The 54,543-nt window shown below is 61.9% G+C and carries 59 protein-coding genes, 1 tRNA gene and 1 other RNA gene (2 of these 61 only partly in view); 28 read left to right on the forward strand and 33 right to left on the reverse strand.

Annotation, left to right across the window (positions count from 1 at the left end):
• The 3 genes in view from RBB18_RS13615 to hemF are tightly spaced (at most 45 nt apart) and all read left to right on the forward strand, a layout consistent with a single transcriptional unit that may run on beyond the window.
• Positions 1–698: the 3' portion of a class I SAM-dependent methyltransferase gene (locus RBB18_RS13615; RefSeq protein WP_306111541.1), read on the forward strand. It extends 304 nt beyond the left edge of the window; only the last 698 of its 1,002 coding nucleotides appear in the window; its start codon lies off the left edge, out of view; it ends in the stop codon at positions 696–698.
• Between the two features lie 45 nt (positions 699–743).
• On the forward strand, positions 744–1,544 hold the full coding sequence (locus RBB18_RS13620) for an SDR family NAD(P)-dependent oxidoreductase (RefSeq protein ID WP_103763111.1): 801 nt from the start codon (positions 744–746) through the stop codon (positions 1,542–1,544).
• 44 nt (positions 1,545–1,588) lie between these two features.
• On the forward strand, positions 1,589–2,476 hold the full coding sequence (gene hemF, locus RBB18_RS13625) for an oxygen-dependent coproporphyrinogen oxidase (protein WP_103763430.1): 888 nt from the start codon (positions 1,589–1,591) through the stop codon (positions 2,474–2,476).
• Between the two features lie 145 nt (positions 2,477–2,621).
• Here the strand turns inward: hemF and RBB18_RS13630 are convergent, their stop codons facing one another.
• The 8 genes from RBB18_RS13630 to RBB18_RS13665 all read right to left on the reverse strand — a co-directional run bounded on the left by RBB18_RS13630 (position 2,622) and on the right by RBB18_RS13665 (position 7,836).
• The gene (locus tag RBB18_RS13630) at positions 2,622–3,554 is read right to left on the reverse strand and encodes a lysophospholipid acyltransferase family protein (RefSeq protein WP_103763112.1); all 933 of its coding nucleotides are present in this window, start codon (positions 3,552–3,554) and stop codon (positions 2,622–2,624) included.
• Between the two features lie 31 nt (positions 3,555–3,585).
• Positions 3,586–4,236: a nitrile hydratase subunit alpha gene (gene nthA / locus RBB18_RS13635; RefSeq protein ID WP_103763113.1), complete on the reverse strand. Its 651-nt coding sequence runs from the start codon at positions 4,234–4,236 to the stop codon at positions 3,586–3,588.
• Between the two features lies 1 nt (position 4,237).
• A complete protein-coding gene (locus RBB18_RS13640) occupies positions 4,238–4,510 on the reverse strand; it encodes an SH3-like domain-containing protein (protein WP_103763114.1) in 273 nt (90 codons plus the stop codon).
• Positions 4,507–4,842 (reverse strand): SH3-like domain-containing protein, encoded by a 336-nt coding sequence (locus RBB18_RS13645; RefSeq protein WP_306111540.1) that lies wholly within the window; start codon positions 4,840–4,842, stop codon positions 4,507–4,509. The genes RBB18_RS13640 and RBB18_RS13645 overlap by 4 nt, the downstream gene beginning before the upstream one ends.
• A 70-nt stretch (positions 4,843–4,912) precedes the next feature.
• Entirely contained in the window at positions 4,913–5,137 is a 225-nt protein-coding gene (locus tag RBB18_RS13650) for a hypothetical protein (RefSeq protein ID WP_306111539.1), read from the reverse strand.
• Between the two features lie 71 nt (positions 5,138–5,208).
• The gene (locus RBB18_RS13655; protein ID WP_146050015.1) at positions 5,209–5,619 is read right to left on the reverse strand and encodes a hypothetical protein; all 411 of its coding nucleotides are present in this window, start codon (positions 5,617–5,619) and stop codon (positions 5,209–5,211) included.
• Positions 5,595–7,367 (reverse strand): DNA polymerase III subunit gamma/tau, encoded by a 1,773-nt coding sequence (locus tag RBB18_RS13660; protein WP_371931655.1) that lies wholly within the window; start codon positions 7,365–7,367, stop codon positions 5,595–5,597. The genes RBB18_RS13655 and RBB18_RS13660 overlap by 25 nt, the downstream gene beginning before the upstream one ends.
• A 76-nt stretch (positions 7,368–7,443) precedes the next feature.
• Positions 7,444–7,836, reverse strand: a complete 393-nt coding sequence (locus RBB18_RS13665) for a YidH family protein (RefSeq protein WP_103763118.1) — start codon at positions 7,834–7,836, stop codon at positions 7,444–7,446.
• A gap of 98 nt (positions 7,837–7,934) precedes the next feature.
• Between RBB18_RS13665 and RBB18_RS13670 the strand changes: the two genes are divergently transcribed.
• Positions 7,935–8,765, forward strand: a complete 831-nt coding sequence (locus RBB18_RS13670; protein WP_306111538.1) for a neutral zinc metallopeptidase — start codon at positions 7,935–7,937, stop codon at positions 8,763–8,765.
• Between the two features lie 12 nt (positions 8,766–8,777).
• Positions 8,778–9,260: a protein-tyrosine phosphatase family protein gene (locus RBB18_RS13675; RefSeq protein ID WP_103763120.1), complete on the forward strand. Its 483-nt coding sequence runs from the start codon at positions 8,778–8,780 to the stop codon at positions 9,258–9,260.
• 161 nt (positions 9,261–9,421) lie between these two features.
• Here the strand turns inward: RBB18_RS13675 and ffs are convergent.
• Together ffs and RBB18_RS13685 are read right to left on the reverse strand one after the other, a co-directional pair.
• An RNA gene (gene ffs / locus RBB18_RS13680) (signal recognition particle sRNA small type) lies at positions 9,422–9,520 on the reverse strand.
• 9 nt (positions 9,521–9,529) lie between these two features.
• Positions 9,530–11,518 (reverse strand): bifunctional 2',3'-cyclic-nucleotide 2'-phosphodiesterase/3'-nucleotidase, encoded by a 1,989-nt coding sequence (locus tag RBB18_RS13685; RefSeq protein WP_306111537.1) that lies wholly within the window; start codon positions 11,516–11,518, stop codon positions 9,530–9,532.
• 211 nt (positions 11,519–11,729) lie between these two features.
• On the opposite strand from RBB18_RS13685, the gene nudC reads away from it, so the two are divergent.
• Both nudC and RBB18_RS13695 read left to right on the forward strand, forming a co-directional pair.
• Positions 11,730–12,686: an NAD(+) diphosphatase gene (nudC, locus tag RBB18_RS13690; RefSeq protein WP_306111536.1), complete on the forward strand. Its 957-nt coding sequence runs from the start codon at positions 11,730–11,732 to the stop codon at positions 12,684–12,686.
• A gap of 76 nt (positions 12,687–12,762) precedes the next feature.
• On the forward strand, positions 12,763–13,230 hold the full coding sequence (locus tag RBB18_RS13695) for an SRPBCC family protein (RefSeq protein WP_306111535.1): 468 nt from the start codon (positions 12,763–12,765) through the stop codon (positions 13,228–13,230).
• 72 nt (positions 13,231–13,302) lie between these two features.
• Here RBB18_RS13695 and RBB18_RS13700 read toward each other — a convergent pair whose 3' ends face one another.
• Positions 13,303–13,893, reverse strand: a complete 591-nt coding sequence (locus RBB18_RS13700; RefSeq protein WP_103763138.1) for a hypothetical protein — start codon at positions 13,891–13,893, stop codon at positions 13,303–13,305.
• Positions 13,894–14,387: 494 nt separating this feature from the next.
• On the reverse strand, positions 14,388–15,221 hold the full coding sequence (locus tag RBB18_RS13705) for a prephenate dehydratase (RefSeq protein ID WP_103763139.1): 834 nt from the start codon (positions 15,219–15,221) through the stop codon (positions 14,388–14,390).
• A gap of 140 nt (positions 15,222–15,361) precedes the next feature.
• Between RBB18_RS13705 and RBB18_RS13710 the strand changes: the two genes are divergently transcribed.
• From RBB18_RS13710 to RBB18_RS13770, 13 genes are all read left to right on the forward strand, one after another.
• Positions 15,362–16,552 carry a cytochrome c family protein gene (locus RBB18_RS13710; protein ID WP_274593158.1) on the forward strand — a complete coding sequence of 397 codons (1,191 nt, stop codon included), beginning with the start codon at positions 15,362–15,364 and terminating at the stop codon, positions 16,550–16,552.
• Between the two features lie 212 nt (positions 16,553–16,764).
• Entirely contained in the window at positions 16,765–18,711 is a 1,947-nt protein-coding gene (locus RBB18_RS13715) for an extracellular solute-binding protein (protein ID WP_274593157.1), read from the forward strand.
• Between the two features lie 63 nt (positions 18,712–18,774).
• Entirely contained in the window at positions 18,775–19,860 is a 1,086-nt protein-coding gene (locus RBB18_RS13720; RefSeq protein ID WP_306111534.1) for a microcin C ABC transporter permease YejB, read from the forward strand.
• Between the two features lie 4 nt (positions 19,861–19,864).
• On the forward strand, positions 19,865–20,971 hold the full coding sequence (locus tag RBB18_RS13725) for an ABC transporter permease (RefSeq protein ID WP_103763436.1): 1,107 nt from the start codon (positions 19,865–19,867) through the stop codon (positions 20,969–20,971).
• Positions 20,968–22,557, forward strand: a complete 1,590-nt coding sequence (locus RBB18_RS13730; RefSeq protein WP_274593155.1) for an ABC transporter ATP-binding protein — start codon at positions 20,968–20,970, stop codon at positions 22,555–22,557. Before RBB18_RS13725 ends, RBB18_RS13730 begins: the two co-directional genes overlap by 4 nt.
• 259 nt (positions 22,558–22,816) lie before the next feature.
• Positions 22,817–23,806: a BMP family protein gene (locus tag RBB18_RS13735; RefSeq protein ID WP_306111533.1), complete on the forward strand. Its 990-nt coding sequence runs from the start codon at positions 22,817–22,819 to the stop codon at positions 23,804–23,806.
• A gap of 50 nt (positions 23,807–23,856) precedes the next feature.
• Positions 23,857–24,207: a molecular chaperone GroEL gene (locus RBB18_RS13740; protein ID WP_306111532.1), complete on the forward strand. Its 351-nt coding sequence runs from the start codon at positions 23,857–23,859 to the stop codon at positions 24,205–24,207.
• A complete protein-coding gene (locus RBB18_RS13745; protein ID WP_306111531.1) occupies positions 24,204–25,838 on the forward strand; it encodes an ABC transporter ATP-binding protein in 1,635 nt (544 codons plus the stop codon). Before RBB18_RS13740 ends, RBB18_RS13745 begins: the two co-directional genes overlap by 4 nt.
• Positions 25,831–26,928, forward strand: a complete 1,098-nt coding sequence (locus tag RBB18_RS13750) for an ABC transporter permease (protein ID WP_103763147.1) — start codon at positions 25,831–25,833, stop codon at positions 26,926–26,928. The genes RBB18_RS13745 and RBB18_RS13750 overlap by 8 nt, the downstream gene beginning before the upstream one ends.
• 97 nt (positions 26,929–27,025) lie before the next feature.
• Complete coding sequence (locus RBB18_RS13755; protein WP_103763148.1) at positions 27,026–27,661, forward strand: LysE family translocator; 636 nt, start codon at positions 27,026–27,028, stop codon at positions 27,659–27,661.
• A gap of 4 nt (positions 27,662–27,665) precedes the next feature.
• Positions 27,666–28,613, forward strand: coding sequence for an ABC transporter permease (locus tag RBB18_RS13760; RefSeq protein ID WP_103763149.1), 948 nt, complete (start codon positions 27,666–27,668; stop codon positions 28,611–28,613).
• A 153-nt stretch (positions 28,614–28,766) separates the two neighbouring features.
• Positions 28,767–29,681 (forward strand): sulfite exporter TauE/SafE family protein, encoded by a 915-nt coding sequence (locus RBB18_RS13765; RefSeq protein ID WP_103763150.1) that lies wholly within the window; start codon positions 28,767–28,769, stop codon positions 29,679–29,681.
• Positions 29,681–30,433: a TIGR02186 family protein gene (locus RBB18_RS13770; protein WP_103763151.1), complete on the forward strand. Its 753-nt coding sequence runs from the start codon at positions 29,681–29,683 to the stop codon at positions 30,431–30,433. The genes RBB18_RS13765 and RBB18_RS13770 overlap by 1 nt, the downstream gene beginning before the upstream one ends.
• Positions 30,434–30,623: 190 nt before the next feature.
• Here RBB18_RS13770 and RBB18_RS13775 read toward each other — a convergent pair whose 3' ends face one another.
• The 5 genes from RBB18_RS13775 to RBB18_RS13795 all read right to left on the reverse strand — a co-directional run bounded on the left by RBB18_RS13775 (position 30,624) and on the right by RBB18_RS13795 (position 35,725).
• Positions 30,624–31,265 (reverse strand): NAD(P)-dependent oxidoreductase, encoded by a 642-nt coding sequence (locus RBB18_RS13775; RefSeq protein ID WP_306111530.1) that lies wholly within the window; start codon positions 31,263–31,265, stop codon positions 30,624–30,626.
• A 67-nt stretch (positions 31,266–31,332) separates the two neighbouring features.
• The gene (locus tag RBB18_RS13780; RefSeq protein WP_103763153.1) at positions 31,333–32,145 is read right to left on the reverse strand and encodes a PHB depolymerase family esterase; all 813 of its coding nucleotides are present in this window, start codon (positions 32,143–32,145) and stop codon (positions 31,333–31,335) included.
• Between the two features lie 130 nt (positions 32,146–32,275).
• Positions 32,276–32,446, reverse strand: coding sequence for a hypothetical protein (locus tag RBB18_RS13785; protein ID WP_170067187.1), 171 nt, complete (start codon positions 32,444–32,446; stop codon positions 32,276–32,278).
• 15 nt (positions 32,447–32,461) lie between these two features.
• Entirely contained in the window at positions 32,462–33,847 is a 1,386-nt protein-coding gene (locus RBB18_RS13790; protein ID WP_103763154.1) for an ammonium transporter, read from the reverse strand.
• Between the two features lie 444 nt (positions 33,848–34,291).
• Positions 34,292–35,725 (reverse strand): FAD-binding oxidoreductase, encoded by a 1,434-nt coding sequence (locus RBB18_RS13795; RefSeq protein WP_306111529.1) that lies wholly within the window; start codon positions 35,723–35,725, stop codon positions 34,292–34,294.
• 101 nt (positions 35,726–35,826) lie between these two features.
• Between RBB18_RS13795 and RBB18_RS13800 the strand changes: the two genes are divergently transcribed.
• Positions 35,827–35,903: transfer RNA gene (locus RBB18_RS13800), tRNA-Met, on the forward strand.
• 277 nt (positions 35,904–36,180) lie between these two features.
• Here the strand turns inward: RBB18_RS13800 and RBB18_RS13805 are convergent.
• The 6 genes from RBB18_RS13805 to RBB18_RS13830 all read right to left on the reverse strand — a co-directional run bounded on the left by RBB18_RS13805 (position 36,181) and on the right by RBB18_RS13830 (position 38,585).
• The gene (locus RBB18_RS13805) at positions 36,181–36,825 is read right to left on the reverse strand and encodes an NYN domain-containing protein (RefSeq protein WP_306111528.1); all 645 of its coding nucleotides are present in this window, start codon (positions 36,823–36,825) and stop codon (positions 36,181–36,183) included.
• Positions 36,826–37,072: 247 nt separating this feature from the next.
• A complete protein-coding gene (locus tag RBB18_RS13810; protein ID WP_306111527.1) occupies positions 37,073–37,207 on the reverse strand; it encodes a hypothetical protein in 135 nt (44 codons plus the stop codon).
• Positions 37,208–37,380: 173 nt separating this feature from the next.
• Entirely contained in the window at positions 37,381–37,872 is a 492-nt protein-coding gene (locus RBB18_RS13815; protein ID WP_306111526.1) for a hypothetical protein, read from the reverse strand.
• Between the two features lie 75 nt (positions 37,873–37,947).
• Complete coding sequence (locus tag RBB18_RS13820; RefSeq protein WP_306111525.1) at positions 37,948–38,145, reverse strand: hypothetical protein; 198 nt, start codon at positions 38,143–38,145, stop codon at positions 37,948–37,950.
• Positions 38,145–38,378 (reverse strand): hypothetical protein, encoded by a 234-nt coding sequence (locus tag RBB18_RS13825; RefSeq protein ID WP_306111524.1) that lies wholly within the window; start codon positions 38,376–38,378, stop codon positions 38,145–38,147. The genes RBB18_RS13820 and RBB18_RS13825 overlap by 1 nt, the downstream gene beginning before the upstream one ends.
• A 15-nt stretch (positions 38,379–38,393) precedes the next feature.
• On the reverse strand, positions 38,394–38,585 hold the full coding sequence (locus tag RBB18_RS13830; protein ID WP_306111523.1) for a hypothetical protein: 192 nt from the start codon (positions 38,583–38,585) through the stop codon (positions 38,394–38,396).
• 41 nt (positions 38,586–38,626) lie between these two features.
• Between RBB18_RS13830 and RBB18_RS13835 the strand changes: the two genes are divergently transcribed.
• The 3 genes from RBB18_RS13835 (at position 38,627) to RBB18_RS13845 (ending at position 40,647) form a co-directional block, all read left to right on the forward strand.
• Positions 38,627–38,896, forward strand: a complete 270-nt coding sequence (locus RBB18_RS13835) for a helix-turn-helix domain-containing protein (RefSeq protein WP_306111522.1) — start codon at positions 38,627–38,629, stop codon at positions 38,894–38,896.
• Positions 38,893–39,288 carry a Rap1a/Tai family immunity protein gene (locus tag RBB18_RS13840; protein ID WP_306111521.1) on the forward strand — a complete coding sequence of 132 codons (396 nt, stop codon included), beginning with the start codon at positions 38,893–38,895 and terminating at the stop codon, positions 39,286–39,288. Before RBB18_RS13835 ends, RBB18_RS13840 begins: the two co-directional genes overlap by 4 nt.
• Before the next feature lie 78 nt (positions 39,289–39,366).
• Positions 39,367–40,647 (forward strand): hypothetical protein, encoded by a 1,281-nt coding sequence (locus RBB18_RS13845; RefSeq protein ID WP_306111520.1) that lies wholly within the window; start codon positions 39,367–39,369, stop codon positions 40,645–40,647.
• 692 nt (positions 40,648–41,339) lie between these two features.
• Here RBB18_RS13845 and RBB18_RS13850 read toward each other — a convergent pair.
• On the reverse strand, positions 41,340–41,696 hold the full coding sequence (locus RBB18_RS13850) for a response regulator (RefSeq protein WP_306111519.1): 357 nt from the start codon (positions 41,694–41,696) through the stop codon (positions 41,340–41,342).
• A 14-nt stretch (positions 41,697–41,710) separates the two neighbouring features.
• On the reverse strand, positions 41,711–42,847 hold the full coding sequence (locus tag RBB18_RS13855; protein WP_306111518.1) for a sensor histidine kinase: 1,137 nt from the start codon (positions 42,845–42,847) through the stop codon (positions 41,711–41,713).
• A gap of 308 nt (positions 42,848–43,155) precedes the next feature.
• On the opposite strand from RBB18_RS13855, the gene RBB18_RS13860 reads away from it, so the two are divergent.
• The gene (locus RBB18_RS13860; protein WP_306111517.1) at positions 43,156–43,314 is read left to right on the forward strand and encodes a hypothetical protein; all 159 of its coding nucleotides are present in this window, start codon (positions 43,156–43,158) and stop codon (positions 43,312–43,314) included.
• 232 nt (positions 43,315–43,546) lie between these two features.
• Positions 43,547–44,824, forward strand: coding sequence for a GAF domain-containing sensor histidine kinase (locus RBB18_RS13865; RefSeq protein WP_306111516.1), 1,278 nt, complete (start codon positions 43,547–43,549; stop codon positions 44,822–44,824).
• Between the two features lie 133 nt (positions 44,825–44,957).
• Here RBB18_RS13865 and RBB18_RS13870 read toward each other — a convergent pair whose 3' ends face one another.
• From RBB18_RS13870 to RBB18_RS13905, 8 genes are all read right to left on the reverse strand, one after another.
• Positions 44,958–45,236: a hypothetical protein gene (locus tag RBB18_RS13870; RefSeq protein WP_306111515.1), complete on the reverse strand. Its 279-nt coding sequence runs from the start codon at positions 45,234–45,236 to the stop codon at positions 44,958–44,960.
• A complete protein-coding gene (locus tag RBB18_RS13875; protein ID WP_306111514.1) occupies positions 45,233–45,517 on the reverse strand; it encodes a hypothetical protein in 285 nt (94 codons plus the stop codon). The genes RBB18_RS13870 and RBB18_RS13875 overlap by 4 nt, the downstream gene beginning before the upstream one ends.
• 8 nt (positions 45,518–45,525) lie before the next feature.
• Entirely contained in the window at positions 45,526–48,102 is a 2,577-nt protein-coding gene (locus tag RBB18_RS13880; protein WP_306111513.1) for a hypothetical protein, read from the reverse strand.
• Entirely contained in the window at positions 48,099–49,871 is a 1,773-nt protein-coding gene (locus RBB18_RS13885) for a hypothetical protein (RefSeq protein ID WP_306111512.1), read from the reverse strand. Before RBB18_RS13885 ends, RBB18_RS13880 begins: the two co-directional genes overlap by 4 nt.
• Positions 49,871–50,125 (reverse strand): hypothetical protein, encoded by a 255-nt coding sequence (locus RBB18_RS13890; protein WP_306111511.1) that lies wholly within the window; start codon positions 50,123–50,125, stop codon positions 49,871–49,873. The genes RBB18_RS13885 and RBB18_RS13890 overlap by 1 nt, the downstream gene beginning before the upstream one ends.
• The gene (locus tag RBB18_RS13895; protein WP_306111510.1) at positions 50,122–50,358 is read right to left on the reverse strand and encodes a hypothetical protein; all 237 of its coding nucleotides are present in this window, start codon (positions 50,356–50,358) and stop codon (positions 50,122–50,124) included. Before RBB18_RS13895 ends, RBB18_RS13890 begins: the two co-directional genes overlap by 4 nt.
• A complete protein-coding gene (locus tag RBB18_RS13900) occupies positions 50,355–50,801 on the reverse strand; it encodes a DUF5681 domain-containing protein (RefSeq protein WP_306111509.1) in 447 nt (148 codons plus the stop codon). Before RBB18_RS13900 ends, RBB18_RS13895 begins: the two co-directional genes overlap by 4 nt.
• Before the next feature lie 147 nt (positions 50,802–50,948).
• Complete coding sequence (locus RBB18_RS13905) at positions 50,949–52,493, reverse strand: phage/plasmid primase, P4 family (RefSeq protein WP_306111508.1); 1,545 nt, start codon at positions 52,491–52,493, stop codon at positions 50,949–50,951.
• 80 nt (positions 52,494–52,573) lie between these two features.
• Between RBB18_RS13905 and RBB18_RS13910 the strand changes: the two genes are divergently transcribed.
• Both RBB18_RS13910 and RBB18_RS13915 read left to right on the forward strand, forming a co-directional pair.
• Positions 52,574–53,452, forward strand: a complete 879-nt coding sequence (locus RBB18_RS13910; protein ID WP_306111507.1) for a calcium-binding protein — start codon at positions 52,574–52,576, stop codon at positions 53,450–53,452.
• 23 nt (positions 53,453–53,475) lie between these two features.
• A protein-coding gene (locus RBB18_RS13915; protein WP_103763183.1) for an HlyD family type I secretion periplasmic adaptor subunit crosses the window boundary here: on the forward strand, positions 53,476–54,543 show its 5' portion. The gene runs 258 nt beyond the window's last position; only the first 1,068 of its 1,326 coding nucleotides appear in the window; its start codon is at positions 53,476–53,478; its stop codon lies beyond the right edge, outside the window.

The following is a 54,543-nucleotide window of genomic DNA, read 5'->3' on the forward strand; positions in this document are numbered from 1 at the left end:
TGGACGGGGCCAAGACGGACGGGATCGAATCGATCCTGAAAGCCTGCCGCGGCCGGGCCGAGGTGTCGGCGCCGCTGTCGAAGGCGCATGGCAAGCTGTTCACCATCGACGCCGGGTCTGACTTTTCCGACTGGGCGCTGGCCGAGCACATGACGGTGGAGGAGGATGGCAAAACCTTCGTCACCGCGCCGGGGGTTTTCTCGGCGGACGGGGTAGACCCGGCCTCGCGCCTTTTGGCCGACGCCCTGCCAGAGAAGCTGGGCGCGCAGGTCGTCGATCTCGGCGCGGGCTGGGGGTACCTGGCGCATCACGTACTGCGCCGCGAGAGCGTGCAGGCGCTGCACCTTGTCGAGGCGGATCATGTCGCGCTGGACTGTGCGCGCCAGAACGTTAGCGACGCACGCGCCGCGTTCCACTGGGCCGATGCGCTGACCTGGGCCGCGCCGGGGCCGCTGGATGCGGTGGTGATGAACCCGCCGTTTCATATCGGACGATCGAGCGACCCGGGTCTTGGGCGCGCCTTCATTCGGTCCGCGGCGCGGATGCTGTCGCCGCGCGGGCAGCTTTTCATGGTCGCCAACCGGCATCTGCCCTATGAGGGCGATCTTTCGGCGGCGTTCGGTGATGTGCGCGAGATCGGCGGCGACAACCGGTTCAAGATCGTGCAGGCGGCAAGACCGGCTCGCACCCGCGGCTGAGTTGCGCTAGACAGGTCCGACGGGCCATCAGGGAGAGATCGAGCCATGTCCTTTTCGATACAGGGAAAGACGGTCATCGTGACCGGCGCGGCGAGCGGCGTGGGCCTCGCCATCGGGCGGCATTTCGTCGACAAGGGGGCGAACGTGATGTTCGCCGACATGAACGAGAAGCTTCTGAAGCACGAGCTGGGCGAGAACGAGGATGGCGCGAACAAGCGCTGGTTCGCGGGGGATCTGCGGGAAAAGCTGACGCAGGCGAACCTGTTGTCGGCGACGATCGACGCCTTTGACGATGTGGACGTTCTGGTGAACGCGTGGCGGCAATTGCTGCCGTCGGACCCGCTGAACCCCGATGACGACGCGGTGGAGCAATTGCTGAACCAGAACCTGATGACGGCGCTGCGGCTGAGCCAGCTGGTGGCGAAACGGATGATCAAGCAGGCGGAAGGGCAAGAGGAAGGCCCGGTGGGCTCTATCGTGAACCTGTCGTCCATTGCCGGGCGGCGGACGCATCCCGACCTGCTGGGCTATTCCATCGCGTCGGCGGCAGTGGACCAGATGACCCGCAGCCTGGCCGTGGCGCTGGCGCCGCACCGGATCCGGGTGAACGCGGTTGCTTTCGGCTCGGTCATGAGCGCGTCGTTGAAGGACACGTTGCGCGACAACAAGGACTTTCGCGAAGATATCGAGGCGCATACGCCCCTGGGGCGGATCGCGGCGCCGAACGAGATGGCGGAGGCGGTGCAGTACCTGGCCTGCGACGGATCGAGCTTCATGACCGGGCAGATCATGACGGTGGATGGCGGCCGGTCGCTGCTTGACCCGGTGTCGGCCCCGGCTCACTAATGCGCTCGTCCGCCCGGATGGGCGGGCCCGCTGAAGGAAGTACGATGACAGACATGAACGAACAGAAAAGCCGCGCAGCAACGTGGTTTCACCAGCTGCGCGACGAGATCGTCGCGGCGTTCGAGGCGCTGGAGGACAGCCAAGTAAACGGCCCGCTGTCGGACGCGGAACCGGGGCGGTTCGAGGTCAAGCCGACCAAACGCACCAGCGACGACGGTTCGGACGCGGGCGGCGGGCTGATGAGCGTGATGCGCGGCGGGCGCGTGTTCGAGAAGGTGGGCGTGAACGTCTCGGAAGTGTTCGGCCAGCTGGGAGAGCAGGCGCAGAAGGCGATGGCGGCGCGGGGCGTGCCGGGGATGCAAGACGACCCCAGCTTCTGGGCGAGCGGAATCAGCCTGGTGGCGCATATGCAGAACCCGCATGTGCCGGCGGTGCACATGAACACGCGGATGTTCTGGACGCCCCATGCGTGGTGGTTCGGGGGCGGATCGGACCTGAATCCTTGCATCGAGTATGACGACGACACCACGCATTTCCACGACCAGCAGAAGGCGCATCTGGATCCCCACGGGGAAGATATCTACCCGGCGCTGAAGGCCTGGGCGGACGAGTATTTCTATATCCCGCACCGCCACCGGGCGCGGGGCGTGGGCGGTATTTTCATGGATGACCGCAACACCGGCGACTGGGAGGCGGATTTCGCCCTGACACAGGATATCGGCCGGGCCTTCCTGAAAGCCTACGTGCCGCTGGTGGAAAAGCGCCGCGCACAGGACTGGAGCGACGCCGACAAGGAGGCGCAGCTGGTGCATCGCGGGCTTTATGCCGAATACAACCTTGTCTACGACCGGGGCACCAAGTTCGGGTTGGCCACGGGGCATGATGCCGATGCGGTGCTGATGAGCCTGCCGCCGCTCGCGAAGTGGACCTGAGCGCGAAAAGAGTTTCATGCCTCCGGCGGGAGTATTTCGGAACAGTGAAACAGTGATCGGCTTCACTGTTCGGTCAATACTCCGGGGTGCTCGAGGGGCTGGCCCCTCGACGAATAATAGAGTGCGGCGCAGCCGCACCTTTGGATCAGGCTTTCTCTTCCAGTTCGCGCAGGTAGTCGGCGCCGCGCTCGGCCATAGGGCCGGTGCCATCTTTCCAGCGCCGGTGAATCCAGAACCATTGTTCCATGTTGTCGCGCACGGCCGCTTCCAGCCGGGTATTGAATTCGCGGGTCATGGTAACCGGGTCGGAATGTGCGATGGGCGTCTCAGTGTGGATGGTGAAGTGGAGGCCGTCAGGATCGCGCAGTCCCCAGACCGGGACCAGCAGGGCGTCGAATTTCAGCGCCATTTCGGCGGTGGCGAGGGACGTCAGTGCGGGCTTGCCGAAGAAGTCGAGCGGCACGCCGTCATGGGCGTTGAGGTCGTTCAGGATCGCCAGCACGCCGCCCGAGCGCAGGTGCTTGACCATTTGCATCATGCCTTTGCGCCCCTGTTCGAACATCGGTTCACTGAGGGCGGCCATGGCGCGGACGTAATGCGTATTGAAGGGCCGGTTGGCCATGGGCCGGTAGAACACGCCCATGTTGAAACCCTGTTCCATCATCGCCATGCGCGCGGCATTGAAGCTGCCGAAATGGCCGGTGACGAAGATGACCGGGCGGCCGGCGTCGCGGGCGGCACGGATATCGGGCAGGCCGGGGCCGACGACGGGCGACTTGCGGGCGTGGTCGGGGAACTCGGGCGAGTAGAGCTCCATCATGTTGCGCCCGGCGTTGTCGGGCACGCGGCGGGCCAGTGTCTCGATTTCGGATCGCGACAGGTCGGGGCGAACGAGGGCGAGGTTTTCGCGCACGCGATTGCGATAGCCCGCGAGCGGCGCCAGGATGCGCGTGGTCAGCCACGCCGCGAAGGGCACACGCCAGCGGTAGGGCAGAAGGCCGGCCATGCGGATGGGGGCCACGAGGACCGCGCCGGTCAGGCGTTCGCCGAGGGGGATTTTTTCGGGCTCGCTGCTCATGGGCAGGGGATACGCCGGGGGCGGGGCTGCCTCAAGTGTTTTCGGGCACGAGGGCCAGGCCGGTGCCGATCATGGAGTCGCGGGTGACCAGTCTGGCCAGCGCGGCGGCGTCCATGCCATCAGTGCCTTCGGGCCGGGCGGGCAGCACGATGTAGCGCATGTCGGCGGTGCTGTCGTGGACGCGGATTTGCGTCGTCTGGGGCAGCTCCACGCCGAATTCGCGCAGCACCGCGCGGGGTTCGCGGACCGCGCGGGAGCGGTAGGCGCGGGTCTTGTACCAGTCGGGCGGCAGGCCCAGCAGGTTGCGCGGGTAGCACGAACAGAGCGTGCAGACGATCATGTTGTGGGTGTCGGCAGTGTTCTCGACCGCCACGAGGTGCAGCGGCCCGATGTCGAAGCCCATTTCGCGCGTGGCATCGCCGGCATTGTCCATGAGCCGCGCCTTGAACTCCGGATCGGTCCAGGCGCGGGCCACCACGGCGGCACCGTTGGCCGGGGAGCGGGCATCCATGGCGTCGATCTGGGTGGCGATCTCTGCCGGTGTGAGGTGGCCCTTTTCGATCAGGAGTTCGCGTACGGCGATTTCCATGCGCTGGAAATAGGTGAGGGGGGCGTCGTTGTCCTGCCGGTAGGGGTGGCCGGAAGGCGAGAGATGATCATGGTCGTGGTGGTCGTGCGGCATGTCAGGCCTCTTCCAGCCAATGGTCGTAGATTTCGGCATCCAAGGTATCGGTGGGGTTTTCCGCGGCGTCGCCCCAGAGTTCGGCCATGGAAAAGCGGACGCGGTAGAGGGTCTTTTCGGCTGCGGGCAGGCCGTAGGCGAGTTGCTCTGGGTTCTTGAAGCGCCCGAGGATGCGCTCGATCTCTCCGGTCTTGCCGCGCAGGTAAAAGGGCGCGCGGATGTGGCCCGGCGGGGTCATCGTCTTCACGCGGACCTTGGTGCCTGCGGACGTCATTCCTGCGCCTCGCCATAGGTTGGGCCGCGTTTGGCGATTTCTTCCATGCGCTGGCCCAGTTCCTCGAGCGTGTAAACGCCCGCCTCGACCAGGTTCTGGTTCGTCGCGGCGATCCAGCGGTCGTAATAGGAGTATTTCTCGAACGCGTCCTCGCCCATGTCCTCGAGCGCGCGCCTGAGGCCGTCGACGGTGAAGAGACCCTTGGCGCCGCAGAGCACCATGAGGGCGTCGACGCGTTTTTCCCAAAGGGCGAAGTCGTGGCTTTCCATCGGGATGGGGCCGGCGGAGTGTCCGCCCATGTCGTGCCAGCGGCGTTCAGGAGTATCGGTCATGGTCGCAGGTTAGGACGGCGGGGCGGGGCCTGTCCATGGGTTTGCGCGAGCGCGTGGGTTTTCACCCACCCTACGCGATGTAGCCTTCGCCATTGCACAGCCCGCAGCGGGTGGTCTTGCGTCCGAAGCAGCCGTCGCAGCGATCATGAATGGGTTTCCCGACGCGGTCGAGCCGCCGATGCGTGGTACCGTGGCCAAAGCAAACCTGACAGGGCGCCTGTCCCGATCCGGTGCAGCGGTGGCCGCGGCGCATCTGCGGGTGCTCTTGGTAGAGTCTGTTGAATCCGACTTTCATGACAAGGTCCTTTTCCCCGCCATACCCCGTGAATCGGGCATTTTGAGGGCCGGATCGCGGCCAGCGCGGTGTCAGCCCTTCGCGTCCTCGTCGCGTGGTTTGCCGGTGTAGAGCAACAGGCCCACGCCGATGGCCATGACGATGGCGACGAAGAGTGCCGGGGATCCGATGCAGCCTTCCTGCGCTGCGGCGATGCGCTGGCCGCCGGTGGGGTCGTAGATCGTGAAGGCCGAGACGAGGAGGCTCCAGCCGACAAAGACCGCCAGCGCGCCCCATGCGCTGCGAAAGCGCAGAACGAGGGCGGAGGCAAGGAGCAGGGCCAGCGCGGCGGGTGAGCCGAAGAGCAGGATCGCCTCTTCCCATGCCGGGACGGGCGCGCCGTCCCAGTCGGGGCGGACCTTGGCGCAGACCTCCTGCGCGCGGGCAGTGGCGGGCAGGATCAGGGGCGCGGAGAGGATCAATCCTCTTCGAAGGGGTCCCATTCGTCGTCCACTTCGGGTAGCGCGTCGGCCTGGGCCTCGGCGGCGATGTCCTCGGGCGTGCGGATATCGTCGATGCGGGCCTCGGGGAAGGCGGCGAAGACGGCTTGGACCAGCGGGTGTTCGCGGGCCTCGGCCTCGAGCGCGTTGCGGGCGGCGTCGCGCACCTCGGCGATGGTCTCGCCCCCGCCTTCGTTCACGACCGTGACGCCCCAGCGGTTGCCGGTCCAGGTCTGCAGGCGGGTGCCGAGACGGGCCGCGAGATCGCGGGGGGCGTTTTCCGTGGGGACGAATTCGATGCGGCCCGGTTGGTAGGCGGCGAGGCGCAGCGAGGTCTCGACCTCGACCAGCAGCTTGACGTCGCGATGGGCGCGGATGAGTTCGACCACGTGGTCGAAGGTGGGGTAATGCGCGAGGGAGGCCTCGGCCTGCGTCGCCAGCGCAGTGACGCCGCCACCGTTGCCGCCACCGGTGGTTTGCGTCGGGGCATATCCGCCGGACTGGGACGCGGGGGCGCCATGGGTTTCGCCGCCGTTGCCGCCGCTTGGCGGTGTGGGCGCGGGGCCGTTGGGCGGCCCGGAGGGAGGATTGTCACGCAGCCGGCGCACGAGGTCCTCGGGCGAGGGCAGGTCCGCGACGTGGGTCAGGCGGATGATCGCCATCTCAGCCGCCATCATGGAGTTGGGCGCGGCGGCGACCTCCTCCAGCGCCTTCAGAAGCATCTGCCACATGCGGGTGAGCACGCGCATCGGCAGGGCCTCGGCCATCTGGCCGCCGCGGGTGCGCTCATCGGGGCCGATGGTGGGGTCCTCTGCGGCCTCGGGCGTGATCTTGACCACGCTGACCCAGTGGGTGACTTCGGCCAGGTCGCGCAACACCGCCATCGGGTCGGCGCCTTCGGCATATTGCGACGAAAGCTCGGTCAGGGCGCCGGCCGCGTCGCCCTTCATCACAAGATCGAAGAGGTCCATGACGCGGCCCCGGTCGGCGAGGCCCAGCATGGCGCGGACCTGTTCGGCGGTGGTCTCGCCCGCGCCGTGGGAGATGGCCTGATCGAGCAGCGAGGTGGCGTCCCGCGCCGAGCCTTCGGCGGCGCGGGTGATGAGCGCGAGCGCGTCCTCGGCGATTTGTGCGTTCTCGTTGCCGGCGATGCGGCGCAGGAGGTCGAGCATCACCTCGGGTTCGATCCGGCGCAGGTCGAAGCGCTGGCAGCGCGACAGGACCGTCACCGGGACCTTGCGGATCTCGGTGGTGGCGAAGATGAACTTCACGTGCGCGGGGGGTTCCTCGAGCGTCTTCAGAAGCGCGTTGAACGCGCCCGTGGAGAGCATGTGAACCTCGTCGATGATGTAGACCTTGTAGCGGGCCGAGGCCGCGCGGTAGTGCACGCTTTCGATGATTTCGCGGATGTTGCCGACGCCGGTATTCGAGGCCGCGTCCATTTCCAGCACGTCGACATGCCGGCCTTCCATGATTGCCTTGCAATGCTCGCACTCGCCGCACGGGTCGGTGGTGGGGCCGCCCTCGCCATCCGGGCCGATGCAGTTCATGCCCTTTGCGATGATCCGGGCGGTGGTCGTCTTCCCCGTGCCGCGGATGCCGGTCATGATGAAGGCCTGCGCGATGCGGTCGGCCTCGAACGCGTTCTTGAGCGTGCGCACCATCGCGTCCTGCCCGACGAGATCGGCAAAGGTCTCGGGGCGGTATTTCCGGGCCAGCACCTGATAGCCGCTGTCTTGGGTGTCGCTCATGCCACGCCTTTTGGGATTCGAATTTGCGGGCAGAGTAGAGGCGACACGCGCCGGGGTCCAGCAGGGGGTGCGGGGATCACAGGCTCCAGAGGATGGCGCCGGTGGCGAGGGTGGCCAGCGTCATCAGGCTTGCCAGCAGGGTGAAGTTTTTCGTGGGCATGGGCGCGGCATCGTAGGTTTCCATGCTGCTGATGGTCTTGCGGGCCTGGTTACGGGCGGCCCAGAACACGACGATGGCGATGACGAGAAAGGCCGATGCCACGGCCTTGGCGGCCCAGGTGGGCTCGAACGCGCCGAACACGGCCTTGAGGCCAATGGCGACGCCGACCGCACCCAGCCCCGTGCCCATCCAGCTGTTGAAGGTGCGCTCGTTGGCAAGGATCGTGCGGTCCGACGCCCAGTCGGTGCGATTCTCGGCCCACCTGGTTTTCTTGTCCTGCTCGCCGTGGTCGGCGTCGTCCTGTGGCATTCCCGGCTCCTTGCGAAATTTTCGTTCATATTCAGTATATCCGAAAGAACGAAAACCGGGCTATGTTGGTTGCGGTTCATCGTCCTTGGGGGGACATCATGCGGTTGAAAGGGTTTCGGCGCAGCCGGAATATCGAGGATCGGCGCCGGTCCGGCGGGGGTGGGTTGCAGCTTGGCGGAGTCGGTCTGCTGATCGTGCTGGCAATCGGGTATTTCGCCGGAATCGACGTGACGCCGCTGTTGGAAGGCGCGGGCGGACAGCAGAGCACCCCGCGCGAGATCAGCGCCGAGGACGAGGCGGCGGCGGAGTTCACGTCGCGCGTGCTGGCCACCACCGAAGAGGTCTGGGACCAGGTGTTCGAGCAGCAGCTGGGCGAGAGCTATGTGCCGCCGGTGCTCGTGTTGTACGCGGGTGTGACACAAAGCCCCTGTGGCGGGGCGTCGGGGGCGACGGGGCCGTTTTACTGCCCGGCGGATCGCAAGGCGTATCTGGATACCGAGTTCTTCGGCACGCTGTCGCGCGAGCTGGGGGCGAAGGGGGATTTTGCGGCGGCCTACGTGATCGCCCACGAGGTGGCGCATCACGTGCAGAACCAGTTGGGCATCCTGCCGGAGGTGAACCGCGCCCGGCAGCAGGCCAGCCAGGTGGAGGCCAACCGGCTGACGGTGCGCCTGGAATTGCAGGCCGATTGCCTGTCGGGAGTCTGGGCGCGGTCGGTCGAAGGGTTGCTGGAGCCGGGCGACATCGAGGAGGCACTGAACGCGGCGCGGCGGATCGGGGACGACCACCTGCAGAAACGCGCGGGTCGGGTGCCGCAGCCGCATACCTTCACGCATGGCACGTCCGAGCAGCGGTCGCGCTGGTTCGCCACAGGTTACGAGAGCGGCGACGTGCGGTCCTGCGACACGTTCGCAGCGGATCGTCTCTGAGGGCCGGGCGGCATGTCGCAGTTCGTCATATACGCGTTGCCGGTGGCCGAGGGCATTCTTGGCATCGCCCCGATGCCGGGCAGAGGCGGGCATTGGGACGACGATTTGCAGCATCTCGCCGATTGGAAGCCTGCGCTGGTTCTTTCGATGACCACCGTGTCGGAACAGGTCAGCCACGGCCTGACGGATATGGGGGCCGAGATCCAGGACAAGGGCACGAGGTGGATCCACCTGCCTGTCGAGGATATGGGCGTGCCTGCGCCGGAGCGGATCGAGGAGTGGCACATCGCCAGCAAGACTGCGCTGGCCGCACTGCAGGGCGGGGGGCGCGTGTTGATCCACTGTTTCGGAGGCTGCGGGCGCTCCGGTATGGCGGCGCTGCGCCTGATGGTCGAGGCCGGCGAGGACGCGGACGAGGCATTGGAGCGGTTGCGCGCGGTGCGGCCCTGCGCGGTGGAAACCGATGCGCAGTTGAAGTGGGCGCGCGCGGGCTGAAGCGGGGGGAAATTTTTTGTGAAAAAAATTGGAACAGAATTTTTGAAAAATTCTGTTGGCATCGAGTGATGTGGGTTTCTTGGATTGTTCTGTGGAAGCCTCTCGGGGATGCGGTGCATCCCCTTTCGGCCGACGTAAATCGGACTGCGCCCGGTTTACTTGGGTGAGAGGCTGGACAACGACCCAAGCGGGGCTCGTTACGGCTGCTTCCTTCCGGACCTGACCGGGTTGGCGAGGCGCCTGCCCGCGCCAACCTCTCGACCGGATACCTAAGCTTTCTGGGGGGGATTCGCAAGGTCTGCCAGTCTGACAAGGGGAATGGCGAGGCGCAGGAAGCCTGTCGCGTCCACACCAAGATCGCGCGCGCCCAGGGTCGCGAGGTCTTCTGGGTGATTGCGCGCGCCGGGGCCGGTTTCCAGCAGAACGGTCGCATCTCGCGGGCCGTCGAGATGCCAGCCGCCGGCGACGGGCAAGGTGCTGTCGGTGCCGGTGTCGCGCAGGAACGCGGTGAGGTGGTCACGGACGGTGCGTGCACTTTGATGCACCACGGCCTGGGCTGTGGCACGTGGATAGGGGCCCCCACCATAGGCGCGGAAATTATTGGTGGCCACGCAAAAGAGAGCATCGTGCGACAGGGGCGTGCCGTTGCGCGAAAGGTCGCGGATGCGCCGTGCGCCGGAGTCGATCAGTTGCCCTTGCGGGTCATAGCGTGGCGGTTGCGACAGGTCGATGCGATAGCTGAGGCCCGAGATCGTGTCGAACGCATGACTTGCGAAGGCGGGGTTCCAGAGTGGTTGCGGCGTGGTGCCATGGCCTGGCAGGATCTGATGAAAGCAGGACGCGGCGCGCTCCAGCCAGTCGGCGATCTGCGCCCCGGTCAGCCGCAGCCCGATCAGGGTGTTGGGAAACGGGTAGAGCTCGGCCATGTGCCCCAGGGTCAGCGGACCGGCGGGGATGTCGATGAAATCGCCGGGCCCGCCATGGCCGCCGGATTTGTAACAGGGTGTCGCGGCCAGGACCGGCAGGTCCGTGTCCTCGGTGTCGCCGAGCGCGGCGGAAAGCGCGGCTGCCTTGGCGTCGAGTACCGGGTGGAGCGCGTTGCAGGGTCGGACCCGTGCGAAATAGCTGTGGATGGGATGCGCCGTGTGGCCGACGGTTTGGGAGGTGACCTGCAGTGTCGCCAGGTGGGCCGGGCGCGTGACGGCGGAAAGATCCGTGTCGGCGGCGGCAGGGGCGGTGCCGTCTGCTGGAGCCACGGGTTGTGCGCGACAGTGGAAATCCTGCACGGACCATGCCGCGGTCGCCGCATCCTGCGCAAGGCAGAGATCCAGCACGCCCAGGTGTGAACCGCGAAAGCCAGCCATGACGGCCGGAACCCCGGCGAGGGTGCCGGCGTGGTGATCGACGCCCGGCGCGGGAGGACCGGGCGCCGTGGTTTCGGGAAAGACCTGATGACTGTGCCCGGTCAGAAGCGCGTCGGTCCCCGGCACCGTGGCCAATGCGAGGGCCGCGTGCTCAAGGGCCGGGTCGGCGCTGTCGGGCGCGGACGCGGCGGGGCCGATCCCTGTATGGGCCAGAACGATGACGATGTCGGCGCCGGCCTCGCGCAGGTGGGGTACTTCGGTCACCGCGGTCTCGACGATGCCGCGTGTGGTGACGCGGCCCGCAAGGTGCTGATGGTCCCATGTGGTGATCTGCGGCGGCAGCAGGCCAAGCACGCCGATGTGCAGCGTGTGCTCCTTGCCGCGGTTGTCGCGCAGGACCGTCGGCAGGATGACGGAGGGCGGATGCAAGGGCGTTGCAGCGGGTCCGGCGTGCAGGACGTTGGCGCAGAGCACGGGGAAGGTGGCCTCGGACAGGGCGCGGTCCAGCCAGTCGAGGCCGAAATTGAACTCGTGATTGCCAAGTCCGACAGCGTCGTAGCCCAGAGTGTTCATCGCGGCGATTACGGGGTGCGGGCCGGACCAGCCGCTGTCCGGGCCGGTGCCGATATCGCTGAGCGCGGAGCCTTGCAGGAAGTCGCCATTGTCGAACAGCAGGCTGTTGGCGGCCTCGGCGCGGGCGCGGGCGATCAGCGTGGCAGTGCGGGCCAGCCCGTGGCCCTGCACTTCGGCATCGCGGTGATAGTCGTAGGGCGCAAGATGGGCGTGGACATCAGTGGTTTCCAGCACCCGCAGCCAGATATGATTGTCCGGGATGGGACGATCCGCGGATGCGGGCGCGTGCGGCCAAGTGTGGTCAGGCGCGGTGTTATTCATGTTTAAAGTCGAATTTCACTAATCAAGGAGTTTACCCGGACGGATCCAAGACTGGCACAGGGGGTGGGTGGCGGCAATCTCCTTTCGGTTGAGGTCACTTATTTAGGATCGCGCTTAGATTGGGGCGTGGGCGTGCGTGGGATTGCGGCTTCGGGGCGCGGCTTGCCGTTGGCGGGGGGCTGTGGCAGGTCTGCGGCAAAAGGAGATGCAGATGCGCCATGCCGAGACTGTGACATTCGGCGGTTCGGGGTTGGACCGTGCTGCCGAGCTGCGGCGGCGACCGAAAGAGATCGCGCAGACGCCGCGCGAGGTGGTGCTGCTGTGGCAGGGCAAGCCGTTGGTCGAGGCGCCGGGACTGGACCGTCTGGCGCGGTTGCCCGCCGACCATCCGGTGCTGGCGCAGACGGCCCCCGAGGCCGTGCTGCTGGGCCTGCAGGACGATGGGCGCCTGATCGAGGCGCGGGAACTGGTGGGCTGGATGCCCGAGGACGTGGACCCGGCCCAGATGAACAGCTTTGTCGATACGTCCGAGCAGCGGCATCCGCTGCTGGATGACACGCAGGTCTTTGCGGAGTTGCGCCGCGTCATGACCCGGCTGAGCCCACGCGATGCCGAACTGGCCGCCACAGCGAAGGCGGTGCTGCACTGGCATGTCAGCCACCGTTTCTGCGCGCGGTGCGGGGCGCAGAGCGAGATGACCCAGGCCGGATGGCAACGCGCCTGCCCGTCCTGCGGCGCACAGCATTTCCCAAGGACCGATCCAGTCGTGATCATGCTGATCACCCATGGCAACAGCGTGCTGATGGGCCGCTCGCCACATTGGCCGGAGGGCATGTTCTCGCTTCTGGCGGGGTTCGTGGAGCCGGGCGAGACGATCGAGGCGGCGGTGCGCCGGGAGGTCTGGGAAGAAGCCGGCGTGAAGGTGGGCGCGGTCGACTACCTGGCCAGCCAGCCCTGGGCCTTTCCGGCGTCGCTGATGTTCGGTTGCCGCGGCGTGGCGCTGAGCCGCGAGATCACCATCGACCCGGTCGAGATCGAGCAGGCGATGTGGGTCAGCCGCGAGGAGATGATGCAGGCCTTTTCCGGGACGCATCCCGTCCTCAGCCCGGCGCGAAAAGGTGCAATTGCGCAATTTTTGCTGCGCAACTGGTTGGCGGATACGCTATAACGCCGGTAACCGATAGGCATTCCAAGACCTCGCCCGGCGCGAAAGACCGGACGGGACAAAAAGAAGAGGCGCAGACATGAAATTCGTGGCCCATGAAGACGTAGAAGCCCCGATCGAGTTCGTGTTCGAGCAGGTGACCGATTTCGCGGCGATCGAGCGGTCGGCGTTGCGGCGGGGTGCGGAGGTGCAGCGCGTCGACGACCTGAATGAGACCCGGCCGGGAATGAAATGGGACGCGGCCTTTAGCCTGCGGGGCAAGCGGCGCGAGATGCAGCTGGAGTTGACCGAGCTGGACCGGCCCAATGGCCTGGTCATTGCGTCGCGCTCTCCCAACATGGGCGGCAAGATGGTGCTGGACCTTGTGGCGCTGTCGCGGTCGCGGACGCGGATCAGCTTGGTGATCGACATGGCACCCAAGACGCTGGCGGCAAAACTTTTGGTGCAGTCGATGAAGCTGGCAAAGGGCAACCTGAACAAGCGGTTCAGCCTGCGCGTGGCGGGTTATGCCAAGGAACTGGAAGACCGCTACAAAAGCGACGCCTGAGCGTCTCGTGCTGATCGCAAAACGGGCCGCCGGTGAGGGCGACCCGTTTTCCGGTGTCAGGCAGAGCCGAACTTAGCCCAGCTGGTTGTCCTTCTCTTCGTCTTGGAAGGGTGCGCCGAAGCCGTAGCCGAGCTGATTGTCCTTCTCGTCGTTCATGAAGGGCGCGCCGTAGTTGCTGGCGACCTCGAAGGTGGCGGTGTCTGCGCCGTAGCCGCGCTGATCATCTTTTTCCTGGTTCACGAACGGTGCGCCGTACTTGCTGGCGATCAATTGGACATCGGATGCCGTATCGTCGCCGTAGCCGCGTTGGTCGTCCTTGTCCTGATTGACGAAGGGCGCGCCGTATTTGTTGCTGGCTACAAGTTGACCGGCGGATGACGCGTCAGCGCCGTAGCCGCGTTGGTCATCTTTCTCCTGATTGACGAAGGGCGCGCCGAAGTTTGCGGCGAGGCCCAACTGGTTGTCTTTCTCTTCATCCTGGAAAGGTGCGCCGAAGCCGAAGCCCAGTTGGTTGTCCTTTTCTTCGTCGAAATAGGGGGCGCCGTTGGACAGGACGCTGTTGTTGAGCGGTGCGCTGTGCTGGCCCAGGACGTTGACGACCTGAAGGGCGGCGGCGGGGGTGGCGAGAGCGGCGAGAACCGCGACTGTACTGATGATACGCATGATATGTTCCTTTCATATGATGTTCGTCAATTATGTTGACGGTGTGTGTTCGTTTCGGTGTTGGCGGCGCGGGCTGTCCGCGTCGTCTGTCAAACAAGATGGCGGCATTCGGGGTGCCGGCACAGGGGGGCTCCGCGCCTCGTTACTGGCCGAACACGCGGATGCACAGATCCGTGAGGATTGGCGTGACCCTGCTCTCAAGCGTTGTGTTGTCAGGGGTTTGAGATCTTGTATGGTATTGTTTTTAATTAATAAATATTGTTACATAGGTTTTGTGCAAAAGCGCACCAAATGGGTGCAGTTTTGGATGTAACGGTGCGTTTGTAATAATTGACCTTGTGGCAGGCGGCGTGGACGGCCTTCGATGCCGGAATGTGGTCTCATGCATCCCGGCTTTTACCTGAAATATCGGTTGAGGACGCGCCGCGCGAAGCGGTCAAGCCTTGCGCTGTGCTTGGCCGCAAGCTGCGGATTCCGGGTTTTGGCGAAAGGTTCTAGTGGCGGCGCGGATCGGCGGGGTAGACGCCCAGAAGCGTGATGTCGGAGGTGAAGTAATCCAGCTCCTCGAGCGCCAGCTTGACGCCGGGGTCGTCGGGGTGCCCCTCGATATCGGCGTAGAACTGCGTCGCGGTGAAGGAGCCGCCGACCATGTAGCTTTCCAGCTTGGTCATGTTGACGCCGTTGGTGGCGAACCCGCCCATGGCCTTGTAAAGCGCGGCGGGGATGTTGCGCACCTGAAAGACGAAGGTGGTCATCATGCCGTCTTCGCCGCGATAGGAACGGTCGGGCTCGCGCGACATGACGAGAAAGCGGGTGGAATTGTTGCCCTCGTCCTCGATCTCGCGGGCGAGGACGTCGAGGCCGTAGATCTCTCCGGCGAGTTCGGAGGCGAGCGCGGCCATCTCGGGGTCGCCGGCCTGGGCCACCTCGCGGGCCGAGCCCGCGGTGTCGGCGCCGGTGACGCGCTGGATGTCGTGTTGTGCCAGGAATGCGCGGCACTGGCCCAAAAGCATCGTATGGCTTTTGGCGCGCTTGACCTGTTCCAGCGACACGCCGGGCAGGGCCAGCAGGTTGATATGCACGCGCACGAAAGCCTCGGCAATGATGTGCAGGCCGGAGTCGGGAAGCAGGTGGTGAATGTCGGCCACGCGCCCGAAAGTGGAGTTTTCGACCGGCAGCATGGCAAGGTCCGCCTCGCCCGAGCGGACGGCCTCGATCGCGTCCTCGAAGGTGCGGCAGGGCAGGGTATCCATGTCGGGATAGGTGTCGCGGCAGGCCTGGTGGGAATAGGCGCCGGGCTCTCCCTGAAAGGCGATGCGTTTGGTCATGTCGTTGGTTCTTCGCCTGATTTTTACCATTTCCCGCTTAATTTTGCCGAAGGCGGGCGTTTGGTCGCGGAAACTACACCTTGCGCCGCCCGAGGGGAAGCGGATAGATACCGCGCGAGAGATTCAGATGGAAGCGGGCTATGTTTGACACAATGACCTTCACAAAGATCATGGGCGGCCTTTGCGGTACGTTCCTGGTCTTTCTTCTTGGCAAGTGGGCTGCGGAGGAAATCTATCACGTCGGTGGCGGTGGTCACGGCGAGGAGCATCAGGCGGCCTACGTCATCGAGGTAGACGAAGGCGAAGGTGGCGGTGAGGAAGAAGAGGAAGCGGTGACGCTGGCCTCGCTTTATTCCGACGCCGATGTGGGCGCGGGCGAGCGCGTCTTCGGCAAGTGCAAGGCCTGCCACCAGGCGGAAGAGGGCGCGAACGGCGTCGGCCCGCACCTCTACGGTGTGGTCGGGCGTGATGTTGGCAGTGCCGATGGTTATGGCAGCTATTCCGGCGCGCTGAGCGAGGCGGCGGATGTCTGGACGCCCGAGAATCTTTACGCGTTCCTGGAGAACCCGTCGGGCTATGCGCCGGGGACGTCGATGAGCTATAACGGCCTGTCCAAGCCGGAGGACCGCGCCAACGTGATCGCCTTTCTTGACCAGACCGATGGCGACATGACGGAAGTTGCCGCCGAGGAAGGCGCGGAAGAGAGCGCATCTGCCGAGGAAGGCACTGAAGAAGAGGCGACCGAAGAGGCATCCGCCGAAGAGGGTTCGGAAGAGCAAGCCACTGAAGAGGCGTCGGCCGAGGAAGGCTCCGAAGAGGAAGCCACCGAAGAGGCGTCCGCCGAGGAAGGTTCTGAAGAAGAAGCCACCGAGGAAGCGTCCGCCGAGGAAGGCTCTGAAGAGGAAGCAACCGAGGAATCGTCTGCCGAAGAAAGCTCTGACGAGGGCGGCTCTGAGGAGCAGGCCGCCGAGGAAAGCTCGGGCGGTGAGGGTGGAGGTTCGGCCTTTGCCGAGATGGTCGCCGCGGCTGACGCCGCGGATGGCGAGCAGGCATTCCGCAAATGCGCCGCCTGCCACAAGGCCGAGGAAGAAGCCAACGGCGTCGGCCCGCACCTGGTGGGTGTCGTCGGCCGTGACATCGGCTCGGTCGAAGGCTTCAATTACTCCGACGCGCTGGCCGGTCTGGACGGTCAGTGGACTGCGGACGAGCTGAACGCGTGGCTGGAAGACCCCAAGGGCTATGCGCCGGGCAACAAGATGGCCTATCGCGGCGTGCGCAAGGAAGAAGAGCGCGCGGCCCTGGTGAAGTACCTGGAGTCCACCGGCAACTGAGCCGGGACCTGAAAAAGTCAGAAAGCCGCCGTTCCGGTCCGGAGCGGCGGCTTTTTCATGGGCGGTGCGGCGCGGAGAGTCGGCAAGACGTCGCCTCACGGGAAGTTTGAACGGGAATCCGGCTTTCGGCGCTTGAAACCCGTTTCGTTCCTACTTTAGCTTGCCTTGCAAGAACAAAGACCCCACATCAGGCAGGTCAAGAGGAGAGAAGAATGACCCGACGCCACAGCCGGGCCACGACCCGGGCCGTAGCAGTTTCCCGCACCCGTTTCCTGACCGCCGCCCTCACCGGGCTTTGCATCGCGGCGCTGGCCGCAACGACCGCGCTGGCACAGGATGAGGGCTCGGACGAGACCATCATCAAGAGCCACGGCTATTCCTATTTCGGAGAGTTGAAGTATCCCGAGGATTACGAGCATTTCAGCTATGTGAACCCCGACGCGCCCAAGGGCGGCGAGATTTCCATTGCGCTGGCGGGCAGCTTTGACTCGATGAATCCCTACACTCGCAATGGCCGCGCCTCGGCCCTGTCGACGATCATGTACGAAAGCCTTCTGGGCCAGGTTCTGGCCGGATCGGGCAGCCTGCCGGGCGACGACATGAACGGCATGTATGGGCTGGTGGCGCACACGGTCGAATACCCCGAGGACAAGTCGTGGGTGATCTTCCATATGCGGCCCGAGGCGACGTTCTCGAACGGAACGCCCGTCACGGCAGAGGACGTGGCGTTTTCGCACAACCTGCTGCTGGACCAGGGGTTGAAAAGCTATGCCGACGCGGTGCGCAAGCGCATTCCGAAGGTCGAGGTGCTGGACGAACACAGGGTCAAGTTCTACTTCGCGGACGGCATTTCGCGCCGCAGCCTGATCGACCAGGTGGGCACGGTGCCGATCTGGTCCAAGGCGTGGTACGAGGAAACCGGCGCGCGACTGGACGAGCCGCGGCTGGAGATTTCGCCGGGGTCTGGGCCGTATGTCATCGACGAGGTGGAGCCGAACCGCCGCGTGGTGATCAAGCGCAACCCCGATTACTGGGGCTGGGACCTGCCGATCAACAAGGGCCGGCACAATTTCGATACGATCCGGCTGGAGTATTTCGCGGACTCCACCGCCGCCTTCGAGGCGTTCAAGGCGGGGGAGGTGACGTACCGCACCGAGGCGGACCCCAAGCAATGGGCCAGCGCCTATGATTTCCCGGCGGCCAACAAGGATTGGGTGAAGCTGGAGGCGATCCCGGACGGGTCACCGCCGCAGATGACCGGCATCGTGTTCAATACCCGCCGTGACGTGTTGCAGGACAAGCGCGTGCGGCAGGCGGTGGCGTTGATGTTCAATTTCGAGTGGACCAACGAGTCGCTGTTCGCCGGGTTCTACGAGCAGCAGCGGTCCTATTCCACCGGCACCCCGCTGGAAGCGACCGGCGTGCCCGAGGGGGACGAACTGGAGTTCCTGAATTCGCTGGGCGACGTCGTGCCCGAAGACGTCAAGACGACCGAGCCGTGGGTGCCGCATACAAGCGATCCCGCGCGGCTGACCTCTCGCAAGAACAAGCGGCAGGCGCTGCGGCTGATGCAGGAGGCGGGATATACCGTGGGCGACGATGGCCGTATGCGCGGTGAGGACGGCAACGTGCTGCGGCTCGATTTCCTGCTGAACGCGTCGGGACAGCCGACGGAAAAAGCCGTGGCCGAGAACTTCGTCTCCAACCTGCAGGACTTGGGCATCGATGCGCGGGTCGAGGCCGTGGACAGCGCGCAGTTCACCAAGCGTGAGCGCGACCACGACTATGACCTGGTGTTCGACGGCTATCCGGCGCTGATGGGCACGGGCACGGGCCTTGCCCAGCGGTTCGGGACCGAGGCCGCCGATGGCCTGTTCAACCCTGCCGGGCTGCGCAGCGAGATGGTGGACCGGATCATCGAGGAATCCCTGATGACCGAAAGCCAGGAAGAAGAGGACATGACGATCCGCGCGCTCGACCGGGCGTTGCGGCATGAGTTCGTGGTGATCCCCGATGGTTATGCCCCCGATCACTGGGTCGCCTATTGGGACCAGTACGCGCATCCCGAGGAAATTCCGCCCTATCTTCTGGGAACGCTGGACTTCTGGTGGTACGACGCCGAGAAAGCCGAAAAGCTGAGAGAGGCGGGAGCGCTTTGACGATCTGGCAGGTTCTGGAAGACGGGGCGCTGACGCGCATCCCGCGGGCATAGGGGGCCACGGGTGGGCGCCTATATCGTAAGACGGCTGTTGCTGATCATCCCGACGCTGATCGGGATCATGATCATCAACTTCGCGCTGGTGCAGTTCCTGCCCGGCGGCCCCGTGGAGCAGGCGATTGCCGACATCCAGGGGCAGGGCGACGTGTTCGGCGGCTTTGCGGGCAGCGAGCAGGATGGTGCCGTGACCGGCAACGAGGATGACAGCGGTTACATCGGATCGCAGGGCCTGCCGCCGGAGTTCATCGCCGAACTGGAGGCACAGTTCGGGTTGGACAAGCCGCCGCTGGAGCGGTTCCTGAACATGCTGGTCAACTACGCGACCTTCGATTTCGGAGAGAGCTATTTCCGCAAGATCGACGTGATGGACCTGGTGCTGGAAAAGATGCCGGTCAGTATCACGCTGGGCATCTGGACGATGCTGCTGTCCTATCTCGTGTCGATCCCGCTGGGTATTCGCAAGGCGGTGAAGGACGGCAGCAGTTTTGACACCTGGACCAGCGGGATCATCATCGCGGCCTATGCGATCCCCGCGTTCCTCTTCGGGATCATGCTGCTGGTGTTGTTCGCGGGGGGCAGTTACTGGCAGATCTTCCCGCTGCGGGGCCTGACCTCGGACGGGTGGGAAGACATGACGGTGATCGGCAAGGTGCTGGATTACCTGTGGCACATCGTGCTGCCGGTCACCGCGCTGAGTATCGGCGGGTTCGCCACCCTGACGATCCTGACGAAGAATTCTTTCCTGGACGAGATCAAGAAGCAATACGTGATGACCGCGCGCGCCAAGGGCCTGACCGAGCGCAAGGTGCTGTATGGGCACGTGTTCCGCAACGGGATGCTGATCGTGATCGCGGGCTTTCCGGGCGTGTTCGTGAGCGTGTTCTTCACGGGCAGCCTGCTGATCGAGACGATCTTTTCGCTGGATGGTCTGGGGCGGCTCTTTTTCGAGGCCGCCATCGGGCGCGATTACCCGGTGATGTTCGCAACGCTGTACCTGACGACGCTGATCGGGCTGGTCGTGGCGCTGATCGGGGATCTGACCTATGTGCTGATCGATCCGCGCATCGACTTCGAGAAGAGGTCGGGTTGAGATGATCAAGCTCAACCCCCTGAACCAGCGCCGCTGGCGTAACTTCAAGCGCAACAAGCGGGCGTTCTGGTCGCTGATCATCTTTGCGCTGCTGTGCGTGATCACCCTGCCGGCGGAGTTCGTGGCCAATGACAAACCGCTGTTGGTGAAGTACCGCGACGCGTACTACATGCCGATTTTCAAGTTCTATCCCGAGACCGAGTTCGGCGGGGATTTCCGGACCGAGGCGGTCTATGCCGACCCGGAGGTCGAATGCCTGATCGTATCGGGCGGGCTGGTGGATTGCTTCGACGATCCCGAGGGGATCATCGAGGATGCCCAGGACGGCGAGGTGATGGGAGAGGCGATCGAGAAGGGCTGGACGCTCTGGCCGCTTATCCCCTACAGCCACGACACGCCGGTTGACCGACCCGGGGCAGCGCCCTTGCCGCCCAACGATCAGAACCTTCTGGGCACGGATGGCACCAAGCGGGACGTGCTGGCGATCGTGATCTACGGCTTCCGGCTGGCGGTGATGTTCACGCTGGTGGTGACGTTCTTTTCGTCCGTCATCGGCGTCGTGGCGGGGGCCGTGCAGGGGTATTTCGGCGGCCGGATCGACCTGTTCTTTCAGAGGTTCATCGAGATCTGGGCGTCGACACCGCAGCTTTACGTGATCATCATCCTGTTCTCGATATTGCCGAGGGGGTTCTGGCTGCTCGTCGGGATCATGGTGGCGTTCGGGTGGATGGCGCTGGTGGGCGTGGTGCGGGCGGAGTTCCTGCGCGCGCGCAATTTCGAGTACGTGCGCGCGGCCAAGGCGCTGGGCGTCGGCAACATGAAGATCATGTTCCGCCACATGCTGCCCAACGCGATGGTGGCGACGCTGACCTTTTTGCCGTTCATCATCACCGGCACGATCAGCCTGCTGGCGACACTGGATTTCCTGGGCTACGGCCTGCCTTCGGGTGCGCCTTCGCTGGGGGAATTGACCTTGCAGGCCAAGCAGAACCTGCAGGCACCTTGGCTTGCCTTTACCGCGTTCTTCACCTTCGCGATCATGCTGTCGCTGCTGGTCTTCATCTTTGAAGGCGTGCGCGACGCATTCGACCCCAGAAAGACCTTTCAATGAGCCTGCTTGAAGTCAAAGACCTGAAGGTGGGCTTCCGCCAGGACGGTGCGGTGACGCAGGCCGTGCGCGGCGTGACGTTCAGCGTGGACCGCGGCGAGACCGTGGCGCTGGTGGGTGAAAGCGGGTCGGGCAAGTCGGTGACGGCGTTGAGCACCGTGTCTCTGTTGGGGGAAAGCGCCATTGTCGAGGGCAGCGTGACCTATGACGGCCAGCAGATGATCGGCGCGAATGACAAGCTGCTGCGCAAGGTGCGGGGCAACGACATCAGCTTCATTTTCCAGGAGCCGATGACCAGCCTGAACCCGCTGCACACGCTGGAAAAGCAGCTGACCGAGTCGATCGAGCTGCACCAGGGGCTGCGCGGCGCGGCGGTGCGGGAGCGCATCCTGGAATTGCTGAACCGCGTGGGTATTCGCGACCCCGAAAGCCGGCTGGGCGCTTATCCGCACCAGCTTTCTGGCGGACAGAGGCAGCGGGTGATGATCGCCATGGCGCTGTCGAACAAGCCCGACGTTCTGATCGCGGACGAGCCGACGACGGCGTTGGACGTGACGATCCAGGCGCAGATTCTGGAGCTGTTGGCGGAGCTGAAGCGCGAGGAGGATATGGGGCTGTTGTTCATCACCCATGACCTTGGCGTGGTGGAGCGGATCGCCGACCGGGTTTGCGTGATGAAGGACGGCGAGATCGTCGAGAGCGGGCCGACAGAGGAGATTTTCGGCAACCCGCAGCATGACTATACGAAAAAGCTGCTGGGCGCTGCGCCCTCGGGCGTGCCGGAGCCGGTAGCGGAGGGGGCCGAGACGCTGGTCGAGACGCATGGGCTGCGCATCTGGTTCCCGATCCAGAAGGGGCTGCTGAAGCGCACGGTGGGCCATGTGAAGGCGGTGAACGAGGCCGACATCGATGTGCGCCGGGGTGAGACGCTGGGGATCGTGGGCGAAAGTGGGTCGGGCAAGACCACGTTGGCGCTGGCGCTGATGCGGCTGATCGAGTCCGAAGGCGAGATGCGGTTCGAGGGCGAGGACATGCGCGAGTGGTCCACCCGCAAGCTGCGGCGCAAACGCTCGGATATCCAGATCGTGTTCCAGGACCCGGTGGGCAGCCTGAGCCCGCGCATGACCTGTGAACAAATCATCGCGGAGGGGTTGGGCGTGCATGGCAACCCCGACGGCCGGCCGTTGCGCGAGCTGGTGGCCGAGGTGATGCGCGAGGTCGAGCTGAACCCCGAGACGATGGACCGCTATCCGCACGAGTTTTCCGGCGGGCAAAGGCAGCGGATCGCCATCGCCCGCGCGATGATCCTGCGGCCAAAGCTGGTGGTGCTGGACGAACCGACGAGCGCGCTGGACATGACGGTGCAGGTGCAGATCGTGGACCTGCTGCGCCGGTTGCAGGTGAAATACGGGCTGACCTATCTCTTCATCAGTCACGACCTGGCCGTTGTGCGGGCGATGAGCCACAAGGTGGTGGTGATGAAGCAGGGCGATATCGTGGAATACGGGGCGTCCGAGGAGATCTTCGAGAGCCCCAAGACCGAGTACACGAAGACCTTGTTGCAGGCGGCGTTGGATTTGACGGTTTAGGCGGCGCGTGGGTTTTCACCCACCCTACGCAGAGGCGCGTGCGATCGCGTCAGGAGGTCCCAGATCAAGTCCGGGACGGCGTGTTGGATGGTTTCGCGCCGGGTGTATGGCGTGATGCGGGGCTTACCCTGCGGCAAGCCGCTGTTCACCTTGACCCGAATAGCCAGTTGCGGCCTACTTGCCGGAATCAACAAGGGGGCGAGCGTGATTCAACCCTTCCGGTCAGCAGCGCACCGCCCCGCACCTCAGGGAGATATGCATGACACTGATGAAAACCCTCATGGGCGCGGCCGCCACGCTGGCACTGAGCACGGCAGGTGCTCTGGCCGATCCGGCGTTGATCTATGATCTTGGCGGCAAGTTCGACAAGTCGTTCAATGAAAGCGCCCACAATGGTGCCTCGCGCTGGGCCGAGGAAACCGGCGGCAGCTATAACGAGGTCGAGCTGGAATCCGAAGCGCAGCGCGAGCAGTTCATGCGCCGCTTTGCCGAGAACGGCAACAACCCAGTGGTGATGGTCGGCTTTGCCTTCGGCGAGACATTGGGCGAGGTGGCGCCGGATTATCCCGACACGAAGTTCGTGATCATCGACATGGTGGTGGAAGAACCCAACGTGCGCTCGGTCGTCTTCAACGAGCATGAAGGCAGCTACCTTGTGGGGATGATGGCCGCGATGGCGAGCGACTCCGGCACGGTGGGCTTTATCGGCGGCATGGAAATCCCGCTGATCCGCAAGTTCGCCTGCGGCTACGTGCAGGGCGTGAAAGCGGCCAATCCGGACGCGACCGTGATCCAGAACATGACCGGGACGACGCCTGCGGCGTGGAACGACCCGGTCAAAGGGTCCGAGCTGACCAAGGCGCAGATCAGCCAGGGGGCTGACGTCATCTATCACGCGGCGGGCGGCACCGGGACGGGCGTGTTGCAGACCGCCGCCGACGAGGACGTGCTGGGCATCGGCGTGGACAGCAACCAGAATTACCTGCATCCGGGCAGCGTTCTGACCTCGATGGTCAAGCGCGTGGACAATGCCGTTTACGACGCGATGTCGGCGGGTGAGGACGTGGAGACGGGGTTGAACGTGATGGGCCTGTCGAATGACGGGGTGGCCTATGCGCTGGACGAGCATAACGAGAGCCTTGTGACGGCTGACATGAGAGAAGCCGTGGACGCCGCCGCCGAGAAGATCGCGAATGGCAAGCTGGAGGTGCACGACTACATGTCCGACAATACCTGCCCGGTGTCGTAGGAATGTATTGCCGGGCCGCGAGGGTGGCCCGGCGCTAGCCGGAGGCTGCCATGAGCGATAGCGTCAGACGGTTTTTCAACGCCTGGGGCGACGGCGAAGCGGAGGCGCGGATGGCCGTTCTGAACGATGTGCTGGCGGCCGGTGTGCGCTATGCCGACCCGCGGCTGGAGGAGGCGTTGGTCGGGACGGCGTCCGTGATAGACTACGTTGGGCAATACTCGGCCATGGCCCCGGGTGCGATTGCTCAGATCGCGAATATGGACGCACGAGACGGCATCATCCGCGCGACGGTGGAGTTCATAATGGCGGACGGCCACATCCAGCCGGGGCAATTCGTAATCGAGGTGGACTCGGATGAACGCCTGACCCGGATCGTCGGCTTCAAGGGAACGGGCGCATGAGCGTGGCGCCGGCCATCGAATTGCAGGGGATATCGAAATCCTTTGGTCCGGTGCAGGCCAACAAGGATATCTCGATCAAGGTGGCCCCCGGGACCATTCACGGGATCATCGGCGAGAACGGGGCGGGAAAATCGACCCTGATGTCGATCCTCTATGGTTTCTACAAGGCCGATAGTGGCCAGATCTTCATAAAAGGGCAGGAGACGCGCATTCCCGACAGCCAGGCGGCGATTGCGGCGGGTATCGGGATGGTGTTCCAGCATTTCAAGCTGGTGGAGAACTTCACCGTGCTGGAGAACGTGATCCTTGGTGCAGAGGATGGGGCGCTGCTGAGCCCGAGCCTTGCCAAGGCGCGGCGCGAATTGGCGGCTTTGGCGAAGGAATACGAGCTGAACGTCACACCCGATGCGCTGATCGAGGATATTGGCGTGGGGATGCAGCAGCGGGTCGAGATCCTGAAGGCGCTTTACCGGCAGGCGGATATCCTGATCCTCGACGAGCCCACGGGTGTACTGACTCCGGCGGAGGCGGATCAGCTGTTTCGCATTCTTGCCCGGCTGCGGGACGAGGGGAAGACGATCATCCTGATCACCCACAAGCTGCGCGAGATCATGGAGATCACCGATGACGTCAGCGTCATGCGGCGGGGCGAGATGGTGGCGACGGTCCGGACCGCCGAGACAGGGCCGGAGGAACTGGCCGAGTTGATGGTGGGGCGCAAGGTGCTGTTGCGCGTCGAGAAGGAGCCGGCCCGGCCCGGCGACGTGGTACTGGAGGTCGAGAACCTGCATGTGGTCGACGGGCAGGTGGTGGAGCGGCTGCGCGGTATCGACCTGCAGGTGCGCAAGGGCGAGATCGTGGGGCTGGCCGGGGTGGCCGGGAACGGGCAGTCGGAACTGTTGGAGGTTCTTGGCGGGATGCGGGCCGCCACGGGCCGCGTGGCCGTGAACGGCATTGATCTGGCCTTGGCCGGCAGTGGCGCGGATGGCAAGGCGCGGCGCGCGGCGGGGGTGGGGCACGTGCCCGAGGACCGGCAGCGCGAGGGGCTGATCATGGCGTTTTCCGCGTGGGAAAACAGTGTGTTCGGATATCACAGGGGGCCGGCGTCGGGGGCGGGCCTGTTGATGGATAACGCGGGTATCCTGACCGAGGCCGCGGCCAAGATGGAGCGGTTCGACGTGCGGCCGCGCGATGCGAAACTGTCGGCCAAGCATTTCAGCGGTGGCAACCAGCAGAAGATCGTGCTGGCGCGGGAGATCGAGCGGAATCCGGACCTGCTGTTGGTGGGTCAGCCGACGCGGGGCGTGGATATCGGGGCTATTGAGTTCATCCATAGCCAGATCATCGCGCTCAGGGATGCGGGCAAGGCGATCCTGCTGGTGAGCGTGGAACTGGACGAGGTGATGGCTCTGAGCGACCGGATCGCGGTGATGTTCGACGGGCGGATCATGGGCGAGCGCCTGCCGGGTGAGACGGACGAGACGGAACTGGGCCTGTTGATGGCCGGGATCGAGGGACGGCCCGACGATGCCGCCGCCGCCGTGCAGGAAGCGCAGGCGGCGCAGGCGCGGGAACACGCCGAGGAACACGGCACGGCGCACAGGGCCGGGCAGGGAGGCGGGCATGGATAGGCTCCCCGGCTGGGCCGACGCGGTACTGGTGCCGTTGGTGTCGCTGTTGCTGGCGGCACTGCTGTCGGCGCTGGTGATCCTTGGTATCGGGGAAAGCCCGGTCGAGGCGCTGCGGATCATGGTCGTGGGCGCGTTCGGGTCGACCTATGGCTGGGGCTATACGCTCTATTACGCGACCACGTTCATGTTCACGGGCCTTGCCTTTGCCGTGGCGAGCCATGCGGGGATGTTCAATATCGGGGCCGAGGGGCAGGCGATGCTGGGCGGGCTTGGCGTGGCGCTGGTGTGCCTGGCGCTGCCCTGGCCGCATTGGGCGCTTGCGCTGCCGGCCGCGGTGGTCGGGGGCGCGGTGTTCGGGGCGCTTTGGGCGCTGATCCCGGCGTGGCTGCAGGCGACGCGGGGCAGTCACATCGTGATCACGACGATCATGTTCAACCTGATCGCGGCCGCGCTGCTGAACTACCTGCTGGGCGGGGTGCTGCGCCCGGCGGGATCGGTCGAGTCGGCCACGGCGCGGTTCCCGGAAGGGGCCACTTTGCCGACCCTGCACGACATGCTCGCGCCGTTGGGCATTTCGTTTTCCAAGGCGGCGCCGGTGAATATCAGCCTGTTCGTGGCAGTGCTGGCCTGCCTGTTCGTTTGGGTGCTGATCTGGCGGACGCGGTTGGGCTACGAGATCCGGGCGCTGGGCTATTCGCAAACGGCATCCCGCTATGCCGGCATCGGGCCGGTGAAGATCGTCGTGGTGGCGATGCTGATCTCGGGCGGGCTGGCCGGGTTGATGGCCGTCAACGTGGTGATGGGCGAGGCGGAGCGGCTGCTCTTGAACCCGACCGAGGGCGCGGGGTTCATCGGGATCGCGGTGGCGCTGATGGGGCGGAACCATCCATTGGGCGTGTTCCTGGCGGCGATCCTGTTCGGGTTTCTGTACCAGGGCGGGGGCGAACTGGGCCTGTGGACGTCGATACCGCGCGAGTTGATCGTGGTGATACAGGCGCTGGTGATCCTGTTCACCGGGGCGCTGGACAACATGGTGCGGATGCCGATGGAGCGGGCCTACGGCGCGCTGCGGCGGAGGCGGAAGGCATGAGCGTGCATGGTTCGGCCTGGAGCGAAGTGTTGAGGCTAGGGGGGTGTGGCGTTGTGTGGCAATGTGCGAGGGTCAGACCTTTTCGGAGCCTCGTACCATGACGGATTTCGCGCCTTACCTTCCCGGCTTTATCGCCGCCTATGCCATCCTGCTGGTGGGGGCGTCCTCGCCCGGGCCAGCGGTGGCGATGCTCTTGGGGATCTCGACCAATCAGGGGCGGGGGCCGGCACTGGTGACCTGCGCGGGGATCGCCACCGGCAGCATGACGATCAACATCCTGACCATGCTGGGCGTGGGCCTGATACTGTCGCAGGCGGCCTGGGCGATGAGCCTTTTGAAGCTGGTGGGCGCGGCCTACCTGGTGTGGCTGGCCTACGGCGCTTTCAGGAAGGCGCTGCACCCGCCAAGAGTGGCGGTGATTAAGACGCCGAAGCAGGCGAATGCGAAGCTGTTTGCGCAGGGCTACGCGTTGCAGGTGACGAACCCCAAGGCGATTGTCTTTTGGCTGGCCATCGCCGCGGTGGGCGCGGTCGAGGGCGCGCCGGCGCCGGTGATTGCCGCCTTCGTCGCCGGGGCCTTCGTGATCAGTTTCACGATGCATGCGGCCTGGGCGCTGTTCCTGTCCTCGAGCCCTATCCGGGCGGCCTATGCCAGCGGGCGGCGGTGGATCGAAGCGGGGCTGGGCAGTTTCTTCGGCTTTGCCGCCTACAAGATGGCGACATCGGAGAGTTGACCGCATGGAGTTCCTGACCCTTCTGCAAGTTCTCGACAGCACGGTGCGGTTGGCCATACCGCTGCTGCTGGCCTGTCTTGCGGGGCTGTTCAGCGAAAGGGCAGGGATTTTCGACATCGGGCTGGAAGGCAAGATGCTGATGGCCGCATTCTTTTCAGCCGCCGTCGCCTATGTCTCGGGGTCGGCCTTGATCGGGCTGCTGGCGGGCATCGGGTCGTCGATGCTGCTGTCGGGTCTGCACGGGCTGGCCAGCATCACGTTCCGGGGCAACCAGCTGATATCGGGTGTGGCGATCAATTTCCTGGCGGCGGGGCTGACGGTGCTGATCGCGGCGGACTGGTTCCAGGAGGCGGGGCGGACGCCGTCACTGGGCAGCGGCGCGCGGTTCGAGCCGATCGACCTGCCCTTTGCGGACAGCCTTGGGCCGGTCTATGGCGAGCTGGTGTCGGGGCATACGATACTGGTTTACCTGGCATTTCTCTGCGTCCCGGCCAGTTGGTGGGTTCTCTATCGTACCCGTTTCGGGCTGCGCCTGCGCGCCGTGGGCGAGAACCCCGAGGCAGTCGATACGGCGGGTATCAGCGTTCCGGGGATGCGGTTCGCGGCGCTGGCGATCTGTGGCGTTCTGTGCGGGGTCGCGGGGGCGTACCTGTCGACCGCACTGCAGGCCGGGTTCGTCAAGGACATGACGGCGGGGCGGGGATATATCGCGCTGGCGGCGTTGATCTTTGCCAAGTGGCGGCCGTGGTACGCGCTGTGGGCAACGCTGCTGTTCGGTTTGTTGCAGGCGGTGGCGCTGCGCTATCAGAACCTCGAAGTTGGCGGGATAACGATCCCGACGCAGTTGATGGATGCGGCGCCGTATATTCTGACCGTGGTTATATTGGCGGGGTTCGTCGGCAAGGCGATTCCCCCGAAATCGGGCGGTGTGCCCTACGTGAAAGAGCGCTAACTGCCCCAGGTGTCTCAAAAGTTTCGGAAACGGAAGCACATGGACCGATGCGTTCACGCTTCGTAAGGCCAGTTCACATAAATTGATCAGACCTGAGGCGGCAATGCCGATGCCGCACTTGCAAAAAGCCCTGAGGCGGGGCTAACACGGGTTATGCAGATCTACCTTCCCATCGCCGAGGTTTCGGTCAACGCGTTCCTGCTTTTGGGACTGGGCGGATTGGTGGGTGTGCTGTCGGGCATGTTCGGCGTGGGCGGTGGGTTCCTGATGACGCCGCTTCTGTTCTTCATCGGCATTCCGCCGGCGGTGGCCGTGGCGACCGAGGCGAACCAGATCGTCGCGTCGTCCTTTTCGGGCGTGCTGGCGCATCTGAGGCGAAAAACTGTTGATCTCCGAATGGGCACCGTGCTGCTCATAGGGGGCCTGATCGGGGCCGCGCTGGGTGTCGTGGTGTTCAACTACTTGCGCTCGTTGGGGCAGGTCGATCTGCTGGTGCGGCTGTGCTATGTCGTGTTCCTCGGCATTATCGGCGGGATGATGTTCTTTGAAAGCCTGCGGGCGATCCGGCGCAGCAAGTCGGGCAAGCCCGCGGCGCGGAAGAAACACACCTGGATCCAGAAGCTGCCGTTCAAGATGCGCTTCCGCACAAGCGGGCTTTATATCAGCGTCATTCCCCCGGTGCTGGTGGGTATCGCTGTGGGCGTGCTGGCGGCGATCATGGGCGTGGGTGGCGGGTTCATCATGGTGCCTGCGATGATCTACCTGCTGGGCATGCCGACCAAGGTGGTCGTGGGCACGTCGCTGTTCCAGATCATTTTCGTGACCGCCTTCACCACGCTCTTGCACGCCACCACGAACTTTACCGTGGACGTTGCGCTGGCCGTTCTGCTGTTGATCGGGGGCGTGATCGGGGCGCAGATCGGGACGACGATCGGCACTCGGATGAAGGCCGAGCAATTGCGCATCCTGTTGGCAATGATGGTGCTGGCGGTCTGCTTCAAACTGGCGCTGGATCTGCTGATCATGCCGTCGGAGCTCTATTCCATCGGCGCGGCGGAGGGACATTGATGCGCTGGCTGATTGCCCTTCTGTTCATGGCCGGGCCGCTGATGGCCGAGGAGGTCGTGCTGGGTTTGAGCCGGGACAAGGTGGCGATCACGGCGACCTTCGACGGCTCGGAGATCCTGGTGTTCGGTGCGGTCAAGCGTGAGGCGCCGGTGCCCGAGGAACCGCTGGATGTGATCGTGACCATTGCTGGGCCGAGCAAGCCCGTGGTGGTGCGCCGCAAGGAGCGTCGGTTCGGGATCTGGGTCAATGTCGACTCTGTCGAGGTGGACCGGGCGCCGTCCTTCTATGCAATCGCAACGACCGGGCCGCTCGACAAGGTTCTGTCGAATGTCGAGGACCTGCGCCACAGCATCTCGATCCCGCGAGCGATCCGGTCGGTCGGCGCGGCAAGTGCCACGGTCGATCCGCAGGCGTTTACCGAGGCGGTGATCCGTATTCGCAAGGCCAACGGGGCCTACAGCCTGCAGGAAGGGGCGGTGTCGCTGGACGAGCAGACACTGTTCCGCACCTCGATCGAGATGCCGGCGAACCTGACGGAAGGGGCCTATGCGACGCGGATCTTCCTGACGCGAGGCGGCGAGATCGTGGCGACCTACGAGACGGCCATCGGGGTGCAGAAGGTCGGGCTGGAGCGGTGGATCTTCAACCTGTCGCGGGAGCAGCCGTTGATCTATGGCCTGATGTCGCTGGCCATCGCAATCGCGGCGGGCTGGGGCGCGTCAGCGGCGTTCCGGGCGATACGCGACCGCTGAGCATTTCGGGACTCGAAGGTTAAGGCCGCCAATTCGTCGATTTCGAGTGTCGGTATCGCGTCGGTATTCGGGTCGTATCACGACAGTGCCAGTCCCGCCGGATGACAGGTTAACGGGTCTCGCGGATTTCGCGAACGCAGCATCCATTGGGTGAATAAAAACTTAACGCGATAAGTCCAGTTCCGCGAATTCACCGGGTGAGGACGACATCGCCGCGGATGTCGAGACCATCCGCGATCGCGTCGACCAGGTAACAGGCGGTATCAGCGCGCGAGATCAGGCCGTTGCGCCACGCCTTGGGCTCTCGCAACACCTTGCAGGTGCCGGTGCGGGCGCCGTTGGACAGGATCACGGGGCGGGCGATGGTCCAGTCGAGCGGGCTGTCCATGATCAGCGCCTCCTGCCGGTCCTTGTCGGCGTAGGGTCGGCCCAGAATGGCCTTGTGCCCGAGGCTCTCAACGCTGCTCATGGCGGCGCGACTGCGACCCGCGCCGAAGCCGGTGACGGCGACGAGGCGGGAAACGCCCGCCGTCTGCATGGCGTCCAGAAGGATGCGGGTGGTTTCCGAAAAGAGCGTGACCTCTTTCCAGAGCATCGAGACGCTTTCCTTGATCCCCAGTGCGTAAATCACCGCGTCGGTGCCCTTGAGCGCATCTGCCACGTTGGCGGGGTCGAGCGCGTCGCCGGGGAAAGGCTCCAGCCCGGGGCGGGAGGCCATGTCGCCGGCGGAGCGGGCAAAGGCACGGACGGTGTGATCGCGGCGTAGCGCCTCGTCAACAGCGCAATGGCCGATGCCGGATGTGGCGCCGAGGATAGTGATGTGCTGGCTCATGCGGGTCCCTTGCATTGCATTCGTTTCAGGACCTAGCGGCGGCGGGGGCGAGGTAAAGTGCGTCTGGTCAACCGGAGAAGATCAGGTTCCACGCGGCGGCGATCCACTCGGTGCGAAAGCTGTGGCCGCCGGGATGCAGGCATTTGGTCAGACGCGTGTCGTTGGGGGCGGTCCACGCGTCGCAGGTCAGGCCGTCGTGCAAGGCGGGGGTCTTCGACGTCTCGTGCCCGCCGACCCGGCGGTACATGGCGAGGACGGTTTCGACATCGCCCTGCCGTGCCTCGCCGATGGCGCGGCCCGCGAGCGGGACGATCCGGTCGGACGTGCCGTGGACATGGATGATATCGGCGGGGGGTGTCGTGCAGCTGTCCGGCGTGGGCGCCCAGAAGGTGCCGGCGACGGGAATGAACCCGGCATAGTCGGCGGGCCGGTGGCAGGCCAGTGTCCAGATCATCATCCCGCCCGCGGAAAAGCCGGCCACGACGATGCGGTCCGGGTCGATCGCGGTGTTGGCCAGGATGTCGTCGCGCAGGGCGTCGAAATAGCCCAGCTCGGTTTCGGGAGACGTGACGCCGCCCGAGGGCGTGCCGGGCAGGCGCCAGTCGTCACCCTTGGCGTTGGCCGCGACCAGCGCGATGCCAAGCAGGTCGGCCATGCCGCGCAGCGCGCCGTTGCGCATCGTGCCCGCCGCCGAGCCCTTGTAGCCATGGGCGAAGATCAGTGCGCCCATGGGCGTGGTGCCGTCCTGCCCCCGTGGCAGGTATATGCGGTAGCTGCGGTCGCCAATCCGGCAGTCGGTGTCGGGCCCGCAGGCGAAGGCCGGAAGACCGGGTAAGGTCAGGGTGAGGATGAGGGCGAGGGGGGCGAGCAACTGTTTCATGCCAACAGGGTTAGCATCGAAGGCGTAGGGTAACAGGGCTAATCGGAGCCTTCACGGCCATTTGACCCTGCCCCCATGCAAGACGCCCCGCGGCGGGACCGCGGGGCGTCTCAAGCAGGTGAGCCGAGGCTTACTTGTGCTTCTTGTACTTGGTCGACTCGATGCCGTTGCCAAAGAGCAGGGCGGCGATGCAGATGCCGATGGCGATCAGGCTGTAGACCAGCGTGTGGCCACCAGCACCGCCGACGAAGATCACGCCGCTGACACCGTCCCAGGATGCGTTTTCAAAGGGAAATCCCATGGTTCTTTCCTTTCGTTACTGCGACGCCGGGGGCGACGCCATGATGCCTTCGGGATAGGCCTGTGCCGGTACCTTGACCGTGTCCAGACCCGCGATTTCGGCCGCCTCGGGCACGCGCAGCATCCCCACCATTTTCAGGATGAGAGAGCTGACATAGCCGGTGCTGAACCCGATCACCACGAAGACGACGATGCCGACAAGCTGGCCCATAAAGCTGACCGTCGGTGCGCCTTCGCCGGTGAGGGCGGGGTAACCGCTGGCGAAGATGCCCAGCATCAGCATGCCGAAGACGCCCATCGTTCCGTGCACGGTGACCGCGCCCACGGCGTCGTCGATCCCCATGTTTTCTAGGATCGTGGCGGCGGGTTTCAGCATGATGCCCGCGCAGATGGCGATGATGAAGGTCAGCGACGGGAAGTAGATGTCGAGACCCGAGGCCACCGAGATGAGGCCCGCCAGCGCGCCGGACATCATCCAGAACGGATCGCGGGTGAACAGCCATGCGCCGATGATGCCGCCGGACACCCCCATCAGGATGTTGAAGGTCAGTGCGCCAAGATTGGTGGGCGTGCCGTAGATCGTGGTGAAGTTTGCACCCCAGGACCAAGCCTCGCCACCGACGACCAGGCAGGCCATCAGGAAGCCCCAGAAGCCGACGACGATGAGCATGAGGCCCGTGGCCGTGAAGGGCATGTTGTGGCCGGCAAGGTTGTTGGCCGTGCCGTCGGGATTGAACTTGCCGATGCGCGGGCCGAGGTTGATCAGAACGCCGAGCGCGAAGAAGGCCGCGACCGCGTGGACAAGCCCCGCTGCGCCGAAGTCATGCACGCCCCAGTCCTGTACCAGCCAGCCATCCGCGTGCCAGCCCCAGGCCGCCGCGAGCGTCCAGCTGAAGCCGCCGAGGATGATGGCGAGGATGACGAAGCCCACGGTCTGGATCCGTTCGATCACGGCGCCGGACATGATAGAGGCGGTGGTAGCGGCAAAGAGCGTGAAGGCGCCCCAGAAGACGCCGTCGATCTGGTCTTCGGTGTTGGGGCCCATGTAGGCTGCCGACTCTCCCCAAGGGAAGGCGATGGCGTTGGCATAGCCCGCGCCGGAGATCCCGTTGGGCCCTTCGGAGAGCGAGAAGCCCGTGGGGAAACCCCAGTAAACCCACCAGCCGAAGAAATAAAAGGCCGGTATGACGAACGCGAAGGCGAGGATGTTCTTGACCCCCGACGACAACGCGTTCTTGGCGCGCGATGCCCCCATTTCATAGGCAAGGAAGCCTGCGTGGATGATGATCATGAGGGGGATGGAGAGGTAATAGTACGTCTCCGCGAACATGGTGTTGGTCATGTTCCCCTTCGCCTCCATCGCGGCCACCTGGGCCGCAAGTTCCGCGAGTTGTTCTTCCATTTTTCTTTTACCTCCGTGTTGGCCGGAGTGCGCAGTCCCGTACGCTTCGATTCCGGCGACGCCATTACTCAAGCGGGTCCAACGCGTTCCGCCAAACGTTTTTTCGGCTGCGGAAGGGACGGGAAGGCAGCGTTTTCTGGGCGGGTCGGAGGAGGGGACGAGCCATTGCGGTATCGGGTGCGCGGCTCCTTGTGGGGCGTAAGGTTATGAAAATTCTTCGTAAACCAGAGAATGCAGAGCGGTGGGGCTCACAGCCTGGGTTTGAAGTCGGTGGATGCCTTCTACCTTTGGTTGCGCGTTAAAATTTTTCGACGCCCACAGGGCTTGAACCAAAAATATACCAATAAATGCGTAAATTTTAAGCGGCCAGCGGTGGTCAAGTGATCAAAAAGACCGGATCTGTACCAAAGTGCCGGCGCGCTGCTTCGCCGGTACTGCGCCGGATCATGACCCGGATGGCGGTAGGACCTTGCCGGGGTTGAGTATGCCTTGCGGGTCCAGCGCGGCCTTGATGCTGCGCATGATGTCGAGCGCCACTGGGTCCTTGTGGCGGGCCATGGCAGGGCGTTTGGACAGCCCGACGCCATGTTCTGCCGAGAAAGACCCGCCGAGCGAGATCGCCACATCCTCGACCGCGCGGACAATGGCGGCATGCGCTTCGGTGTCGTCGGTCGAGGGCCAGCCGGAGAAATGCAGGTTGCCGTCGCCAAGATGGGCCACGTGCAGAAACCGGATGCCGGGGTCGATGGCGCGGGTCTCGGCCTCGATCCCTTCGATCAGGTCGGCCATGCGGTCGAGCGGGACGGCGATGTCGTTGTCGACGACCGGGGAATGCAGGCGGGTCAGCTCGGCGGCGGCCTCGCGCCTTGCCCACATCTCGGACCGCTGGGCGGCGTTCTGGGCAACGGTGGCGTCAAGGATGTCGCCGGCCTCGAGCATGTCCGAAAGCACGGTTTCAAGATGGGTGGCCATGGGCACGGCGCCTTTGGCGTCCGGCGTGGCATCGCGGGCCGACAGGGCGCCGAGTTCGAGGAAGATGTTGACGTCGTGGCGGTCGTCGAAGGGCGCACGGGCGTCGGGATGGCGCGTGAGGTGCGCGTCTATGTAGTTGCCGGGCATCAGCTCGAACGCCTCGACCGAGTTGGCGGTTTCGGCCTGAAGCCGATGCAGGAGCTTGAGGGCGGCGTCGATCGAGGGGCAGGCGGCCATGGCGCTGACATAGGCACGGGGCCTGGGCGCGAGTTTAAGGACGGCGGCGGTGATGATGCCGAGCGTCCCCTCGGCGCCGATCAGCAGGTCGCGCAGGTCGTAGCCGGAATTGTCCTTGTGCACGGGGCTCATCAGGTCGAGCACGCGGCCATCGGCCATGACCGCCTCTATCCCGAGGCAGAGGCCGCGGGTGGAGCCATAGCGCACCACGTTCGAGCCCCCCGCGTTTGTCGAGAGCGCGCCGCCGATCATGGCCGAGCCGCGTGCGCCGAAGGTGAGCGGAAAGATCAGGTCGTGGGCTTCGGCAGCCTCGTGCAGGTGGGCGAGGATGACGCCGGCCTCGACCACCGCGACACGGGCGTCGGGGCGGATCTCGCGGATAGTGTTGAGGCGGTCGAGTGACAGGAGCAGCCCGCCGCCGGCGTCGGTGCCGTGGGTGAGGCCGGTGTTGCCCGAGATCGGCACGACGGGGGTGCCGTGACGCGAGGCGGCTTGCAGGATGGCGGAGACCTGGCCGGTGTCGGCGGGGCGCAGAACGGCCAGTGGCTCGGGTCGGCGATCCCCCATCCAGTCGATCCGGTAGGGCGCGGCGGCGTCGCCGGTCAGCACATGGGGCGCGCCGAGGGCGTTGCGAAGGTCGGAAAGCAGGGTGTCTGCATCTGTTGACATGGTGTGCAGAGTGAGCGCGGCGCGGGGTCGCCGCAAGATGAAAAAGGGCGAATTCCGGACTTGACGCCTTGGTACGCCTGTCTTAACTAGCGCCACGGTTTGGCGGAGTAGCTCAGGTGGTTAGAGCAGCGGAATCATAATCCGCGTGTCGGGGGTTCAAGTCCCTCCTCCGCTACCAAAACACCCCTGTAAGTTTCTGATTATTAATGAAAAAGTGGCGTGGCCAGTGTCGTGTCCCATCATTTTTACCATCATCGGGTCTGACTTAAGGTCGATGCTGGGGGCTGTCGTAGGGTGGTTTTGTATTTAGTGCCCTACATTTCCGGATGAAAGTTGTCGGCATTTTCACAGTGCCGAACTTGTTCACGTGCTGATCACTCTACGCAGTGGGAAACGTCGAGAGTGTAACTTTTCACATGGAAATTTTTAAAGGGGCTCTGCGCGATTTTAACTGACTAGGGCCGGTATTCTGGTGGGCGCACCGCCACAATGCTTTTGTTGCGCATTATTCTTGCGCCAAAGAGGCATTCACGTACCTGTTTGGTTTTGACCGAAAGGTGGTAATCGGCCAACGCGAGCAATTCGTCGTTATGCTTGCGGCCTGGCGGAGCAACCGTGACTAACCGTTTTTCCGGGAAGCGCCGTTTAACTGCCTCAAAGCTTGGAACGAGATCCGAGTCGCAGGAAACTATCAGTGCTGTGTCAAATTCGTTCTCATAAGCGTCTTCCACCAAGCTAATTGCAATGCGCACGTCTGTTTGCTTCTCCTCTCTACGTTTCCATTTTGCCCGGTAGTTGTGTCGCGTGAAGAAAAGGTCGCGTTTTGCGAACTTCCCCATTCTGCAATCGACTCCTTTGGCTTCGAGCGCATTTCTGTAAGCAATGTGGCGTGCGAGCTTATTGTGGTCCTTGGTTCCGGTAAAGTGGTTAGCCAATGCGGAGCAATATACAACGCCATCCAGCGTCTGGGTGCGCGGCCTTAAAAGTCTCTTGGAAAGCTTGTGGAGGTTCACCCATTTAAGGTGATTTTCCCTGAGCGCATGCAGGGCATGATACATATTGAAGCCGTCAAAATAGACCTTAACACGCTCTTTCGACATATCGCTTTATTGATTATTACACAGTATTTGTCTATATATTCGATATGATCTGTGCTTGCAGTACGCTGCAAGAGCCCCCCGTTGCTCCGGCTCGGGGGGTGTTCATTTCCGGGGGACGTATCGCAGAAACTCTCGGGACGACTTCAATGCTATCCCATTGATTTTAGACTCATTTAAATTATTGAATCCTAAAGGATTTTGGGCGATAAAAGGGTGATTGCCCGGCTAAGAACAATCACCCCAAAGCTTACTTGCTCTTGCGAGGCTTCGGCTTTTTCACGGTTTCAACAACATGCGTATTAGGCTTGCGTTTTGCCGTGCTGACCGGAGTAAAGCGGCCTGTGACCGCACTACGTCCAATCTTTCTGGTGGATTTTGCCATTGGCTTTCACCTCCTTCCCCGGGCCGTTGCCCGTGCCTATTAGGCTAGACCTTGGGGCTAGAAAGTGATTCCACCGCAAATATGGTAGCGCATTAAGAAGCCTTCCGCCAACAGCCATCGCGGGCTGGGCGCGCAAAAATAACTTCGGCGCATTCGTTGCGCGTGGGGGAGCGCTAAATTGACCTCGCCACCACCAACGGCGGATCAGACGGAAAGCTGCGTACATCGAACCAGGTGAAGCGCGTTCCGTCCGGGTTGCATTTGTTACCCCAGCACAGCCCCTCTGCACCCTGCCGGATCAGTGCGGCTCGGAATGCATTCAGGTCGATCAGATACCATCGCTCCACAGCCGTCTGAGAGGCGTTGGCATGGCCGTAGAACAGCCAGTCGCCCTTGCCGTTCACTATCTTGGAAAGCTCCGTTTCTGCGCCTGAGGGAAGCCGTGAGCGCACGGTGAACTGATAGGGGTAGCGGTCTGCATATCCCGGCCTGCGCACCCGAGCCGCAATCCGCATATCGCGGGCGTCCAGCATCACTAGATCCGTTGCTTGGGTCATGTCGAGCATATCGGGCGCAGCCTGCAGCAGGTGACTGCCGACGATGCTCTTGATTTGTGGAATGAACTGGTCAGACCACTGGCGGTTAATGTCGTACTGAAATGTCATTTTTGAAATAGCCTTAATGGGGAAAGGCAGCCCACGATTGCAGGCTGCCTCCGACGACAAGGAAAAGGGCGATTTTCAGTTTCCGGCTCCTTTCACGCTCTCCACCTCATTCATGATTTCGTAAGCCATGCGCTCGGCCATGCCCAAGACGCGCTCAAGCCCCTTCCAGTCGAGGCCGGATGTTTCATTCTCCTCGGCGACCATTGCACAGCGTAGAAGCGCGTGCAGGTCTGCGGCCTTTTCAGTGGTGTCGGATTGCTGAGCCTCGGGCATCACGCGGCCCTCTCGTTTCGGGTCGCGCTTTCCAACCGCTCCAATTCTTCGGCCAGCGCGTCGGCACGGCGGCGCAGATCATCGAACATCGGAGGCAACGAGTTTCGTGCCATTTTCGCTTCTACGCAGTGTGCATCCATACTCGTCGCTGCATCTGCGAGGACTTCCGCACCGCCGATAAGTCCCGCGAGCATAACCGCGTCCAGTTGCAGGTCATTTACAGTTTTGGTCATTGTATAAGTCCTTTCTCAGTCGGCTGCGTTAACGGAGTCCAGCGCTCTGCCCAGACGCTCGATGCGCCCTTGAGCCATTTCGATAATCTGGACCGTTTCTTGGCGGTTCGGGTCGCTTTGCATCACAAGCGCCGCATCCAGAAGGTTTTCGATCACCAATGCCTCGGTTTGCATTTCCTGGCGGGTCATTTTGAACTCGTCGGGCATTGTTTCATTCCTCTCACATGGTATGATAGAAAAAATATCACATGAGGGGCGTGGCATTGTCAATAGAAATTCTATCAATACGCCAGGTGAAGGCGGCAAGGGCTTTAGTCGCTTGGTCGCAACACGACCTGGCTGCTCACTCTGGAGTTTCATATCCGACCATCGCGCGGCTAGAGAAGGAAGACGGTCCCATAGGTGGGCGCTCCTCAACTGTTAACGCCATCCGAAAGGCCCTCGAAGCAGCCGGAGTAGAGTTTATTCCGGAGAATGGCGGCGGAGCAGGGGTAAGGCTGAAGAAGGATAGAGCATGAAGCAGATTGGAAGAGTTTTGGCATTGTTCTGCCTTGCTTCGGCAGCAACGGCCACCAATGCGCAACAGATCACCGGCAATCAGCTTCTGGATACCTGCACGAGTGATAACCAAATCATGGCAGGGTTTTGTCTTGGGTATATTATTGGATATTCGGAGGGCGCTCCTTGGGGCGGGACATTGGCAATCATGCAAGCGAACCCGGGATTGGGCACAGATGCTGTAAATGATGCAGTCGGGGCCATTACAGGCAGCTGCGTTCCGTCTGAGGCTTCAAACGAACAGCTGATGGACGTCACCATAAAGTACCTCACCAACAATCCTGAAACGCGCCATACCAGTGCCCGAACCTTGATCTGGACGGCATACTCCGAAGCCTTTCCCTGCGAGTAGGACAGTTCTTGCAATCGATTACCTGAGCATTGAATCTCTAGATTAGGGTCAAATCGCTTCAGTTTTTAAGGTCGCGACGTGTATAGAACATCAAACTTTGAGCAAGGCACTCCGCCTCAAACACCTATTGAGATCCCAACTGATCTCGAAATTGGTGAAATGAGCCTTCCAAATGAAATTGTCACTTTCAGCTACGGTCCTACATTCGAAATTCAAATGAAAATGGAGTTGTCGGAAAGCCCCGGGCTCGGCCTTTTCGTCGGCTCTGGTGAACCAAATATCAAGCCCCGCGATTTTCCCGAATGCACTAAATTCCTTTGCTTGAGCCGCAAATTCAATTCTGATGGCAGCGGTCATCTAATCTTTAAGCCGCAAACAGAGCCAGCGCTTTCTTCTTTATCTGGGGAGGCAAATTCCGTTGAAGCGGTGGTTCTAAATGGCCCTGATTTGCGCCTTGGAGGCCTCGGCCTGGAGCTTGCTTCAAATGGTGTTAAGTTTCGTTACTCGCAATTTGAAAGTGCGAAAAACCGCTTTCAGGATATGAGCTTACCTGAGAATAAATTTTTCGCGACAGGCATGGTGACAATTGAGCGAGAAGACTTGGCTACAATTCCGCCGTCAGACGCCTGGAGAATTTTATATCGGTTTGCGAGAGCGCTTTCGTTTGTTCGCGGCGGTAGCTGTGGCATAGGACATGCGACCGGCCTAAACAAACACGGAAGAGCACAGTTTCAATATCTGGGTTTCTCACAAACTGACGAACTAGCAGGAAAGTCTTTTTGGTATGACCTGGGCTGTAGAAAAGACCTGCCTGACTTTATTCGGACTTTTACTATCGGACTAGGCGATGATCGCGACGGCGCTGCTATCCTCAGGGCCAGTGAATTTTATCGTGTTGCGAACAGTTCTGAACCGAAAAGCCGTGAAATCGCGATTGCTGCGTCCCAGACAGCCTTGGAAGTATTGGTATTCCATATTTTGAAGAGTAGAGCGGGTTGGTCTAAGTCGTTACTCAATGATCGGATCAGCTTTCACGACAAACTGCGTGCGGCGGCGTCCTTTGTCTCGCTCCAATCAGATCCTCTAGAACATTCGGACCGGCTTTCGAAACGTGCGAAGTCATTTAATGGAGCCGATGGCTTTCAGATGCTGACGAAAGTACGGAACTCTATCGTCCACGCTGAGCAAGATAGGAGCTTCTCCGGGATCGAACTCTATGAGACATGGCAACTCTCTCAATGGCTATGTGAAGTTCTAATTTTCTTTCTTATTGGATACCGAGGCGTAATGGCTGATCGACGAGTAATTTCAGGTTGGCGGGGACAACACACAGGTCCCGTTCCATTAGAGAAAGTCTAGTCGAAACCAATCGCCAAGCGTTCGTGGGCGAGACCAGGCTGGCGCGGCGGGGTCTTGATCGAAGCTGTAAGTGATGTGCAGCATGGTGCTCCAAGAGCCAGCGTTGACCAGACGCGAGACTCGCAAGCCGATCATGGAGTTTCTGAATGAACTGGAAAGAATGCGCGAGGCAGATGGAGGCTTTCAATCCGGGGGAGCGCTTTCGCTGGCCTGGGTTGAATGGGATCGACTGCAGCCAAGACTTCACGATTTCTGACGTTTGGGGTGCTATAGCCTGGGGGTGGACCTGGCCGGGTGACTGGGTGCTCTCTCAGGAGCCTCTGAGAACGTTTTTCGAAATCGAACCGCCCACCGCAATCGGAACGATAGGGTCAACGATACTAGGGTTCCTGATCGCCTTTATGCTACTCGCAATCTTAGGGTCATTGTTTGACTAAGCTCGCTTGGAGCAACGCCAGAGAACCCACGTTTCAACACGTTGCCAGTACGGATTTTATTGAAGCCAGTAACGGTTTTTGTTGAAAATGCCCGCTCAACATTTCCATTACCAATCTCAACGCAAGGCGTTATCGTATTGCGGAGTAATGGGGACAGAAACCAAAAATCCCTGGTTAATCTTGCAGGCGCTCTCGACATGTAAGCTGTGTCACCCGCAATCATTACGCGCACACCTGCCCAGCCAATCGAGGGAATTAGAAGTGTTTAATGTCTCGCAGGGCTTCAACTAAGCTGGCGTCGGACACCGGTTTTGTAAGCATCGGGGCTGAGCGCAGATTGGATCCAGAGATTGAAGCGCTCGGCGTGGCCGTCAATACGAGGAAAGGCACGCCTAAATTTGCCAATGCCGATGCCACAGGCTCGGATTCCTCACCATTAAGGTTTACGTCCAGCAAAGCGACATCCGGGCTGCATTCGTGGAGAAGCTTAAGTGCCTGTGCATTGCTTCCTGCGGTGCCAAGGATCTCATAGCTCTGATTTTCGAGCACGTGCACATATCCGAATGCTATGATCACGTCGTCTTCGACGATGAGGACTTTTGGAGCTGGCATAAGCGGTTACGCATTCATTCGTGTGCGGAGAAGGTTAACGTGTATACCAAACCCTCGATGTTTGTGCTTAGTTCCGCGTCCCCTCCGAGTTCGGCAGGGCAAATCTGTTCAAGTAACCGTAAACCGAACCCTTTCCGCTCGGATTTCTTCACCGGCGGGCCGCCGTGCTCTGCCCAAGAAAAAGTTATACGGCCTTGCCCGGCGTCAACCGTCCACCGGGCCTCTACCGTACCGCCGGGCTCACTAAGCGCTCCATGTTTCGACGCATTGGTGGCCAACTCGTGCAATGCCAGGCCCAACATCCGTGCGGATCGAGAGGGCAGGAATACTGTGGGTCCACCGACAGAGATACGTTCTTCGGAATCGGCTTGGTAGGGAAGCAGCAAAACCTCAACTACCTCCGAAAGTTTGACGTCACTGTAGCCAGCTTCAAACATCAAGTTTTCTGCCTTTACCAATGCACCCAGCCGTCCGATGAAGGTTTGTTTGAAATCTTCGGCTGTCACACCGTCCGTCCCAACCTGGTTCGCGACAGCCTGAACAAGTGCGAAGAGGTTTTTTGCCCTGTGTCCTAGTTCTTCAACGAGAATGCGCTGTTCCCGCGCGTATCGCTCTCGCGCTTCGCGAAGACGCATTCTCTCGATAGCCGCCGCGATAAGGTTTGCGAAGCTGCGCAGGAAGTCTACGTCCTCTTCATCGAACATGTTTGGCGACAGTCCATCAGCTTCGAGAACGCCGAATGGCGCGTCGCGACCTGCAATGATCACGTTGACCATACATTGAACACCGGTCCGCTTTAACAATGAAGGTGTGCGGAAACGCGTCTCTTGCGAAAGGTCTTGAGACACCACCGGACCTTCACTCACGAGCGCATAACCTGCGGGCGAGTCGAGGTCCGCCCCGATTGTTTCTTGCCCGACAACGCCTTCGGGCCAATTGATACCGGACCTCACGAGAAAGTCGCTCGAGTCTGGCCGATGCTCAAGGACTTTTATCTTCGCATCTTCGTGTTCCAAGGCTTCGAGCGCATCCTTGCATGCCTTGATAAGAATTTCGTCGAGATCCGCAGACGCAAAGGCGAAGGTGCCGAATTCGGCAAGTTTGGTCCTTTGCAGACGTAGCCTGTCGAGCTTTGGTGGATCATCTGGCATTGAACTCTCCTCGTGCGCACATAGCCAAACATGGACGTCTCAATCTTGCCAGCAGTTTCATAATTTTAGGCGGATATCTCATCGGCGCGGGCGACAGCACGGTTACGGTTCGCTTGTCCACACCCGTTGCCGAAGCGGTTTCCGAGGCGAACTGCTTATTGCCGCCCGGTTAAAGTGGTGCAAGTTGCATCACTTTGTTGCCTCGCGTCCCACAACTCTTTCCGCTTGCCGAGGTGTTCAACCATCAGCGTCGGGATAACGGTTTATTAACCTTTCGAGGCGACACTCCCCGCAGAGGAGAGCTACAGATGATCAAAGAGCGACTGGAAGAAGCAGAGCGGATCCTTGCGGCCTACGTGGCGAAGTACGGGCTCAGTGACGAAGCCAAGGACTACTTCGCGAAGTGGGGAACGGCGAGGGAGCTGCAGTCTGTTGGCACGAAGCAAACAAGTGAGAGGCAGAAATAGCCATAAGACTGCCTGTGATCGCCAGTTTAAGCGATACATCACCCTGTTACGAGCACAAAACCCAAAACTAACGTCAGCAAGAATGCATATCCTATGTAAACGTGTGTCCACTTCATTTTTTCTCTTGGGTCGAGTTTAATGCGGGTCCAACTGAATACTTGCCGCTCAACTGAATACTTGCTGCTTTTGTTCCGATTTGCGCTCCCGTGCCGCTTCTGAGAGGCTCCCGAGGTTGTCTAAGGTCAGCCGTGCGGACGAAGCAGAATTTGCGTCGAATGAACACGCTCGCCTCAGGGAAGTGCACGAGGTTGTCGATCCGAAACGACGAGGTGAAGCATTTGTGCAGAAGGTCGCAGAGCGTGCAGCAGAAATTTTTGGCACGCCAGCCGCCTTAGTGTCAATCGTGGAAGCGGACCACCAGTGGTTTCTCGGCAAGACCGGGATCGACTTAGAGTCGACACCACGAGACTATTCGATTTGTTCCCGCGCCATCATGTCGGATCGACCGCTTATGCTTCCTGACACGCTCGAGCACGCCGAGTTCCGCACCCATCCAGCTGTGACCCAGAGCCCAAACGTCAGGTTCTATGCGGGAGCACCGATTGTGCTGAGTTCAGGATTTCGGGTTGGCACAGTCTGTGCAATCGATGTCGCGCCGCATGCCGCCCCTTCCGAAGAGGCTATAAGCGAACTTCAGAGCCTAGCGGCAGAGGTCGTTACGCATCTTGAAACGCAACATGCCGCCCGCTCATTTGGGGATCGGTCTGCTCGTCAGGAAATAATGAATGATGCGCAGCAGGAATTTCTGGCCTTGATCGGTCACGAATTCCGATCACCTCTCACCGTGCTTCTAGGCAACGCCAAGCTCTTGCAAGCGAATGTTGCGGGTGAGCTTGAGATGGAGCCCGAGCAAAGAAAGCAATTTTCCGAACGGGCGATTTCTGCCGTTATTTCCTCCGGCGAGCACCTCCACAGGCTAATCGAGCGCGTCTTGCAGTTCACCCAACTGCAAAATGGCGAACTTATCCTTGCAGAAGACAACTTTCCCTGCGCCGCGTTTCTAGAGTCTGTTGCTGCACCGATAGAACCGATGATCACGGCAGCGCAGCGCGAGGTCGACACATATTGCTCGCCCGAAGTCGGAACAATCCGCGCAGATGGCGAACAGTTGTTCCTAGCTTTGTCTTCGTTGTTGGCAAACGCAACCAGCCATGGTGAGGGAGAAATCGAACTGTTCTCAGCACTGGCAGATGATCAATCATTGCGACTGGTATGCTCCGACGAAGGGCCCGGCTGTTCCGAGGAGCAAGTCAATCGTTCCGACCGCCCGTTCGCCATCGGCGAAAACGTGGACACGCGCAAGGTCGGCGGGCTTGGCCTTGGCCTCCCCTTGGCGAAAAAGATTGCTCAACTTCACGGTGGCAAACTCCAGCGCGGAAAGGACGAGCTTCGTAGTTGGGTTGAGCTCGTTCTACCCGCATGGCGGTGTAGTCCGATGTACAGTACATAACGGCTCGAGTTTGAGCTAGCATGTATGGCGCAGCTTGGCACGGACCGGACTTTCGCAGCGGTTGCCCTAAGCTATGGCAGGAGGCGTAGGTCTGACCGAACATCGAAAATCCCGCAGAATAATACGTTATGCATCAATCTTCTACGCCAACACGCCTTCGCTGCTCAGCCACGCTGCTCAGCGTCCTGGAAAGGTCGTCTGTGGCGTACACGATGGACACGTCTGACAGACCTTCTTGCCTACGGAAGTCGACCGTCGCATCGGCCTGATCGAGGTCATCCTGCAGCAACTCGAAGGCTCGCCTCAGGCATCTCTCTTCCGGCCAATTCACGGGGACGTTCGCAAGAACCCAGCCTTTCCTGGAAGTGCGGTTGCCTTCCAGTCGAGAGATACGTTTCGTCATTGTGCTCATGTCGTTTCTTCCTCGTGTTTGTTGGCGAACGGATCATCCAACGCACTTCGATCCCGAAGGTCGTAGTCCATAATCCGATCCATCACTGCCCAGACCATTGCCTCTGCCTCGGGGGTCGCATTGACCTCCTGGCGCTCCAGCATTTCAGCCATTTGCGCCATGTACAGTGCATGTTCCGCATCGTTGGTGATTGGCGGCGTGGTGACGTAGTGAAAAAGGGCGAGTTCAAGCGAAACGCGCCCATCTTCCATGGCAATCAGGCCGGGGGCTTCATCGTTCATGGACAAGGCTATTGCTCCCGTTCTTCGGCAGTTCCCGCAGCCGCGCCGGTGAAATAGGGAGCCAGCTTGTTCAGTTCCCGCAGCTTCAAGCGAACACTCCCCGGATCCACTAGGAGCAGCCGGAACAGTTCTGGATCTTCTACTGCATCCATCAGCAGCTGCTCGGCCTTGTCATTCTGCAGGTTGCCCAACAACGCCTTGACCCGCCCGGACGCCATTTGCGCCGTCTGGATAGATCCGCCACCGGAGCCGCCAGCCTGAGCGCCTTGCCGCGCCGCGATTATCCGGGCGGCGTATTCGATAATTCGATTTGGCGAGCGATTTGACAGTGCTCCTATATCGGGAGCCGCCTTGCGGGCCGTATCAAGCTTTCTGAGTTCCGCCGCGATCATGTCCAGTCGCCTGATTTCCGGCGGCTCGAATGCGGCCATAAGGGCTGATCGGTATTCTGGCGTTTGCAGAAAGTCCCGCATCTTGTCACCGGACAAGCCGCCTGAAGTCATGCTGCGACGGATCAGATAATCGCCAAAAGCGCCTTTAAGGCCGTCCACAGCCGCCCCGCTCTTGTCCTTGCGAGCCGTGGCCGCGAGTTGTCGCGCCGATAGCGAGGGCCTTTTCGACTTAAATACCTGGTCAACTGCGCTCTCCGGTACGGCTTGGGCAAAGGCAGCGGTTGAGGACTTGTTCGGATTGTCCATGTCCTTGAACACGCGAGTTGCGCGCGTTGATGTTGCAGAGGCCCGCGTCTGGCTTTGCACAGCCTGGGCAAGAGTATCCCGCAGCGCGGGCATTTGCTCAAGTGTTTCGGCGTTGTCCCGCAGGAAGTTCCGGGCTGCCGTATCGTTGAAAGACCCGTCAGCCTTGAAGGCCGTGCGGTCAAACCTTGAGCGCAAGAAATCCTCGATGGCGCTTTGAGTACCGCTGGTGTTCGACGCCCGACCCAAGTCGTCGAGTGCAACGCTGCCGACCGTGCCACCTCGACCGACCGAGCGTTCAAGGGTCATGCGTGGGTCAATCTGCTCATCTCCATCCAGGGTGCGCTTGAGCAGCTTGCCAACCGTGCCCTGGTCAAAGACTTCATGCTTCGCGGCACTGTAGGCGCGCGCGGCGTCGATTGCCTGACCGATAGGAGTCTGACCGGCATTGGCCCCGAGGTCGTCCAAGATGGCATCTGCAACACTGTTCGCAATCCTTGCCTTGTTGCGGTTCTGATCCGTTCCGGCCATCGCAGACCGCGCGACCCTGCGAAGTTCCGAGTAAAGACCATGCATTTCCGAAACGGTTTCGAACTCACCGAAAGGCGCGTTGCTTCCCTCCCCAAGAAGTTCACGGACTTTCGCGGGAATGTCATCCTGCTGGGCACGGGGCGTCGATTGGATCAGTTCATTGGCAACTCGCCGCGCCGCTACCGTGCCGACCTGTGCGCCCTTGGGAACAGCCTCCCAAAGCCGTGCCTCTTCTATGTCAGCTTGCTTTTCGGCTCGTCGGATTTGTTCCGCGACACGTTGGCTGTTCAGGCTTTCCGGGTTGCGCGCTTCAGGTCGCAAGGCACCTTCCGTTGCACGATCCACATGCCCTTGAATCTCCGCACGGGCATCTGCCCGACGTTTCTGGAAGAAACCCTGCGCTGCGGTGACATCGCCGCCCATATCCTGGATACCGCTCTCGGCACTCTGAACACTTCCCCTCATGCGTTCCTCGAGCCGTTCGCGCAGCAGGGGGTTCTGCCGGGCTGCAGTTTGCTCAAGGGCCAGCATGTTCGGATCTTGTGTGCGTTGTGCCGGCGTCAGGTTGATTTCCGATCCGGCCTGAATTCCACGTGCCAGTTCTGCGGCCCTCTCAGGCCCGCCTGCCAGTTCTTGAACCCTACGCCGCGCCACTTCCATTGCGCCCTGTTCGGTATAGGGCATCATTGCACTTTTGAGTGCACCGCTAAGCTTGCGCGCGCCGATGGCACTGGGCGTCTTTGAGGCCGCGTAAGGCAGGGCTCCGACGCCAACCCCGCCTGCAATCGCAGCGGTGTTCTGCGCCCACTCAGGCGCTCCCGCCCTTTCAGCAGCGTTCTCAGCGGCCCTGGCGGCACCCCCGGCCATGAGTTCAGAAAACGCGCCCCGGACAGTGTTAAGCGTTTGGGCAGCGTCGTCCGCGACACTACCAAGCAAGCCCTTGGCCCCACTTAGTACACGAGCGCTTGCCCCCGCCGGTACAGCAGAACCTGCGGCAGATCCGGCACCCCGGCCCACGCTTTGCCAGAGTGTCTCTGGATCATTTTGAGCACGGCGAACCCCGGTTGCGTCCATTACATTCTCAATTCCAGTGGTTGCTGACCCTGTGCTGAAATCGAGGCCCACGGCGTTTGCAACGGCAGGCGTGTCAAAGGGGTTGATGAAGTCCACCAAGCCACCGACGCTTTCGGCAATGCCTTGGTTCAGTTGACCCATAAAGCCATCTTCGCGCCGGTTTATGGAAAGGTTGCCTGCGATTTCTTCGACGGTTGCCTGCTGTTCTTCCGGTGACAGGTCCAGGAAGGCCTTATCGACCTTCACATTGCGGCCCTCGACGTTGAGTGTGACTTGATCCGTCATTGTTCGATGCTCCACTTGATGCCGCCCGAGGTTGTTCCGGAACCAGAACCGCCTTCGAGGTTGGAAATGATTGCGGAATAGGCTCTATAAAGCTGGTCCAGTGCGCGCTGCTTCTGCCGAGCCTCGGTCTTCTGCGTGGGTGAGAACTGACCGCGTTCAACACGGTCGGCGGAAATCATGGCTTCACCGATCAAATCCCGCATGTCCTGCAGCTTGATCAGCGCACTGTCTTTCCCGGTGAAGAACTCATTGGGTTTGACCGTAAGTGCCTCGATCCTTTCCCGTGTCAGGTTCGAGGGCCTGCCAGACCATTCTCCCGAAAGGGTCAGCATTGTCTGGGTCGACAGATTATTCAGTTCGCTTCGCGCTTCCTCCGCCTCCGGGAATGCAAGGCCCGCGCCGAAGAAATCGCCAACCCGGTTCACGAAGGTTTTCCCGATGCCCTGAGCGCCCAATGCTGACGGTACGTCTCCAACATTCTGAGGCGATTTAGGCTCTAGTGCCGGGACCGTGACACCATCGCTCGTGTCTGGCTGGTCTGCTGCGCCTACAGGCCTACCTGTAGCCTTGTTGATCAACTGGGCTTCGCCGGTCTGCGGGTGGTGGCTGACGGTGTACAGGTCAGCAATCTGAATGGCCTCCTGTCGCGTGAAGGGCTGACCTGTCTGAGGGTTCCGTACCTCCATGATGCGGCCAATCGTTTCTTCGGCTGCCGAGTCGCCACCTTGAGTTTCAAGCGCTGTTATTCCGCTGCGGTACTGATCTTCCGAGATCAAGCCCGACCTGTAGTCGGAAGTCAGCTTGCCTGCCGCCGAATAAGGCGTGACGCTCTTGGGCTGGCGGTTCTTGTGTTCCCAGGCGAGGCTGAATGCCCCGACCGGATCCTGTTCTGCCAGCGCGATGAGTTCTGCCGGTGCGCCCATCGCTTGCATTGCGGCAATCGTTCGTTCAGCGCGCTTTGCCTGTTTCTGTTCGACCCGGTTTTCCTTTCGCGCGTCAGCCCGCTCCTGAAGCCCCTGCTGCGCTGCGTACATGATCCCCTTGTTGGGGTTGAGCGTCATGCCCTCCAGCGCCATTTGCAGGCGGGCGCGGCGGTCGTCATTCCACCACGGCTGGTTTTCCTGCCCCGGCGCGGAGTCGCGCGTTGATAAATTAAGTAGGTTCATAGACTGCTCCTGTTTTGATTGTCCGGGTGAACCGGAAGGTGACGTAATGCCAAGTGCTGACATTGTGTCTCCGGCAACCATCGCCGGAGTGTCAGGAAGCTGGTAATCGCTCCCCAAGGCTGCGTTAGCCAGCATCAGACCGAAGTCGGTTTCACTGCCGAATACTGGCGACGCCGCGCCTCTGTCGTTCCCCACGCCGTGCGGGGCGATCAGCCTCGCGTTGGAAAGACCGCCAAAGGCGTCCTTGTAGATTGCGGCGAACTCTTCGGCGTTGGCCTTCACCGCTTCCTGCATTGCGCGGTCGCTGTTGAAAAACGGCTCCGTGTGAACGGTATGCGGAACCCCGCGCTTGTTCTGTGAGCGCGTCCGAACGCCCCTGATGGGATAGTTGTTGATGCCATGACGGGCAGCGAAGGCAGCTACGTTTCTGTTGTAGCGCTCAGCCGCTGCGCGCACTTCCGGTGAGGCGTTGTCTGGAATCACAACTTCCGTCCCCCGCGCACTGCCACCTGGCGATGCGTTGTAATCCATCGAGATGTTCAACAACCCCGGTTGAGGCGCATATTGCGCACGGGTCGCGGGATAAATTCTGAATGCATCCATCAGAAAAGCCTCCCCTGGTTCAGGGTATTGCGCTTTGCCTGGGCGACAGGGCGATGTGCTGCCTCGAACCTTGCCCGAAACCGGATTTCGCTCTCGTCACTCGCCCGGACGAGACGCACACCGTCGCCCCACAGCGAATGCACCCACTCGGCTTGTGTGTCCGGTGTCACGACAATGCGCTCGATAAAGAGCGCGTCCGGATCTGGCGGCATTCGCGCTTCAAGCCCGTCAACACGCTTTCTGAGGGCACTCATTGCACACCCCCTTCCGGGGCCAACGCAGCACCGCCCACTCGCTTGAGAAAAGCTTGTTCAGTCTCTTTGCCCTGACGGCATTCCGTGACGCCATCGGCTCGTATGGCGATACTTGCCCCCTTGCCATCGTTGCCGTCTCGCGGCACGCCGGTGGCAATGAAAGTTATCCGCTGTTGGTCACCCCATAGGGCACTCCCTTCCAGCGCATTGATGCGATATTTCAGCCTGCTCATTTTGCTGCCTCCAATGCTGTTATCCGTTGTTCCAGTTCGGTCGTTTCCAGTGCCTTCCTGTAGCCTTCCACCAGCGCCATGACGCTTGCGCCTTCCAGCGGGGTTAGCTGACCCTTGGAGACGGCCTGTAGGACCGCCTGAGCGGCCTGTGAGGCGTCCTTTGCGGATTTCATGGCCGGGAGGTCGAAATTGACCGGCGTGTCTTTCCTCGCGGGTGCTATGCGCTCCATGCAGAGACGCAGCGCCGTGGTGTCGCCTTCTAGGGCCAGTTCCACCGCTTTGCGGGTCAGGGCCTCGCCATCTGCATCGAGAAGTTCCTGCACCGCTTGTGTCGCCCGGTGCCGCGAACCTTTGGGCTTCCCAGGGTTGCCGGGGGCAAAGGTGCCGTCGGGCTTGCGACCTTCCGTATTCGCTCCGCTGTTACGGTCGTTTTTGCGTGTCATCATGCACCCCCTTTCTTGCCACCGTGGTGGCGGCGGACGGGTAGGGTGACGGAAGTGACACTTCGCTACATATAGACCGTATGCGCGCGCGTATGTGTGTGTGCGCACGCGCGTATACGGTGGATAAGGGCCAAACCGTCACTTCCGTCACCCCTTGAGTCTCAGGCCGAGGAATCCGCGACCGTGGTTTCGCCGCGTATCAGGCCAACCTCTTGATTTCATGTCTTTTTGCAGCGTACGAAGCGTCCATGGGTGCAGCCCCTGGCGTTCGCACCAGAAACCGAACCGCTGGTGCAATTCGCTGGTCGTTACGAAGCCGTCAGGCGTTGAGACGGTTTCGTGGGACAGGAATTGTCCCAAAGTGTCCTCGTCATCCATGTATTCGGTCGAGGCAGCCGCCACGCTGGCTGGTACATCCAGACCGCGCTTCTGCCACTCGACAGCGCCGTCAATGGCCCAGCGAAGGATCTTCGGACCTTCTACCCGAAGCTTGTCGGCAAGGTCAGGATCCCGCTTTTCGGCTGGGATAGTGACTGTGAAGGGGACCAGGACCACGCGTGCCCGGATTGCTTCATCGACCCCCCGGAACGATGGCTGGTTGTTTCCTGCAATCATCAGGGTCAGTTGAGGATCAAAGTCGAAGAAGTCGCCGCGCATGAAGCGTGCGGTCATCCGGTCGCCGCCGGTCAGGTCTTTGATGACCGACTCGTCCCAAGTCTTTCCTACCGGTAGCTCCGACCCCGCCACCAGACGCGCGCCCTGAAGGCCTGCAAGCCCGGTGGAGTGCTTTTCTACCGCGCTGTTGAGGAAGGTTTCTGCCGCCGCTCTGCGCGCATAATCGCCCCAGAGGTCGAACAGCGTGTTCAGGAAGACCGACTTGCCGTTCCGGCCCGTGCCGTAAAGGAACAGCAGCTTATGCTCGGTCGTTTGGCCGGTCAGGGCGTATCCTGCTGCGCGCTGCATGAAGGAGATAACCTCCTGGTCGCCCGCGAACACGTCATTGAGAAAGCGAAGCCATAGTTCGGGCTGCTTGCCTGTTGGAGCAGGAGCGCATGCCGTCAGTTTGGTGATGTTGTCCGTGCGCAGTGCATTGCGAAGCCGACCGGTGCGCAGGTCAACCGTACCGCCAGGAGTGCCCAGAAGCATCCTGTCGCCGTCGAAGTCTTCCGCCCCCGCCACACTCGCCGGATTGGACCTCGCAAGGCTCTCCACCGCTGCAACAGTGACTTTGCTGCGGAGTGCGCGAGCCTGCTCTTTGGCCCAGCGGCGCAACTTGTCGCCTTCACTTTCGCCCTTGTCCTGGTCGAGCTTTGCAGCCTTGTGCTCTGAGGCCTCTACAAGGTCACTGGCACGATCCCGAAGAAAGGCGCGCGTGCGGGTGAGGTGGCCCAACTTGTCGTCGGCCTCCCATCGCGAACCACTCCAGAACAGCCACTTGTTCCATATGGCGGCGTATCTGCCGTTCTGGTCGAAATCCTGGCTACCAAGGTCCGTCGCAAGCGCGTCGTGGCTCAGGTCGATTTCAATGGTCTGTCCTGTGCGCGGTTGTTGATCGGCATTTGCCGCACGCCCGGTTTTTTCATTCCAGCCAAGGGACGCAGGTGACTTCCCAACCTTATCGCACAACCAGAACGCGGCAGCTTTTGGCGAGCGGGCGTCGCCGAATGCCTCAACAACGTCGATAGGTGTCATCGTGGTCTCTGGTCCAAAATCCTGTATGCCGTCTGGATGGAGGCTCAAGTCTTCTTCGAAGTCGCGGCCAAGGTCTCTGGATGAAACGCGCCAACCGCCCGTGGCCCGACGTGGTTTCGGGCGGCGCCGACGATGACCTGCTTTCCGGTGAGGACGGCGACGATCTGATCCTTGGCGAAGCCGGCGACGACGATATTTCAGGGGACGCTGGGGATGACGTTTTGTTCGGCGGGGAAGGTGCCGACCGGCTTGATGGCGGCGTCGGTGATGACGTCCTGTCGGGCGAGGACGGCCAAGACAGCCTTGTCGGAGGCGACGGCGATGACATCCTGATCGGTGGCGACGGGGCCGATACCGTCGAGGGTGGGGCCGGCAATGACCGGGTGATCGCCGACGATGATGACGCCGACGACACCTACCTTGGTGGCGATGGTCACGACCAATTGGATTATTCCGGGGCAAGCGAAGCAGTCGAGTTTGACCTGATCGTGAAAAAAGCTTCTGGCGAAAGTGTTGGCGAAGACAGCTTTGACGACTTCGAGCATTACAGGGGTAGCAATTTTGGCGACCATTTCGTCGCCGGTGAGGGGCACGCCGTCATGTCCGGGAACGGTGGTGCCGACACGTATGAGTTCCAGCAGGGCGACACGGTCTCTTCTATGCCATCGTCCTACATGATCACGGATTTCGATGACGACGACCGCATTTGGATCGGTTCGGGTGCAAGTCACAGGGAGATCCGCCAAGCACAGAGATCGCTGGAAGAGCGCATAGAGGAAGATCTGGAAGATTACGCCGAAGAGGTCAACGCAGCTGAACCTCAACTGACCTTTCGCCACGATTGGACTGACACGTATCGCAGAACGATTATCGAAGTCGACCTCGACCGGGACCGGATTGTCGACTTTGAACTGACAATTGAAACAGACCAGATTCTGATAGTCGAACAAGGCTGTTAAAGTGAACGCGAGGGAAACTTCAAATGAGTGATGCCAAACGCAATTCGGAAAAGACAAATCGCAGCGCCGCCTTCGATAAGATCAGCGGACGCATCGTGCTGGGCGTGACCATGATGTTCGGGTTGTTGGGTGGCGTCGGCGCATGGGCGTTCAACGCAAACCTTACCGGCGCGGTGATCGCGATGGGCACCGTGAAGGTGGACCAGAACCTGAAGCAGGTTCAGCATCGCGACGGCGGAATCGTCGAGAAGATATTCGTGCGCGAAGGCGATGAGGTCGAGGCCGGACAAGTTCTGTTTCGTCTCGACGACGCACAGTCCCGTGCGGAACTGTCGATCTTGTCGGTTCAGCTTGACGAGGCCGAACTGCGGCGTGCCCGACTGATTGCTGATCGTGACGGCGAGGAAGAAATCCGTTTCCCCGAGCGCTTCGCCAGTGCGGACCCGCAGCAAAGCGAGTTGATGTCAGGGGAACTTCGTCTGCACGCCGGCAATATCAAGAACCGCACCAACCAGCGCGAGCAACTTGAACTCAGCATCGTGCAGGTAGAAGAGGAGATTGTGGCACTGGAATCGCAGCGTTCTGCCCTGGTCGATGAACTGGCGCTGGTCGAGGAAAGCCATGATCGGGTTGTCAGCCTGTTCGAGAAGGGTTTGATCCAGACGCCGCGCGTTGACGAGGCGAAACGCGAGCTTGTTCAGATGCGCGGCAAACTTGGTGAACTCGACGCGAATATCGCGCGCTCCGGTTCCCGTATTAGCGAAATCGAGATGCGTATCCTCTCGGTGGACGAGGTCGCCCGGAACGAGGCGCAGCGGGAACTCTCGATTGTGGAAACACGCATACAGGAATTGTCCGACAGGCTGACAGCTGTGCAGGACCGGCTGTCACGGACCGAGATACGTGCACCGATTTCCGGTCGCATCAACGAGTTGTCGGTCTTTACCGAAGGTGGTGTCATCACGCCGGCGGAAGTTCTGGCTACGATTGTTCCATCGTCCGCAGAATTGCGGATAGAGGTGCAATTGCCCACCACTTCGATTGACCAGGTTTATCTCGATCAGAGTGCCCGCATTCGCTTTTCTTCGTTC

The sequence above is a fragment of the Roseovarius sp. MMSF_3298 genome (genome assembly GCF_030733705.1).
Taxonomy (GTDB): Bacteria; Pseudomonadota; Alphaproteobacteria; order Rhodobacterales; family Rhodobacteraceae; genus Roseovarius; species Roseovarius confluentis.

Coding starts and splice junctions, on each gene's coding strand:
- RBB18_RS13715 (WP_274593157.1), top strand. CDS start 16,765: ATGACCCGACGCCACAGCCGGGCCACGACCCGGGCCGTAGCAGTTTCC.
- RBB18_RS13775 (WP_306111530.1), bottom strand. CDS start 31,265: ATGAGCCAGCACATCACTATCCTCGGCGCCACATCCGGCATCGGCCAT.
- RBB18_RS13700 (WP_103763138.1), bottom strand. CDS start 13,893: ATGCGTATCATCAGTACAGTCGCGGTTCTCGCCGCTCTCGCCACCCCC.
- RBB18_RS13695 (WP_306111535.1), top strand. CDS start 12,763: ATGAAATTCGTGGCCCATGAAGACGTAGAAGCCCCGATCGAGTTCGTG.
- RBB18_RS13675 (WP_103763120.1), top strand. CDS start 8,778: ATGTCGCAGTTCGTCATATACGCGTTGCCGGTGGCCGAGGGCATTCTT.
- RBB18_RS13855 (WP_306111518.1), bottom strand. CDS start 42,847: ATGCCAGATGATCCACCAAAGCTCGACAGGCTACGTCTGCAAAGGACC.
- RBB18_RS13735 (WP_306111533.1), top strand. CDS start 22,817: ATGACACTGATGAAAACCCTCATGGGCGCGGCCGCCACGCTGGCACTG.
- RBB18_RS13790 (WP_103763154.1), bottom strand. CDS start 33,847: ATGGAAGAACAACTCGCGGAACTTGCGGCCCAGGTGGCCGCGATGGAG.
- RBB18_RS13825 (WP_306111524.1), bottom strand. CDS start 38,378: ATGACCAAAACTGTAAATGACCTGCAACTGGACGCGGTTATGCTCGCG.
- RBB18_RS13885 (WP_306111512.1), bottom strand. CDS start 49,871: ATGGATGCATTCAGAATTTATCCCGCGACCCGTGCGCAATATGCGCCT.
- RBB18_RS13900 (WP_306111509.1), bottom strand. CDS start 50,801: ATGACACGCAAAAACGACCGTAACAGCGGAGCGAATACGGAAGGTCGC.
- RBB18_RS13620 (WP_103763111.1), top strand. CDS start 744: ATGTCCTTTTCGATACAGGGAAAGACGGTCATCGTGACCGGCGCGGCG.
- RBB18_RS13905 (WP_306111508.1), bottom strand. CDS start 52,493: ATGACACCTATCGACGTTGTTGAGGCATTCGGCGACGCCCGCTCGCCA.
- RBB18_RS13770 (WP_103763151.1), top strand. CDS start 29,681: ATGCGCTGGCTGATTGCCCTTCTGTTCATGGCCGGGCCGCTGATGGCC.
- RBB18_RS13660 (WP_371931655.1), bottom strand. CDS start 7,367: ATGAGCGACACCCAAGACAGCGGCTATCAGGTGCTGGCCCGGAAATAC.
- RBB18_RS13880 (WP_306111513.1), bottom strand. CDS start 48,102: ATGACGGATCAAGTCACACTCAACGTCGAGGGCCGCAATGTGAAGGTC.
- RBB18_RS13645 (WP_306111540.1), bottom strand. CDS start 4,842: ATGACCGATACTCCTGAACGCCGCTGGCACGACATGGGCGGACACTCC.
- nthA (WP_103763113.1), bottom strand. CDS start 4,236: ATGCCGCACGACCACCACGACCATGATCATCTCTCGCCTTCCGGCCAC.
- RBB18_RS13805 (WP_306111528.1), bottom strand. CDS start 36,825: ATGTCGAAAGAGCGTGTTAAGGTCTATTTTGACGGCTTCAATATGTAT.
- RBB18_RS13815 (WP_306111526.1), bottom strand. CDS start 37,872: ATGACATTTCAGTACGACATTAACCGCCAGTGGTCTGACCAGTTCATT.
- RBB18_RS13745 (WP_306111531.1), top strand. CDS start 24,204: ATGAGCGTGGCGCCGGCCATCGAATTGCAGGGGATATCGAAATCCTTT.
- RBB18_RS13740 (WP_306111532.1), top strand. CDS start 23,857: ATGAGCGATAGCGTCAGACGGTTTTTCAACGCCTGGGGCGACGGCGAA.
- RBB18_RS13820 (WP_306111525.1), bottom strand. CDS start 38,145: ATGCCCGAGGCTCAGCAATCCGACACCACTGAAAAGGCCGCAGACCTG.
- RBB18_RS13750 (WP_103763147.1), top strand. CDS start 25,831: ATGGATAGGCTCCCCGGCTGGGCCGACGCGGTACTGGTGCCGTTGGTG.
- RBB18_RS13730 (WP_274593155.1), top strand. CDS start 20,968: ATGAGCCTGCTTGAAGTCAAAGACCTGAAGGTGGGCTTCCGCCAGGAC.
- RBB18_RS13665 (WP_103763118.1), bottom strand. CDS start 7,836: ATGCCACAGGACGACGCCGACCACGGCGAGCAGGACAAGAAAACCAGG.
- RBB18_RS13705 (WP_103763139.1), bottom strand. CDS start 15,221: ATGACCAAACGCATCGCCTTTCAGGGAGAGCCCGGCGCCTATTCCCAC.
- RBB18_RS13670 (WP_306111538.1), top strand. CDS start 7,935: ATGCGGTTGAAAGGGTTTCGGCGCAGCCGGAATATCGAGGATCGGCGC.
- RBB18_RS13655 (WP_146050015.1), bottom strand. CDS start 5,619: ATGGGACCCCTTCGAAGAGGATTGATCCTCTCCGCGCCCCTGATCCTG.
- nudC (WP_306111536.1), top strand. CDS start 11,730: ATGCGCCATGCCGAGACTGTGACATTCGGCGGTTCGGGGTTGGACCGT.
- RBB18_RS13755 (WP_103763148.1), top strand. CDS start 27,026: ATGACGGATTTCGCGCCTTACCTTCCCGGCTTTATCGCCGCCTATGCC.
- RBB18_RS13685 (WP_306111537.1), bottom strand. CDS start 11,518: ATGAATAACACCGCGCCTGACCACACTTGGCCGCACGCGCCCGCATCC.
- RBB18_RS13760 (WP_103763149.1), top strand. CDS start 27,666: ATGGAGTTCCTGACCCTTCTGCAAGTTCTCGACAGCACGGTGCGGTTG.
- RBB18_RS13785 (WP_170067187.1), bottom strand. CDS start 32,446: ATGGGATTTCCCTTTGAAAACGCATCCTGGGACGGTGTCAGCGGCGTG.
- RBB18_RS13710 (WP_274593158.1), top strand. CDS start 15,362: ATGTTTGACACAATGACCTTCACAAAGATCATGGGCGGCCTTTGCGGT.
- RBB18_RS13780 (WP_103763153.1), bottom strand. CDS start 32,145: ATGAAACAGTTGCTCGCCCCCCTCGCCCTCATCCTCACCCTGACCTTA.
- RBB18_RS13795 (WP_306111529.1), bottom strand. CDS start 35,725: ATGTCAACAGATGCAGACACCCTGCTTTCCGACCTTCGCAACGCCCTC.
- hemF (WP_103763430.1), top strand. CDS start 1,589: ATGACAGACATGAACGAACAGAAAAGCCGCGCAGCAACGTGGTTTCAC.
- RBB18_RS13640 (WP_103763114.1), bottom strand. CDS start 4,510: ATGACGTCCGCAGGCACCAAGGTCCGCGTGAAGACGATGACCCCGCCG.
- RBB18_RS13850 (WP_306111519.1), bottom strand. CDS start 41,696: ATGCCAGCTCCAAAAGTCCTCATCGTCGAAGACGACGTGATCATAGCA.
- RBB18_RS13890 (WP_306111511.1), bottom strand. CDS start 50,125: ATGAGTGCCCTCAGAAAGCGTGTTGACGGGCTTGAAGCGCGAATGCCG.
- RBB18_RS13910 (WP_306111507.1), top strand. CDS start 52,574: ATGAAACGCGCCAACCGCCCGTGGCCCGACGTGGTTTCGGGCGGCGCC.
- RBB18_RS13765 (WP_103763150.1), top strand. CDS start 28,767: ATGCAGATCTACCTTCCCATCGCCGAGGTTTCGGTCAACGCGTTCCTG.
- RBB18_RS13875 (WP_306111514.1), bottom strand. CDS start 45,517: ATGAACGATGAAGCCCCCGGCCTGATTGCCATGGAAGATGGGCGCGTT.
- RBB18_RS13650 (WP_306111539.1), bottom strand. CDS start 5,137: ATGAAAGTCGGATTCAACAGACTCTACCAAGAGCACCCGCAGATGCGC.
- RBB18_RS13630 (WP_103763112.1), bottom strand. CDS start 3,554: ATGAGCAGCGAGCCCGAAAAAATCCCCCTCGGCGAACGCCTGACCGGC.
- RBB18_RS13835 (WP_306111522.1), top strand. CDS start 38,627: ATGAGGGGCGTGGCATTGTCAATAGAAATTCTATCAATACGCCAGGTG.
- RBB18_RS13895 (WP_306111510.1), bottom strand. CDS start 50,358: ATGAGCAGGCTGAAATATCGCATCAATGCGCTGGAAGGGAGTGCCCTA.
- RBB18_RS13830 (WP_306111523.1), bottom strand. CDS start 38,585: ATGCCCGACGAGTTCAAAATGACCCGCCAGGAAATGCAAACCGAGGCA.
- RBB18_RS13870 (WP_306111515.1), bottom strand. CDS start 45,236: ATGAGCACAATGACGAAACGTATCTCTCGACTGGAAGGCAACCGCACT.
- RBB18_RS13840 (WP_306111521.1), top strand. CDS start 38,893: ATGAAGCAGATTGGAAGAGTTTTGGCATTGTTCTGCCTTGCTTCGGCA.
- RBB18_RS13810 (WP_306111527.1), bottom strand. CDS start 37,207: ATGGCAAAATCCACCAGAAAGATTGGACGTAGTGCGGTCACAGGCCGC.
- RBB18_RS13860 (WP_306111517.1), top strand. CDS start 43,156: ATGATCAAAGAGCGACTGGAAGAAGCAGAGCGGATCCTTGCGGCCTAC.